We start from the raw sequence: 57,028 nt of genomic DNA, 5'->3' as shown, positions 1-57,028 counted from the left end.
CATACGGTGTGTCAATGTACCGTTCGCAATGAGTGTGACATCGGAACCTTCGCGCAGGAGATTTGCCTTGCCGAGCTCGAACTTGTGACCTTCCGCAAGAAGATCGGGCACGCCCACGCGCGACAGACGGAGGAAGCATGGGCCGTGGTAGGTCGCCGCCCACTCGACGGCCGCCGCGGTCTCGATGCGGTCGCAGGGCGCAATCACAGGAAGATTCGGCAGGACTCGCGTCCAGGCGAAATCCTCGATCGAATGATGGGTCGGACCGAGCTCGCCATATGCCATTCCAGAGGAAATGCCCACGAGCTTAACATTCGCGTTCGAGTAAGAGATGTCCGCCTTGATCTGTTCAAGCGATCTTCCCGTCAGGAACGGAGAGGCGCCGCAGACATATGGTAGATGACCGCCGTTGGCGAGGCCTGCTCCAACCCCGACCATGTTCTGTTCCGCGATACCGACATTGACCAGGCGCTCGGGAAATTTCGACTTGAAGCCGCCAAGCTTCGACGAGCCTACCGAGTCATTGCAGACCGCTACAACTTTCTGATTCTCGGTCGCCAGACGTTCGAGCGTCGCTGCGAACGCGTCGCGGCAGTCATAAAGCTTGGGTGCGTTTACTGGGGCGTTCATTACATTGCCTCCGACAGTTCTGCCAATGCGAATTCGTATTGTTCCTTGTTCGGAACCTTGTGATGCCAGTCGACACGGTCCTGCATGAATGAGATTCCGTGGCCCTTGTTCGTGTGTGCGACAATGCAATGCGGTCGGTCGCCTCGATGTTCGAGCGCAGGAACGATCTCGTGCATACTGTTGCCGTCAATCTCGGTCACCTCCCAGCCGAATGCTTCCAGTTTCGGACGAAGGGGAGCGATGTCGTTGGTATCGGCGAGTGCTGCACCCTGCTGAAATCTGTTGTGATCGATGATCAACGTCAGGTTATCCAGCTTGAATTGGGCCGCTGCCATGATTGCCTCCCAGTTGGAACCCTCCTGCATCTCACCATCGCCGGTGACAACGTAGGTATGATACATCGCTCCGGAGAGCTTGGCGGCCTTTGCCATTCCCACCGAAACCGGCAGACCGTGCCCGAGCGGGCCGGTATTCGTTTCCACCCCTGGAACCTTGTTGCAATTGGGATGTCCATTCAGTCTCGAGTACGGCTGCAGAAACGTGGAAACCTCCTCTTCGGGAATGAAGCCGCGCTTTGCCAGCGTCACGTACAGGGCGCACGCCGTATGCCCCTTGGAAAGGACGAACCTGTCCCGATCGGGATGCTTCGGCTGGTCGGGCCAAACTTTCAGCACGCGGAAGTACAGGGCCGCAAGAATGTCAATTACCGACATCTCGCCGCCGATGTGGCCGGCACCGGCCTCGAAAACCGCCCGAAGATCGCGCAATCGGATCTCCCGAGCGAGGCGCTCAAGTTCTGTGATATCCATGGATTCCTCTGTGCATATTTATTCAATTATCAATATTTTTGCACACAGTCCCATTTAGTCAAGCCCCTTACGCAATATCGAACCGGCAATGGCGCGGACAAATCCAGTTGACAGCCGCAAACCAACTTGTTAATGAATTTTTCAACGGGTATGAATAATTATTCTCTCCTGCACGAATATTGGCTACCAGCTAGACCCAGGGAGGAACGATGGTGGCGCTCGACATCAATGAACAGAGACTTTCATCCGGTGCCTGGCTGAGCAAACTCAAGGGTGCCACCGGTCCACTCGTGGGGCTGCTTGCTCTTTGCGTCTTCCTGAGCATCAGCACAGACGCGTTTCTCTCGGTTCGAAACGGCCTCAACATCCTCGATCAGATCACAGTCCTTGGCATCATGGCGGTGGGAATGACCTTCGTCATCCTCATCGGCGGCATCGACCTGTCGGTCGGTTCGGTTCTTGCTCTTGCGATGATGGTCATGGGCTGGACCGCCAATATCGCCGGCCTTCCGCTTGCGGTCGGGATCGCTTTCGGTCTGATCGCATCTGCCGTTTCGGGGCTGATCGTGGGCCTGCTGGTGACGCAGTTCAAGGTCCCGGCGTTCATCGCCACTCTGGCCATGATGTCGGCAGCTCGCGGCGTCGCAAACATGATCACCGACGGTCAGCAGATCGTGGGATTCCCTGACTGGTTCATGATGCTCGCAATCGATCGCCATTTCGGCGTGCTGACTGCCACGGTCTTTCTGATGCTTGCCGTCGTCCTTGCCGCTTGGCTATTCCTGCACTTCCGTTCCGAAGGTCGCATGCTCTACGCCGTGGGCGGAAATCCGGAGGTTGCTCGCCTGGCGGGCATCAATGTCCAGCTCGTGACGATCGGCGTCTATGTGATGAGCGCAGTCCTTGCCGGACTGGCAGGCATCGTTCTCGCCGCCCGCCTTGACTCGGTCCAGCCGTCCAGTGGCTTTGGCTATGAGTTGGACACCATCGCTGCCGTCGTCATCGGCGGGACTTCGCTGTCTGGCGGCGCCGGCGGTATTGGGGGTACGCTCATCGGCGTTCTCATCATCGGTGTCCTTCGCAACGGTCTCAATCTTCTCAATGTCTCGCCGTTCCTTCAGCAGGTGATCATCGGCATCGTCATCGTGCTTGCGGTCGGCGCGGAGACAGTTCGTCGGCGTCGCGCCTGACGAGCGGGCCCGCTCCATGAATTCCGCCCGAAGCTTGGGGCGGATCAATACCCCGAGGGGGAGGAATTACCCGAGGGTCCCATCAAACAACGGAGGAATTAAAATGAAAATTGCGCGCACCATGCTCGCGTCTGCCGCACTACTTGCTCTCACGCTCGGGCCCGTACATGCGGCGGAGCTGAAGAAGCTTGGCCTGGCCGTTGCCAACCTTCAGGCAAACTTCTTCAATCAGATCAAGCAGTCCGTCGAGGACGAAGCCAAAAAGCGTGGTATCGAAGTCGTCACGGTCGACGCAAAGGGCGACGGACCGACGCAGGTCAACCAGATCCAGGACCTTCTGACCCAGAACATCGACGCCCTGATCTACATTCCGGCGGGTGCGGCCGCAGCGACCGTTCCCGTCAAGCTTGCCAAGAACGCCGGCGTTCCGGTGGTGAACGTTGACCGAAACGCCGACGGAGCACCCGGCGACACCTTCCTTGCAACGGATTCAGTCGCGTCCGCCAGGGCCGTCTGCGACTACATTCTCAAGCAAGCCGGCGGCAAGGGTAAAATGGTTATCATCCATGGTCAGAAGGGCACCACGCCCGAGGTCGACCGCTCCAAGGGATGCGCTGAATCCCTCAAGGCCAATCCCGACGTGAAGGTTGTTGCCGAGCAGTACTCGAACATCTGGAGCCAGGACGAAGGGTTCCAGATCATGCAGAACATGCTCCAGGCAAATCCCGACATCTCGATCGTGTTTGCCCAAGCCGACGCACTCGCACTTGGCGCCGCGCAGGCGATCAAGGTTGCCAATCCCTCCCAGAAGATCGTGGTGGGCGGCTTCGACGGTGACACAGCAGCCCTCGAAGCGCTGAGCAAGGGTGTCTTCGACGTGACCGCAACGCAGCAAACGCAGAAGATGGGCCGCGACGCGGTCGCAAACGCGGCCAAGCTCGTCGCCGGAGAGAAGATACCGCCGGTACAGCTCCTGGATGCCACGCTGACGACCAAGGAAAACGTTGCAGGTTTCATCGCTAGCCACCCGTAAAAAAGTCGAGGTCTTGAGGAGGTGTGCCGTGACTGATCCGGTTCTTTCCCTGAAGGGCATATCCAAGCGATATGGATCGCTCCAGGTTCTGAGGAATGTCAGCCTTGACGTCTATCCGGGCGAAGTTGTTGCACTTCTGGGTGAGAACGGAGCGGGCAAGTCAACTCTCTCCGGCATCATCGCCGGGTCACGCACGCCATCCGAAGGATCAATGACATGGCTGGGACAGCCTTATGCCCCGGCCACCCCAAGGGAGGCGATCGACAAGGGTGTGGTCCTGATCCACCAGGAGCTGCAACTGCTTCCGCAGCTTTCCATTGCCGAAAACGTCTTCATCGGACGCTGGCCGATGAAGAACGGCGTCGTCGATCGCGCCCAGATGGTTCGCCGCGCAACCGAACAGCTCGCTCGCCTGAACCTTCACTTACCGGCAACTCGGAAAGTGGCCGGTCTTTCGACCGCAAATCAGCAGCTCATCGAAATTGCGAAAGCACTGGCTCTCAATGCAAAACTCCTGATCCTGGACGAGCCGACCGCAGCACTGGGGGGTGCGGAGACGGAAGCTCTCTTCCAACAGGTCCGGAAGCTTCGCTCCGAAGGCGTTGGCATCATCTACATCTCCCACCGCATGGAGGAGATCAGACAGATTACCGACCGCATCGTCGTACTTCGCGACGGGGAGCGCGTGCAGGAATTCGCCGACAGCGCGACGCCGGTACGCACGATTGTCGAAAGCATGGTCGGACGTTCGCTCGACCGGCTGTTCCCGACCCTGCCGGTTCCCACGAAACATCCGGTACTTCAGGTGTCGGGGCTGAGTTCTCCGGACAATTCCTTCCGCAACGTTACCTTTGACGTGAAGGCAGGCGAAATTCTGGGAATTGCCGGCCTGGTCGGCGCCGGCCGCACGGAACTTGTGCGCGCCCTTTCGGGAGCGGACCCGATCAGTGCGGGCTCGATTAAGCTGGAAGGCGAAGAACTCAGGCTCCGCGATCCTGCCGACGCGATCGCCAAAGGCATCGTGATGGTTCCAGAAGATCGCAAGGACCAGGGGTTGGTTGTCGGCCACCGGATAGGCGAGAACATTATCTACGCCAACCTCGACATGCTGGGTGGGCGTTGGATCACACCGCGCGTCAAGCGCTCTTTCGCGGAGAAGGCGGTTGCCAAGTTCGGCGTGAAGGGTCGCGCAGAGCAATATGCTTCGGACCTGTCCGGTGGTAACCAGCAGAAGGTCGTCATCGCGAAATGGCTCATGCGCAATCCCAAGGTCGTGGTGCTCGACGAACCAACGAGAGGCATAGACGTCGGTGCCCGAGCGGGCATCTACGACATCATCGTCAATCTTGCGAAACAGGGCGTGGCGGTCATCGTCGTAAGCTCCGACCTCGAGGAAGTTCTCGGCGTCTCAAATCGCATTCTCGTGCTTGCCCAGGGCAAGCAGGCAGGCATTCTCAATCGTGACGAGGCAAACGACGTCTCGGTCATGGAGCTTGCTACAATCTAAACAGACAGAGAAAGGAAGAGCGGTGTCCGACATCACTCTGAACGCCCCGAAGCTTTTTGATCTCAGCGGCCAGGTTGCCATCGTGACCGGAGCCGGCAGCGGAATTGGGCAGCGCATTGCCATTGGTCTTGCACAGTGCGGCGCCGACATTGCGCTGCTCGACCGCCGAACCGACGACGGACTGGCCGATACGGCTAGAGAAATTCAGGTCGCCGGCCGCCGCTCCATCAAGATCGAAGCGGACGTCACGAGCAAGTCATCCCTCAGCGATGCGGTCACACGCACCGAGGCCGAGCTCGGCGCACTGACGCTTGCCGTCAACGCCGCCGGTATCGCCAACGCCAACCCTGCCGAAGAGATGAACGAGGATCAGTACCAGACGTTGATGGATGTCAACCTGAAAGGGGTCTTCCTTTCTTGCCAGGCCGAAGCCCGCGCCATGTTGAAGAACCGACGCGGGTCCATCGTCAATATCGCGTCCATGTCCGGGGTGATCGTCAATCGGGGACTGAGCCAAGCGCACTATAACGCCTCGAAGGCCGGTGTGATCCATATGTCGAAGTCCATGGCGATGGAATGGGTCGACCGTGGCGTCCGCGTCAACACCATCTCGCCCGGATATACGGCGACGCCGATGAACATGCGTCCCGAGATGGTGCATCAGACCAAGCTTTTCGAAGAGCAGACGCCGATGCAGCGCATGGCAACGGTCGACGAGATGGTCGGGCCGGCCGTGTTCCTGCTGTCGAATGCTGCAAGTTTCGTGACGGGCGTCGATCTGCTTGTCGACGGAGGTTTCTGCTGCTGGTGATGCGATGCGAAAGCTGGTTGCCGGCAAACTTCAAATATACGGTCTCGCTTCCTCCCTGGCCGAGATCGTGGCGCTGAAGGGGCTCACGAGCGAGGCGGCGTGGACATCGTCGTCCGCTCGCCCTTCACGCCGATCGAAAATCGCGCGAAACGCTCGAGGATTGGATTGGATCGTGACTGCCGCTGCCCGACACAGCACCGAACGACGCCGGGCGAATGCACCGATGTCGTCTGAGCCGACACGCTCGTTCCATGGGGGCGCATGCTTGGTAAAATCCTCGGCCCTTGCGACGTCGCGCGTTCCACAGCACTGATGCCAGAGCCAGGGGCGACTGCGCTTGAAGGCAGCATGATGCCGGCTCTGCGGCCGACGGGCCCGATATCACCTGGCAACGGGAAGGAAGAGAGAGAGAATGAAACGCTTCGAAAACAAGACTGTCGTCATCACCGGAGGCAGCCGCGGAATCGGCGCTGCGATCGCCAAGCGCTTCGCCGCAGAAGGCGCCAATCTCGTGGTCTCGGCAAATGAAGAGTTGGTCCATACGGTCGCCGAGCAAATCAAAATCGATGCCGGCAATGCTATCTCCTTCGTCGGAGACGTCACCGACAGAGCCAGCGTGCGGGCTCTCTATGACGCGGCGGAGAAAGCTTACGGTACTGTCGACGTATCGATCCAGAACGCCGGCGTCATCACAATCGCCCGCATCGAAGACATGACAGAAGCCGAGTGGGACAGGGTCATGGCCGTCAACACCAAGGGCGTCTTCCTGTGCGCGCAGGAAGCAATTCTGCGCATGCGCAGGCATGGACGCGGCGGCCGCATCATCAACACCGCCTCAGGCCAAGCGCGCGACGGCTTCATCTATACACCGCACTACGCCGCTTCAAAAATGGGCGTCGTCGGGATCACCCAAAGCCTTGCCAAGGAAGTCGCGACCGAAAACATTACCGTAAATGCCTTCTGTCCCGGTATCATCGAAACCGACATGTGGGCCTATAACGATCAGGCGTGGGGCAAACTCCTCGGCAACTACGGCCCCGGACAACTTGATGAAAGAGTGGGTCGAAGGGATTCCAATGAAGCGGGCAGGATCTGGCGAGGATGTTGCCGGTCTCGTCACCTTCCTTGCCAGCGACGATGCTGCCTACATCACCGGCCAGACGATCAACGTCGATGGCGGCCTGATCATGTCGTAGCTTTATTCGACAACAAGGAACAGTGCGTTCACCGCGAAAAACAGGATCTCGATGGGCCAGCGGCACGGCAGCCTCTTGCAGAACCCGGCCCCGATCCTCTATGTTACACGCGTTCTCAGGGCGGGGTGCAATTCCCCACCGGCGGTATCGAGGCAACTCGGAGCCCGCGAGCGCCTTCGTGGATGCGGAGGGTCAGCAGATCCGGTGAGATGCCGGAGCCGACGGTTACAGTCCGGATGGAAGAGATCAATGCAGCGGACGCCGCCCCATGCGCGGTGTTTCCTATGCTTGTTCGCCCAAGGGAAAATGGTGGCTTGACAGGCCATGCACGCCGCTCACAACGGCTAACCCTTGAAAGGCAAGAAAATGGCAATTTCCAGAATCGACGATGCGATCGCCGCTATTGCGCGGGGCGAGATCGTCGTCGTTGTCGATGATCGTGACCGGGAAAACGAAGGCGATCTCGTGATCGCGTCGGAGGCCGTCACTCCGCAAGCAATCGCGTTCATGATGAACCACGCCCGTGGTCTTGTCTGCGTTGCGATGGAAGGCGACAGGCTCGACGAGCTCGATATTCCGTTGATGGTTCCACGCAACACCGAGGCGCTCGAGACCGCCTTCACCGTCTCCGTGGACTACGTTCCAGAAACGACGACCGGCATATCGGCCGCCGACAGGGCTGCCACGGTTCAAGCACTTGTCAGAAAAGGCTCTCGTCCCGAGGATTTTGCCCGGCCAGGTCATATCTTTCCGCTTCGGGCCCATCCGAATGGCGTTCTTTCCCGCCCCGGCCACACCGAAGCAGCAGTGGATCTTGCCAAGCTCGCCGGTCTGTCCCCATCCGGGGTGATCTGCGAGGTGGCCAACGATGATGGCACGATGGCACGGCTTCCCGAACTCAAACGGTTTTCTGAACGGCATGGCCTCCATCTGATCACCATCGAAGACTTGATCGCCTACAAGGTAGCGAATGTTCCCGTTAAGGCGGCCTGAAATACGGTTGGTCGCCTTTTCCAGGGGTTGGCGGCCTTCCTCCCGAAGCAGTTTGAATCGGCGCATCGAAGGACGGGCGAAGCGTCCTTCGATGCGCACAATCAAAGGAACTTACATGGATTGTGAACTTTGCCATTCGACAACATCGGCGCTTTGAACCCAGATGGTTTCCTCTTCGCCGGCGCGGCCATGCTCCATTTTATATGTGGCGACCTCGCCGAATGTGTCGGCATAAGCCAGCAGGCGCTCCAGCGACGCGTCGGGCGGCGACGCTATTCGCTCCATCGCCTCGCGCGTTACGATCACCAGCCAGTTCGACGCAATGTCGGTCATCGGGATATGGCCGTTCTCATTGGTGACGAACGGTGGCATGTTCGGGCGCATTTTTAGCGACATTTACTCTCCTCAATCGAAGGAAGGTTGTCTCCGGACCGGCTCGACCGTCCTTCAGAGCTTGCCTGTACCGGTGATCAGCGAACGGCGATCAAAGCCGGCATCATCCGATTTTGATTTCAGGAGCGCCTGCTCCGGAGCGATGCGGGGGTAGTGCTTAAAGCCGTCGATCTCAATCTGGGCCTTAAAGTAGGCCTCTCTCCAAAGCCCGTAGCGAACCGGATCCGCTTGGGGAACAAACGGATTGTCACCCAGCAACTTCCCGGTTTTTGGCGCAAGCGCGCCTAGTTTTTCAGCTTGCCGATCGTCCACTTCCCTTCTGAAGCCTTCAAACATCGTTCACTTCCTCGTCAATCGAAGCACTCCATCTGCCACCCGCACGATCGATCCTCACCCATGGGCAGGGCGTTAATGAACAATGGAACGGAGTTCCGTCGGAAGACCTTGGATCGCGAAACGATGAAGCGGTGAACCTGCAAAAGCCGTCCCCATTTTCCGAGACTTCCCGAATTGCCGATCAAGTTCATTGGCGAGGTCGGTGGCATCCGTCATTCCCTGCTGAAAGAGGCGGATCATCAGCCTGGCTGCTGTATTGAAGGGTCGAGGCGGTTCGAGAAGAATGTCGTCTGTATAGCCAGCATCACTCAGCACCTGCTGCAACATACCGAGGTCTTGGCTCGTCAGATATTTCGTAGAAATTTCGGAAGACATCAGGTCCTCCTTTCGGTCGGGGCAAGGGCATGGCGCCCTCAAACAGCAGCGCCCGTGATGATGACTGCTGGAAGCCGGAACCATGCGCTGCCACTGGAAGCAAAGCAAATGAAATCTTCCGAACATGCTAAAATACACCCGACTCGCAATCGGGCCGCAAAGGAAATGCGGCGTAGATGTTCAGAGGACACGACATCTGCGTCAGGTGGGCCTGCAAACAACCTGCATACGGACGCGATTGCGTGCCGTCAGCGGTTCGTTTGAGCAGTAGCTTTTTTCAATTGTGGCCCGCTCGGCGCGGATTCTCGAATGCGCCATCCTTGCCTTCTGCGCGGGGAACCTGGAAAGTCGTTACCGGAAGATCATCCGCCGGTTCTGCCGGCAGAGAAAATGCAAGTTCAAAGATCAGGCCGCTGGTCCCGTAAGTGGAAAGGCTTTTTGCCTGATATTTCGCCGGGAAGGCTTTTTCGATGAGTACCGAGCCGAATCCTCTAGCGATTGGCTGAGTGACCTTTGGCCCCCCTGTTTCCTGCCAAGTCAGTTGAACCCGCCGGTCCTTGAGCGTCCAGTCTACGGCAATCCGGCCCTCGTCCGTACTCAGTGCGCCGTATTTCATCGCGTTCGTGCCGAGCTCGTGCACAACCAGCGACAGGGCCAGCGTGAGTTCCGCCGGTAGAGAAACCTGTGGACCCGTTACCTCCACTCGGCTGGCAACGACCTCGTGGTGGGGGCGCAGGGACTTTCGGATCGTCTCGGACATATCCGCCGAATGGGCCTCTCTTGTGAGAATAAGATCATAGGCACCTGCCAGCGCCGTCAGCCTTTCGGAGAACACGGCATAACGGGAAGGATCGCTCTTCGCAAAACTCTGTCGGGCGATCGCCTGCACCAAAGCGTAGCCGTTCTTGACTCTGTGGGCCATCTCCCGTGACAGCAGGTCTCTTTCGTCCTCTGCCTCCTTAGCTTGCCGGTGCCGGGTGTCCAGTTCGTCAAGGAGACTGTCCAATGTGGCTCCCACGGCACCAAGATCATCCTTGGCGGGATCCATCCGCGTGCGTACGTCGGTCCTGCCGGCGCGCCAGTCTCCCATCACGCGAGCGATGTGGTGGATCGGTCTCACGATGAACCGGTTGCCTATGAGGACGGCGGCCAGGAAGGCGAGCAGTGCGCCGCCGATGATGGACAGCGCGTTGACTTCCGTCGCTCGGTTGATCGGTGCGAATGCCTCCTCCTTCGAGATGCTTGCGTCAATGTAAAGCGGGTTGTTTGGAAGCTCGATCGGGCGATATCCCAGGATCCGTACGATTCCGTCCTGTCCTTTAACCTCGATGATACCTGGAAAACCCGCATAGATCAGGTGTCGAAAGGCAGCAGGGATGGCGGTGCCGACAAAGCGGCCGGGATTTGGCACGTGTGCCAATATCGTCCCGTTGCTGTCGGCAATCGTTATGGCGTTGCCACCCTCCACGCCGCGTTCTGCGATCCTGTCCTGCAGCCACTCCAAGCGCAGGCCCGTCACCAGCACACGTTGGGCGATCCCCCCCTTCATCAGCGGCATCGCTACCGGAAGGACTGCACCCTTCGACATCCGGCTGTCGGTGTAGGTGCCGACCACAAACCTGCCTGAGGCAAGAGCTTGCCTGAAGTAGTCCCGATCCGCGAACCGGACGCCACTTGGCGGCTCGACGCTGCCGCAGACAGGATGCCCCGACAAGTCGGTCACAAAAATCGTGCGAATATTGGACACGCTCGAGGCTACCGACCGAAGAGCCCGGTCGCAAGCAGCCGCGTCGAGGTCCTGGATTGCGGGCATTGAGGCAACGGCGACGAGAAGACCATGCAGTCCTTCGATGATCCGTTCGACTTCGGAAGCCGCCAGCCGCGCGGCCTGCGCAGCGTTGCCCCTGATTTCCTCGTTGCGCTGAAGGCGTGTCTCCAATTCGTTATAGACGAGCATCGCGACAACTGGCGCTAGCGCCGCAACCGCGACTGCAACGAGCTTCAGTCTCATTCCACCGCCCTTTGGATCTTGTCGATCCGTTCCCCACTCGCGTTTCGATAGCATGACTATTCAGGCATGACTATCCATGTCTGACGTTCCTACACTGGATCGCCCTCGAACTCAGAACGTGAACGGGGGCCATGAATAAGACGCCCTTGGCTAAGCAAACGGAGATGGGAAGCGCTTGCGAAAAAAGTCGCGATCAATCAGCGTCGCGCACGGTCAATGCGAACTGATTGCTGCACAAAGAGACGACTTGCGGCGCTCGAAGCTGCAGTGCATTCAAACCGCACTTTCTCGCACCCGAAACCCAGCGCGTACCGCATGCTGCAGGGCCTAAATGTCGGCAGCCGATGAAGATCCTGCATCCATGAAGCATGGGCCGATTGAAATCGGGGTCGCAGACCTGAAGCGGTGTCGAACGGAAACTGGCGCGATGCGCCTGGGCGCGACCATGTAAATAAAGGCCTCCAATCGCCCATCCGACGTGCTGGTCATCGCGCCTCAATGCGTCGAACCATTCCCAGTGGTCCGGGAAGATATTTCGAACAGGCCTTTGAGCAGGTACCTGGTTCTCTCGCCGTGCACGCGGGCAGACCTTCGCACTCGCGCATCAAACGCGCCCTCGACTACTTTCGTCTGCGCCGTTCACGGGAGCGCGCAAGCCTTCGGGCGGACCTCAGCTCATCGATGCTCGGAAGCCACCATTCTCGCCTCCGGTTTTCTGAAACCGGCTTCGCGGGCCATGTGTGGATCAGTTCGTCCAGCGTCGGCGTCCGCCATAGTCCCCAGACGTGGTCTTTCGTCGCGCCGGGATAGAAATCCGCAACGGTATCTGGCTCGACGAGTTCGCCGGTGATCTCCGTGAAGACGATGACGCCGTACTGTTCGGTCGCCACCGGCCGCTGCAACGGCGGCAGGTCGTTGCACGCCAGCAGATAACGATGACGCTTTCGCTCCGCCGAGCGACGTCGGGCGCGTCTGTCGTCTTCGGTGCCCTTTCGCTCTTCAGCCCGGCGCCTTCTTTCTTCGGGCTCGTTTCGCCGGGCCGCCGCCTCGATCGTCGCCCATCGCCGCCGGAGGGCGTCGAACGACCGGAAGGGCACATGCCAGACCCTAAGATCGCTGTCCCAATGGGCCCAGGGAATTTCGCGTAGCTGATCGACGACAGTCCGTGAATAGGGCGTCCGGACCCGCAAGCCCGCCTCCCCGACCTCCAGATATGGACTTTCGATCGGATCAAACTGGAAGGCGTCGCGTCCCTTCTCGTCCCCATAGGCTTCGACCTGCGTTGCCTCGCGCGCGCGCCAGCGGGCGATCCGGCGAGCGGCAGTTTTGCCGGGAACGAACCATGCCTTGAGGTCATCATTCCATCGCGCCCGGGGAAAAGCCGCACGGAAACGCTCGACTGTCAGTCGGTCGTAGGGGAACGAGGTCGTTTCCCCGATCTTCTCTTTGAAGGCGCCTTCGGGCGTCTGATGTTGTCGGCGGTTCGACATGATGCGTTCGACTTTTCCTCGAAACGCTGTAACGGGCTGCGCGGTTCGACGGCTGCGGTCAGATTTACCTTCGACGCTCGACCCGCTCGCGGCGAATTCCTAGGCTTTGTGGATTCATTGGAGTGCGGCAGCGTTGCTACCTGTCTCCGAGGCTTTTGGTCCTTCCGTGACGATGACATGGAGAGGGCCTAGACGGCGGCACCGCGCGCTGAGATGCAGGACCGACCGGGAGAGGTCCGGCTTGACGAGGGGCCGGTCTTTGTCCGCGCGGCGGAGCAAGAGTTTCCTTGGTCTGTTTCTCACCGGATTTGCATGTTGAAGAACTGAAGAGAGGCATTTTATGCTATATTCTCAAGTCGGCTTTGATCGGTATTGCCGCACTCGGTTGCATTGCGATCAGCCACTCCTTTGCCGTCGCGCAGGAACTGGAACTGCAATTAGGTCCAGGCGGGGTTGGGATCTACGACCGCGACCGCCATCGGGACCGGTATTTCGATCGCCGCTATAGGCCGACCCGCCGGGCATGCGACCCGGACGATGCGCTCGACAGTGCGCGCGACGCAGGTCTTCGTCGGGCGCGTATCGTTCGTGTCTCACCACGCAGCGTCGTGGTCCAAGGCTTTAGGCGCCATGGTCCGGCACGGATGGTATTTGCGCGTGGATGCCCCGAAATATAAGAGCGGCCTCCAGGAAGCTCTCGTAAGAGGATGCAAAAACCGCGCCACCGTCAGGAGTGGCGCGGTCTTTGTTTCCGGACCTTTATGCAGCGCCAGCCCGCTTCGCACCCCCGCTCGTTATGGTGACGTCAAAATCACGTCATTGTTAACTTGATTGGTCATATTTCAACCTCGTCGGACTTGGCTATTGGCCCGGTTTCACGGCAGATGTGTTGCATCGCAATGAACGGAAAGGTGACCCTATGACAGATTTTGCCGACAGCCGACCCCGCCCGATGGTGCCGGCACTTCAGAGAATTTACATGCCGTTTAACACCATCGCTGAAACGGCTCTGCGTGTCATCGCCGGCGGACTGCTGGTGACCCACGGCTACGGCAAGATCCTCAATCCGTTCGGAGCTGTCGGCATGGTGGAAGGTCTCGGCTTCTATCCCGGTTTGTTCTGGTCGCCATTGCTTGCGGCAACCGAATTCTTCGGCGGCATTTTGATCGCAGTCGGGCTCTTCACGCGGCCAGCCGCTTTCGCTGCAATGATCGTGCTTCTGGTTACTGTGTATTTCCATGGCGTCGTGCGAGGTGAAGGCTTCGGTGGGGCGGAAAAATCGATCCTCTGGACTGCCATTTTCCTGTTCTTCGCGGTTCGTGGATCCAATTCGCAGTCTGTGGACGCCAAACTCGGCAAGCAGATCTGAATCCGAAGCCCTGTAACTGTCTCGGGAAGCGGGCACGGCGCCACCGCGGTTCGCTTGTGAGTGCGACATTCGCAACCGGATGAGACGAGGGCGGAGAAAAGAGCGGGCTCAGCGCCCGGTCTTTTTTCGCCATCGGGCATAGTCGTTTTGCGCTTTGTCTGTCGTTGGCGGATAAAGGCCTATCACAGCAGCGCCGTCTTGGACCTGTTCGAGAACAAACTCCTCGAAGCTTTCCATGCCGGTGCATTCCTCGGCGATCTCGTCTGCCAAATGCGCTGGAATGATCATGACGCCGTCACCATCGCCGACGAGTACGTCGCCGGGGAAAACGGGCGCGTCGCCGCAGCAAATCGGCACGTTGATGTCGAGCGCTTCGTGGAGGGTTAGATTGGTCGGCGCCGACGGGCGCTGATGGTAAGCCGGCATGTCCAACTTGGCGATGCCTTCGGCGTCGCGAAAGCCTCCGTCAGATACGACGCCGGCGCAACCGCGCATCGCAAGCCTTGTGACGAGGATGGAGCCTGCCGATGCGGCCCGCGGATCTTTCCTGCTGTCCATGACAAGCACCCAACCAGGCGGGCAGGTTTCAACCGCGACACGCTGCGGGTGGTTTGCATTGCGGAAAACGGTGATGGGATTGCGATCTTCGCGCGCCGGGATGTAGCGAAGGGTGAAGGCCTGTCCGACCATGTTCTTGCCCTTCCAGGCGACCGGCCCGACATTCTGGATGAACTGGTTGCGCAGGCCGCGTTTGTAAAGCGCTGTGGCAACAGAGGCCGTCGACGACTTCATCAATTTTGCGCGGGTTTCGTCGGAAAGAGCGTATTCGGTCATTAACATCTCCGGCTGAAGGATCAGTTGATCGCTGGTTCATCGACCTGAGGGCCGAATTCGGTCTTAAGGAAATCGAAATCGCAGCCCTTGTCGGCCTGTTCGATGTGTTTGGAGAACAGGAAACCGTAGCCGCGGCCATAGCGTGGAGCCGGTGGCTTCCACGACTGTCGGCGAAGGGAAATTTCTTCATCCGACACGAGCATGTTCAAGCTGCGGTTGGGGATATCGAGCTCGACGATGTCGCCAGTCTTCAAAAGCGCCAGCGGGCCTCCGACATAGGCTTCCGGTGCCACATGAAGCACACAGGCGCCGAAAGATGTACCGGACATGCGCGCATCCGACAGTCGTACCATGTCTCGCAGACCGAGCTTCAACAGCGCCTTGGGCATGGGAATCATCCCCCACTCAGGCATTCCGGGCCCCCCCTGCGGGCCGGCGTTGCGCAAGACGAGAACGGTCTCCGGCGTCAAAGGATATTCGGGATCGTCGATGATCGTCTTCAGTTCGGCGTAGCTATCAGCCACGAGAGCCGGACCTTTATGGCGATGGAATTTCGGGTCGCAGGCAGCGGGCTTGATCACCGCGCCGTCGGGACTGAGATTGCCCTTGAGGACAGCGAGCGATCCCTCGTGATAGACCGGGTTCGACAGCGGACGGATGACGTCGTCGTTCCAGACCTTTACCAAGTCGAGGCCCTGCGTAAGCGGTTTGCCGCTAACGGTGATCGCCGACGAGTTGAGCTTGCCGCCCAATTGCTTCATCAGCGCCCGCAGACCACCGGCGTAGTAGAAATCCTCCATGAGGTACGTGTCACCCGATGGCCGGATATTGGCAATGACGGGCGTTTTGCGCCCAATGCGGTCGAGATCGTCCAGTTCCAGCGGGATCCCGGCGCGGCGCGCCATGGCGATCAGATGAATAATGGCATTCGTGGAACAGCCGGTCGCCATCGCCACGGTCACTGCATTCTCCACGGCTGCCGCCGTGACGATCATGTCCGGCGTCAAGTCCTCCCAGACCATATCGACGATGCGCCGGCCGCATTGGGCCGACATGCGCTGGTGGCCCGCATCGGCGGCGGGGATGGAAGAGGCGCCAGGAAGCGTCAGTCCCATGGCCTCGGCAATTGCCGTCATTGTCGATGCAGTCCCCATGGTCATGCAGTGGCCATGGGAACGGGCAATGCCTCCTTCGATCCCTTGCCATTCTTCCTTGGAAATCGTCCCGGCGCGGCGTTCGTCCCAGAATTTGAAGCCGTCGGTGCCTGAGCCCAGATGCTTGCCCGCCCAGTTGCCGCGCAACATCGGCCCGGCCGGCAGGAAGATAAAGGGAAGTCCCATGCTGAGCGCTCCCATCACCAGGCCTGGAGTGGTCTTGTCGCAGCCGCCCATGAGCACCGCGCCATCGATGGGATGGGAGCGCAGCAATTCCTCGCTCTCCATCGCCAGCATATTGCGGTAGAGCATTGTCGTTGGCTTGACGAAATTTTCGGACAGTGACAGCGCTGGAAGCTCCATCGGAAAACCTCCGGCCTGCAGCACGCCGCGCTTGACCCATTCCACTCGGTCTTTGAAGTGCATGTGGCAGGGCTGCGCATCCGACCAGGTGTTGAGGATGGCGATGATCGGGCGTCCCTCCCAGTCGGTGGGATCGTAGCCCATCTGCATGGTGCGCGATCTGTGGCCGAAGGACCTTTGATCATCGGGGACCATCCAGCGGGCGGAGCGGAGCTGCTCGTAGGTCTTGCGTTTTTTCATGGTACTGTCCGAAAAGCATGATGAACGGAGGCGAACCCAGACAAGAAAGCTGACTTCATTCCTTCATGCCCCATTTCTGGATGGTGTGGCGTTCGATCGTCTGGAAGACCAGGTTTTCGACCACCAGACCGATGACGATGACCGTCAGCAATCCGGCGAAGACGGCCGGAATGTCGAGAAGGTTGCGGTTTTCGAAGATGAACCAGCCAAGACCGCCCTGGCCGGAGGAGACGCCGAAGACGAGTTCGGCGGCAATCAGTGTGCGCCAGGCGAAGGCCCAGCCGATCTTAAGACCCGTGAGGATCGAGGGAAACGCAGCCGGGATGAGAATGCGAGCGACGTAGGAGAAGCCGGACAAGCCGTAATTGGCGCCAACCATGCGCAGGGTGCGGGAAACTCCGAGAAAGCCGGAATGAGTGTTCAGCGCCACAGCCCAGAGCACGGAATGCACGAGCACGAAGACGAGACTGGAGGCGCCGAGGCCGAACCAGATGAGCGCCAGCGGCAGAAGTGAAATGGCCGGAAGTGGGTTGAACATGGCGGTCATCGTCTCCAGGAAATCCGTGCCGATGCGCGTGTTGATTGCCAGCACGGTGAGGATGGCCGCCAGAATCGTTCCCGCCGCATATCCCATCAACAGGATCTTCAAGGTGGTCCAGATGCGCGCCAGAAGCGTGCCATCGGCAAATCGATCGACGAGCGTCACCAATGTGTCGGTGAGGGTCGGAAACAGAAGCGGGTTGTCCAGGTAAGTGGCATAGACCTGCCACAGGAGCGCAAGTACGATAATCAGCAGTGCCTTTCGGACAGCGCCGATACCCCAGATGAGCTCAACTGGCCCGAGCTTCTGCTCGACCGCGGCGATGTTGGCATAGGCCGGGCGCATGTTTGCACTTTCTTCAGCCAGCAGGATCCTTGGTGCGTTCATGGTGGCTTACTCCCGATGGCCAGGTTCGCAGAACAGAAGATCGTGGATATCCCGTTCAAGTGCAGCTGCGGTTCCGTTCTCGTTGGAAGCTTTGTCGACATCCACGACTTCCGCTTTGACACGCCCAGGGTGGGGTGACAGAAGCAGGATACGGTTGGAGATCTTGATCGCTTCAGCGATCGAATGGGTAACGAAGATAACGGTAAACTTTGTATCATCCCAAAGCTGAAGCAGTTCATCCTGCATCTGGCGGCGCGTCAGCGCGTCGAGCGCCGCGAAAGGTTCATCCATCAGCAGGATGTCGGGTTGCATCGCCATGCCGCGCGCAATGGCGACGCGCTGTTTCATCCCGCCAGAAAGGGTATGGGGAAAACTGTCGACGGCGCGCGTCAGCTTCACCTTGTCGATGTAGGAGCGGGCGATTTCCTCCGCCTCTCTTGGCAGCAGCTTGCGCGCAACCAGCAGCGGAAACATCACGTTCTCCAGAACGGTCTTCCAGGGCATCAGCTGATCGAATTCCTGAAACACCATCATGCGATCCGGACCCGGTTTCGTCACCGTCCGCCCACTGATGCGGATGGAGCCACTGACGGGCTTCATGTATCCGCCCACTGCCTTCAGCAGCGTCGATTTACCGCAGCCCGATGGACCGAGAAGCACGAACCGATCTGATTTCCGGACGCTGAAGCTGACTTGTTCGGTGGCGGTGACCAGGAGATTGGGCGTCTTGTAGCGCAGGGTGACCTTCTCGACGCTCAAGAGTGGTTCAGCCGCTTGCGCAATTGCCTGATGCGCTGGTGAAACAGTTGCTGCGGACTGGAGCATTGACTAGTCCTCACATGAAAAAGGGTCGGGCTCATCCGGCAGACGGCTGCCTGTCGTCTGCCGGACGGATGCTGCTCAGTTGCCGTTGAGGTCGGCGGATTCAGGCAGGTAATAGTCGGTCCATGCTTTCGGCTGCATCTTCAGCGTGCCGATCTTGTTCAAATGCGTCGCGAACTTCATCGTGCCCTGCGGCTCGGTCCGATAGTCGTCGATGAAGCCCGGCTCGTTCATGATCGCCATAAGATCGTCGATCGACGTTTTGTCACCGGTGATCGTTTTATAGGCTTCAAGGGCGCCCTTTGGATCGTTCTTGATGTAGCCACTGCCTGCTTGGTTGCCTCACGCACTGCCTTGATGATAACGGGATTGCTTTCGGCAAACCCGGTCGTTGTGAAGAACGTCGCCTGCGTGAGGGAACCTCCGATGATTTCGCGCGAGTCCGTGACGCGATGCACGCCCGGCTGTTTCAGCTCGATGTACTGGAAGGGCGGTGCTGAGAAATGGTTCTTGACTTCATGATTGGGGTTGGCGATGGCCGCGACTGCATCCGGATGGCCAAGCTGTACAGTGTTGCTGTCGAGCTTGCGGACCTGGTCTTCCCCGTATTTTGCGGCAGCGGCCATTTGCAGCAAAATCGCCTGGGTCGAGACGCCGACCGTAGGAACGGCGATCTTGTCGCTCGCACCAATATCATCGAGCGATTTGATCTTGGGATCATTGGAGACCATGATGACCGGCTGCGCAGAGCTCGGAATGATGCCCTTTACCCGGCCTTTCGTGCGATCCCAAAGCAGAAGTAGGTTTCCCGACCCGGTGTTGACGATATCGACATTGCCCGCGAGCAATGCATCGGTCTGCGCCCCTCCGCCGCTGAAGGTTCGCCATTCGATGCTGAGGCCGTCGAGACCCTCCTTCGCAGCCTGTTTTTCGATGAGCTTTTGCGTCTCCATCACGTGACTGGCAAGGTACAGAATACCAGGTTGCCGTGTGATGGAGATCGCCGTCTTTTCCTGAGCCGAAGCCGGAAGCGTGGCCGCAATAACGGCTGCGATCGCGAAAGCACCAAAAAGTCTCGACATCCTATCCTCCCACTGAAATTACGAAACGTGCCTCCCAGCACCAACTGAGTGAAACACTAAAATATCAGTTGGTCAACTATGTTAATATATTAGTTTGAGATGGCGCTCCGTAGCGGCTATAATGCGCGTCGAAGTGAGGTTTCATGGACGCTCTGAACGATCTTTCCCCGACAATCGCGCTCAAACGCACCTCGACATCGCGCCAGCTCTACGACGTGCTGCGCGCTCGCATCATCTCGCTCGATCTGCCTCCAGGCATGCATCTGTCGCGCAGCGAGATCGCCCTGGCCTACGGCGTCAGCCAGACACCGGTGCGTGACGCTCTGCAGATGCTGGAGGCAGAAGGCCTCGTCGTGGTCTATCCGCAGTCCCGCACAGAGGTCACCCGCATCGATTTGCGTCAGGCGCGCGAGACGCAGTTCCTGCGGCTCTCTCTCGAGCTGGAAGTCGTGCGGTATCTAACGGAAAACCAGCCTGAGGCCGTCATCAAACAAGCCGATCGCCTGGTGGCGCTTCAGGAAACGGCGCTTAACGTGGATGACGACCTCGCACGCTTTGCGCTTCTCGATCGCCAGTTTCATCAAACCATGTTCGAAGGCGCCGGAGTTGCGGACCTCTGGGCCCTGGTCCAGTCGCGATCCGGGCATATCGATCGGCTTCGCAAGCTCAACTTGATGGATCCCGGTAAAGCCGGCACGATCTTGTGTTCGCACCGGGAAATTATGGACAATATTCGAGACAGGAATGTCCCGCGGGCACAGGAAGCGGTACGCCGCCACCTCACAGGCACGCTCGCCACCGTCGACGCTATTCGCGAGGCACATGCTCACTTCTTTTGAAAGGTCGCTTTTCTGTGGAAGGAGATGATGATCCGGGCAAACACCAGACTGTTGGAAATCGGAAGATCAGTGTCGAATGACGGGTCCAGACGTCGACGGAAAGAGGTTCTATCATCCGGCTTCTAGCTCAACAGAACACGTGCGCAGCGCCGGGGCCGAATGCGAGATGAACGCGGTCCCCTGGGCTCAGACCGGCCATTGCCTCATGCCCGAATGGCAATCGCACCGACAAGGCTTCACCGGCGGCCGTAGCCGTTGCCACATGAATATTATTTCCTAGGAAGGTGATGTCTCTGACGGTCGCGCTAAGACCGCCGCTGCCATCATGACGCGATAGCCGAATGCGCTCGGGCCCCAGCATGAGAGCCCCTTCCCGCTCAAGACCGCCTTGCCATGGAACGGGATTCGTTCAAAAACCGCCTCACCGAGTGAGATCGTCGCCCTGGATCGACAACACCATATTATGGCCTACCGATACTTCGGGGTTGGGCAATTGCCATGGTGGCCGCGCCATTGGGCACGCCGTATTTTACCCCATGCGCTCGGACGCGTAGCTCCCCGGGCTTGGCGGAAAGACGATCGTGCGGTTGCCGTTGATGAAGGTGCGGCGATGGATGTGCGCGTGTATGGCGCGCGCCAGAACCTGCGCCTCGACGTCGCGGCCTAGCGACACGTAATCTTCAGGGCTCTGGGCATGGGTGACGCGCACAGTGTCCTGTTCGATGATAGGGCCTTCGTCAAGGTCTGCGGTAACATAATGAGCCGTTGCGCCGATCAGCTTCACGCCGCGACCGTAGGCCTGCTTGTACGGATTGGCGCCCTTGAAGCTCGGCAGGAAGGAGTGGTGGATATTGATGATCTTGCCTGACATCTCTGTGCACATCCGATCAGACAGGATCTGCATGTAGCGTGCGAGCACGATGAGGTCAGTGCCGCTTGCTTCCACCAGGTCCATGATCCTGGCTTCGGCCTGCGGCTTGTTCTCGCTGGTCACCGGAATATGATGGAACGGTATATCATGATTGACCACCACTTTCTGGTAGTCGAAATGGTTGGATATGACGCCGACGATATCGATCGGCAGCGCGCCGATTTTCCAGCGATAGAGAAGATCGTTGAGGCAATGGCCGAAACGTGAGACCATCAGCGTGACCTTCATGCGGCGCGAGCCATCGTGGATCTTAGCGTCCATTTTGAACTTTGCGGCGATCGGCCGTAGACCTTCGCCAAGCGCTGCAAGGCCCTCTCCCTCTTCCGACAGGAAGCTGACACGCATGAAAAAGAGACCGGTATCGAGATCGTCAAATTGGGACGAGTCGATGATATTGCAGCCCGCGTCCGCCAGGTAACCGGATAAGGCGGCCACGATGCCGCGCGTTGATTTGCAGGTGACCGTCAGAATGAATTGCGTCATGGCAGGCTCTCTTGCAGTGCGCAACGCGGGGGGCCGCGAAGGACAGCGGTGAAATATCACACGTCGAGGGTCGTTTCATGCTCCCAGGCGGTAAACTGCGAGCAATAGGTGTTCCACTCGCCCTGCTTTAGCTTCAGATAGGCCGCCGAGAATTCGGCACCGAGGGCAGCTTGCAGTTCGGTATCTTTTTCGTATTCGCGAAGTGCATCCAACAGATTGAGCGGCAGTTTGGGAGCATCGGTCAAGCTATGCCCGTCGCGATACATGTCGATATCGTGATGCGGGCCCGGGTCGGCGTTGCTGCGAAGGCCAGAAAGCCCCGCCGCGATGATGATCGCCTGTAGCAGATAGGGATTGACGGCACCGTCGGGCAGCCGTAACTCGAAGCGGCCGGGACCTGGCACGCGCACCATATGAGTGCGGTTGTTGCCCGTCCAAGTCACCGTGTTCGGCGCCCAGGTTGCACCGGAGATCGTCCGCGGCGCGTTGATACGCTTGTAGGAATTGACAGTCGGATTGGTCACCGCGGCCAGTGCCGAGGCATGTTTCATGATGCCTCCGAGAAAAGTCTTGCCCTTGGCGGAAAGACCAAACGGCATTGCCTTGTCGGCAAACGCATTGTTTCTACCCTCCAGGTCCCAGACGGAGATATGGGCATGGCAGCCGTTGCCGGTCAGGCCCTTGAAGGGCTTTGGCATGAAGGTGGCGCGAAGACCGTGTTTCTCGGCAACCGACTTCACCATGAATTTGAAGAAGGAATGCTTGTCTGCCGTTTGCAGCGCGTCGTCATATTCCCAATTCATCTCGAACTGGCCGTTGGCATCCTCGTGATCGTTCTGATACGGCTTCCAGCCCAGTTTCAGCATGCAGTCGCAGATCTCGGCGATGACGTCGTAGCGGCGCATGACAGCCTGCTGATCATAGCAGGGCTTTTCGGCGTTATCGAACTCGTCGGAAATCTTCGAACCATCTGGCGAGATCAGGAAGAATTCCGGCTCGACGCCGGTCTTGACGCGCAGGCCGGCCTTTTCAGCTTCGCCAATCAGTCTCTTGAGAAGAACCCGGGGAGCCTGCTCGACTGGTTGATCTTCCATGACGCAGTCGGCTGCGACCCAGGCCACATCCTTTTTCCACGGAAGCTGGATGACCGAGGATGCGTCGGGAATGGCAAAAAGATCGGGATGGGCAGGCGTCAGATCGAGCCAGGTGGCAAAGCCCGCAAAACCCGCGCCGTCTCTTTGCATGTCTGCGATCGCTTCGGCCGGCACCAGCTTGGCGCGCTGGCCTCCAAATAGATCGGTAAAGCTGATCATGAAATATTTGATGCCGTGGTCTTCGGCATATGTCGACAGATCCAGTGTCATGTCATTCCCCTGTTTTATTTCAGACACTCAACGGAAACGAGCCGCATCCTCCCAAACGCGGCTCGATATTCTGATGCGGTTTCAGAAACCTCCCTTGCCCGGATACCAGCTCGTCCCGGCGAGCGGAATCTGCGCCATGGCAGCTGCTTCCATCGTCAGCGCGCAAAGATCCTCCGGCTCCAGGTTGTGCAGGTGGTTCTTGCCGCAGGCACGGGCGATGGTCTGGGCCTCGAGCGTCATGACCTTCAGATAGTTAGCGAGGCGGCGGCCGGCGGCGACCGGATCCAGACGAGCCGCCAGTTCCGGATCCTGTGTCGTAATGCCAGCCGGGTCCCTGCCTTCGTGCCAGTCATCATACGCACCGGCCGTGGTCCCGAGCTTTCGGTATTCGTCTTCCCATCTCGGGTCGTTATCGCCCAGTGCAACCAGCGCCGCCGTACCGATGGCAACGGCATCGGCACCAAGCGCCAGCGCCTTTGCGACATCCGCACCGGAGCGGACACCACCCGACACGATCAGTTGCACCTTGCGATGCATGCCGAGATCCTGCAGGGCCTGAACTGCCGGGCGAATGCAGGCAAGGGTCGGCATCCCGACATGCTCGATGAAAACGTCCTGAGTGGCAGCAGTGCCGCCCTGCATGCCGTCGAGGACGACGACATCCGCACCGGCCTTCACAGCCAAAGCCGTATCGTAATAGGGGCGCGCGCCGCCGACCTTGACATAGATGGGCTTTTCCCAGTCGGTGATCTCGCGCAGTTCCATGATCTTGATCTCAAGATCGTCCGGGCCGGTCCAGTCCGGATGGCGGCACGCCGAACGCTGGTCTATGCCCTTGGGGAGATTGCGCATGTTGGCAACGCGATCGGAGATCTTCTGGCCAAGCAGCATGCCGCCGCCGCCGGGCTTTGCCCCTTGGCCGACAACCACTTCGATGGCATCGGCGCGACGCAGATCCCTGGGATTCATGCCGTAACGCGACGGCAGATACTGGTAGACCAATATCTGCGAATGGCCGCGCTCTTCATCGGTCATCCCACCGTCTCCGGTGGTAGTGGAGGTCCCGGCAATCGTCGCACCGCGTCCAAGCGCTTCCTTGGCATTGCCGGACAGGGCGCCGAAGCTCATGCCGGCAATGGTGATCGGTGTCTTCAGGTGAACGGGCTTCTTGGCAAAGCGCGTGCCGAGGACGACCGACGTGTCGCACTTTTCGCGATAACCTTCGAGTGGATAGCGCGAGATCGACGCCCCGAGAAACAGCAGGTCGTCGAAATGGGGAACCTTCCGTTTGGTGCCAGCGCCACGAATGTCGTAGATGCCGGTCGCCGCGGCGCGTCGGATTTCCGCCAGCGTATAATCGTCGAAGGTCGCAGACTTGCGCGGCGGGGTATATGGGTTGTGATAGCTCATGATGGTCCCTGGCCTTAATACGCCTCGGCGTTGTCGATATTGAAATTGTAAAGATTGCGGGCCGAACCGTAACGCTTGAATTCCTCGGGCCTCACTCCGGTCACGCCGGCCTTTTCGAGGAGTTCGACCAGCTTCGTCAGATGCTCGGGCCGTAGCTCCTTTTCGATGCAGTCGGCACCCAAGCTCTTGACCGAGCCGCGCACGAAAAGCTTTGCCTCGTAGAGCGAATCGCCCAGCGCATCGCCGGCATCGCCGAGCACCACCAGATGACCGGATTGGCCCATGAAGGCGGACATGTGGCCGATATTGCCATGAACGACAATATCGATGCCTTTCATCGAGATGCCGCAGCGCGACGCAGCATTGCCCTTGATGACCAGCAGGCCGCCGCGGCCCGTTGCGCCCGCATACTGGGAAGCGTCGCCTTCGATCACGACTGTGCCAGACATCATGTTTTCCGCGACCCCCGGGCCCGCCGAACCATGAACGGTAACGGATCCGCCGTCGTTCATCCCGGCGCAGTAATAGCCGACGGAACCCTTCACTTCGACCGTGACAGGCGTATCGATGCCAACGGCAACCGAATGGCTGCCGCGCGGATTGACGACCTCGAAGGAAAGGTCGTTCGAACCCGGCTGGATGCCGTGCAGGGCGCTGTTGAGTTCACGCAAAGGGGTGATGGCGAGATCAATGACAGGCATGTTTTCAAAGAATCCTTGGAGGAATGCGCACAGAGGTGCCGCTCAGGCGACTTTCTGATGATCCCAGAAATAGACGGTTGCAGGCTCAGGCTCCCAGACGCGTGCCGTTTCGATGCCCGGCAGGTTGACGAGCGCCCGGTATTCGGAACCGAAAGCGACATATTGGTGCGTTTCGGCCATGACAGCGGGCTTGCAGGCAATCGGATCGCGCACGACGCCGAAGCCGGATTTCGTGCCGACCACGAAGGTAAAGAAGCCATCGAGGTCGTCGAGCGCACCGCTCAGCGCCTGCCCGAGGTCCTTGCCCTTGGCCATTTCGGAGGTGAGATAGGCAGCTGCAACTTCCGAATCGTTCTGTGTTTCGAAGGTCATGCCCTCCCGCACCAGTTCACGGCGCAGGTTGTTGTGGTTCGACAGCGAACCGTTGTGCACCAGGCATTGATCTGAACCGGTCGAAAACGGGTGTGCCCCGAGCGTCGTGACAGCCGATTCCGTCGCCATGCGGGTGTGGCCGATACCATGCGAGCCTCCCATGGAGCGGACGCTGAAACGGGCGACGACATCCTTCGGCAGGCCGGTTTCCTTGTAAATCTCGACGCTGTCGCCCGAGCCCATGACACGGACATCGGGCCGAAGCGTGGCCAGGATCGGCCTGATTGCCGTAAGTTTGTCCGCAGCGATCGCAATGACGGCATGGGTGCTCTTGATGCTGACGTTCGCCGGTATTCCCGCTTTTGCCAAATCATCTTCAAGTCGGGCGAAATCCGCCTCCGACTTGGCCGACTGGATTGTCACCTTCGCCTTTCCTTCGGCAGCCGAACCGTAGATTGCGATCCCGGCAGAGTCGGGACCGCGATCTGTCATGGTGATCAACATTTCCGAGAGCAGCTGACCTAAATGGCGTTCTAGGCTCCGGTCTTTGAGAAACAGTCCAACAATGCCGCACATGACCTAGGCAACCTCCGTTCGTGTCTGAAATGAGTGCTACCAGAGGGTCTGATGATAATCAACTATGAAGAATAATTTTTTCCTTTAAGGCAACTACCATTCTGGCGGAGATCGGTTGTGTTATCTCTCCACCAGAAGATGGAGACACTCCGTTACCGTCCTGCCTATGGAAGAGCGCCAGAAAACGGACCGGATCTGAAGACGGAAGCGCGGCCGGTTAGATGACGGACATTTCGCAGCCGCCAGCAGAGGCTGACCGCGATCGCCGCGAACCGGTCTTCCGTCATCCTACCGCCGCGCATCCCTCGGATTTTCACCGAATTCGGCTTTGAACGATCTGGAGAAATGACCGGGACTCGAAAAACCGGTGGCAAAGGCGATCTCCGAAATGGACAGCGGACTTTGCTCCAGCAGTCGACGGCTGTGTCGCAGGCGGAGCTGCCGGTAAGTGTCCAGGAAGGTTATGCCGCGATGGTTGAGAAAGAGGCGATCGAGATGGCGCGCGCTGATGCCGGCCAGTCTGGCCATCTCCGCACGGCTGAGCGGATTTTCGATCGCAGTCTCCATTTTCTCCAGCACTGTGAGAAGCGCCGGGTGATTGGTCCCGAAGCGCTTTGCCGCCGACGCCCGCTGCGGATCGCTCGGCTCGGCGACGGCAGTATGCAGGTACCAATCGCTCACCCGACGGGCAAAATCGGCGCCCATCCGCTCGGAAATCACGGCATGCATCATGTCGAGCGGCGCCACCCCTCCGCCACAGGTCACGCGTGCACCATCGATGACGAACCGCGCCTGGCGCGGGGCAAGATGCGGGAATGCCTCTTTCAGAAGGGGGGCATGTTCCCAGTGGATCGTAAAGTCGCTGTTGTCGACCAGGCCCGCCGATGCCAGCACGTAGGAGCCGCTCGATATGCCGCCGATCCGCACGCCGCTACGCGCGAACTTTCTCAGCGGCGCATGCAGCGACGTACTCTCATACCAGTCTTGAGGATCGCCGCCGGCACAAACATAGATCGTATGACAGGTGCCGCCAGCCTTAGAAAGCTTGTTGCAGCTGATCGTCAGGCCGGACGAACTGCGCACCGGAAGACCATCTGTCGATAGCGGGACTGCTTCATATAGCGCAGTTCCGGCAATCAGGTTCGCTGCCCGCAAGGGCTCGGTCGCCGAGGCATATGACATCAGCGCGAAATTCGGCACGAGAACAAAACCGATCCGCTGAAGGTTCTTCTGGTCGCCATGACTCATGTCCTAAAGTTACATTGAAATGTCCCATAAATGCAACGCTGGATCTCTTCCTCATGTTATCAGTCCGCTAACAGGTCCTTTCTCGGAAAGAAGCATCGATGCGCTACTCGGCACTGTCCCTCTTCCTAAACGGACTTTTTGGAAACAGGAACTGGTCGCCCGCATGGCGGCAGCCCGAGCCCAAGCCGCATTACGACCTGATCATCGTCGGCGGTGGCGGACACGGCCTTGCCACGGCCTACTACCTCGCCAAGGAATTCGGCATCACCAATGTGGCGGTGCTGGAGAAGAATTATGTCGGTTCCGGCAATGTCGGCCGCAATACGACGATCATCCGCTCCAACTACCTGCTGGCGGGCAACAATCCGTTCTACGAGCTTTCCATGAAGCTGTGGGAGGGGCTGGAGCGGGATTTCAACTTCAATGCCATGGTGTCGCAGCGCGGCGTGCTCAATCTCTTCCACTCGGATGGGCAGCGCGACGCCTATACCCGCCGCGGCAATGCCATGCGGCTGCACGGCGTCGACGCCGAGCTTCTCGACCGCGTTTCGGTCGAGAAGATGCTGCCCTTTCTCGACTATGACAATGCCCGTTTTCCGATCCAGGGCGGCCTGCTGCAGAAGCGCGGCGGCACCGTTCGCCATGACGCGGTCGCCTGGGGCTACGCGCGCGGTGCCGATCAGCGCGGCGTTGACATCATCCAAGGCTGCGAGGTGACCGGCATCCGTCGCAGCAATGGGCAGGTAACCGGCGTCGAAACCAGTCGCGGCTTCATCGGCTGCGGCAAGCTGGCACTCGCAGCAGCCGGCAATTCTTCGCAGGTCGCCCGGATGGCCGGCCTGAAGTTGCCGCTCGAAAGCCATGTTCTTCAGGCCTTCGTCTCCGAAGGCCTGAAGCCTTTCATCGACGGAGTAGTCACCTTCGGCGCCGGACACTTCTATATCTCGCAATCCGACAAGGGCGGCCTCGTCTTCGGCGGCGACATAGACGGCTACAATTCCTATGCCCAGCGCGGCAATCTGGCGACGGTAGAACATGTGGCGGAAGCCGGAAAGGCAATGATTCCGGCGCTGTCGCGCGTGCGGGTGCTGCGCTCCTGGGGCGGCATCATGGACATGTCGATGGACGGCTCGCCGATCATCGACCGAACCCCTATCGATAATCTCTATCTGAATGCCGGCTGGTGTTATGGCGGTTTCAAGGCGACCCCGGCGTCGGGCTTTTGCTTTGCCCATCTTCTCGCCCGCGGCGTCCCGCAGGAGACGGCGGCCGCCTTCCGGCTCGACCGCTTTCAGCGTGGCTATCTCATCGACGAAAAGGGCCAGGGCGCCCAGCCCAACCTTCATTGATTTCGCGCATCAAAGGGACATTCGAAATGGCTAGTCTGGTGCCCTGCCCGCATTGCGGGCCAAGACCGAAAGAGGAGTTCACCATCAAGGGCGCTGCCCTTGCAAGACCGACGCCCGATGCCGGTCCTGACGATTGGTTCGACTACGTCTATCTGCGCGACAATCCCCGCGGCGCCTACGAGGAATTTTGGCATCATACGTCCGGCTGCCGGCGGTGGCTGGTCGTCGACCGCAATACCGCGACCCATGAGATCGCTGCATGCCGCGACGCTACGTCTGGCAGGAAGAAAGGTTTAGGCGCATGACATCTTACCGTTTGCCGCAAGGCGGGCTGATCGACCGCTCTAAGTCGCTGTCTTTCACCTTCGACGGCAAGGTGATGCAGGGTCTTCAGGGCGACAGCCTCGCCTCTGCACTGCTTGCCAACGGCCGCCAGTTCGTGGCCCGGAGTTTCAAGTATCACCGGCCGCGCGGCATCCTAACTGCAGGCGCAGCCGAGCCGAATGCACTGATGACCATCGGCAGGGGCGGCCGCACCGAGCCGAATACGCGCGCCACCATGCAGGAGCTCTATGCCGGCCTCGAAGCGAAAAGCCAAAACCGCTGGCCGTCGCTCGGCGTCGACATCGGCGCGCTGAACAGCCTGCTGTCGCCCTTCCTCGGCGCCGGTTTCTACTACAAGACCTTTATGTGGCCCGCCCCGTTCTGGGAAAAGATCTACGAACCCTTCATCCGCAAGGCCGCCGGACTGGGCAAGGCAACATATCAAGCCGATCCAGACGCCTATGATAAGTGCTGGGCACATTGCGACCTGCTCGTCATCGGTGCCGGGCCCGCGGGGCTGGCTGCCGCAATCAGTGCCGGCCGTGCCGGCGCCCGCGTCATTCTCGCCGATGAACACTCGGTTGCCGGCGGGGCGCTTTTGAGCGAGACCGCATCGATCGGCAGCAAGGCGGCAGCCGATTTCGCAGACGACTGCATCTGTGAACTCGAATCCATGCCGAATGTGACCCTCCTGACCCGCACGACCGTCTTCGGCTGGTATGACGGCAATGTCTTCGGCGCCGTCGAGCGGGTGCAAAAGCATGTTTGCGAACCGCTGCCCAATATACCTGTGGAACGCCTGTGGCGCATTGTTGCCAAGCAGAGCGTCCTGGCGACGGGAGCGGAAGAGCGTCCTCTTGTGTTCGGCGGCAACGACATTCCAGGCGTGACGATGGCAAGCGCCATGCGTTGCTACCTTAACCGCTATGCACTCGCCCCCGGCAAAGCGACAGCGATCTTCACCACCAATGACAGCGGCTATGCACTGGCCCGCGATCTCGAAGCGCGCGGTATTCAGCTTGTTGCCATCGTCGACAGCCGCGAGCACGGCGGTAACGGCTACGTTGGCCCGGCGCGCATCATCAGGGGTGCCGTGGTATCGGATGCCAGGGGCGGCAAGGCGTTGAGCGCAGTCGATATCCGCTCAAAGGACCGCACGGAAAGGATAAACGTCGACGGCTTGGCCATGGCAGGTGGTTTCAGCCCGATCATCCACCTCGCCTGCCACCGCGGAGGAAAGCCAGTCTGGTCGAATGACAATGCAGCCTTCCTCGCACCGGGCAATCTGAACGGGATGGTACTGGCCGGCTCGGCTTGCGCCGTTAGCGGCCTTGCGGCTTGCCTTGCGGACGGCGCGCGGCAGGGCGCGGCCATGGCAGAGGAGCTCGGCTTCAAGGCGGCACCTGCTGAATTCGGCGCGGTGGAAAACGATACCATCGCCCCACCTGAAAAGGCGGTATGGTCCATAGCCGGCGTCAAGGGCAAGGCCTTCGTCGATTTCCAGAATGACGTGCATCGCAAGGATCTCTACCTTGCCGTCAGCGAGGGCTATGGCCATGTAGAGCTTGCCAAGCGCTACACCACCAATGGCATGGCGACCGATCAGGGCAAGCTTTCGAATATCAATGCCATCGGACTTCTGGCTGAAGCGCGCGGCGCCTCGCCGGCCGATGTCGGCACGACGACTTTCCGGCCTTTCTATACACCTGTCTCCTTCGGCGCGCTGACTGGCGCCCATCATGGGCATCACTTCCAGCCGGTGCGCAAATCACCCCTGCACGGCTGGGCGGAGAAGAACGGCGCCGTCTTCGTGGAGACCGGCCTTTGGTATCGCTCCTCCTGGTTTCCGCGAAAGGGCGAAAATACCTGGCGCGAGAGCGTCGACCGAGAAGTGCTGAACGTGCGCCGGAATGCGGGGCTGTGTGACGTGTCCATGCTCGGCAAGATCGAGATCTGTGGCAAAGACGCGGCACAGTTTCTGAACCGGATCTATTGCAATGGCTTCGTGAACTTGCCGGTCGGCAAGGCCCGCTACGGCCTGATGCTGCGCGAGGACGGCATGATCTACGATGACGGCACGACGAGCCGCCTTGAGCAAGACCGTTTCTTCATGACGACGACGACGGCCTATGCGGCGGGCGTCATGAACCATTTAGAGTTCTGCGCGCAGGCGCTATGGCCGGATCTTGACGTTCGCCTCGCATCGGTTACCGATCAGTGGGCACAGATGGCGATCGCCGGGCCAAAAGCCCGCTCCATCCTCCGGAAGATCGTCGACGACGACATCTCCGACCTTGCCTTCCCTTTCCTCGCAGCGAAGGAGATCTCGCTTTTCAGAGGCACGCTTCACGGCCGCCTCTTCCGGATTTCCTTTTCGGGCGAACTTGCCTTTGAGCTTGCGGTGCCGGCCGGTTACGGCGAAAGCGTCGCCGATGCCTTGATGGACGCCGGAAAAGACGATGGCATTATGCCTTATGGTGTCGAAGCGCTCGGCGTCATGCGCATCGAGAAGGGCCATGTCACCCACAATGAGATCAACGGCACCGTCGTACCGGCCGATCTCGGTTTTGCAAAAATGGTTTCGGCGGCAAAGGCCGATTTCATCGGCAAGGCAATGGTGGGGCGCGAAGCTCTTGCGGCCGGCGACCGGCCATGCCTGGTTGGTGTTGTGCCGCTTGATTCCAACCGATCCTTCCGCACAGGCTCCCATGTCCTCTCCAAGAATGCGGCTGCAACGCTCGAAAACGACCAAGGCTACGTCACTTCAAGCGCGTTTTCACCCCATGTCGGATCAACCATTGGTCTTGCCCTCGTCAAGCGCGGATCCGACAGGCACGGCGAGGAGGTGGTGGTCTGGAACGGCCTGCGCAACGAAATCACCCCCGCACGGCTGTGCAACCCGGTTTTCTTTGATCCGCAGAACAAGAGGCTCCATGTCTGATTTCCGACCGACCCTTCGCCCGGCGCTCGGCGCCAAACCGGTGATTTCTTCTCCCGCCGTCAGCCTCTCTGCGCTTCCCGAAGGCGTTGTCATTCATGTGATCGTAAAGCCTGGCGAAAGCGATGTAGCGTCTTTCCTGGACTGCCTCGCTAAAAGGGCCGCCCTCACCGTTCGCTCCCTTTCGCCCGGACAGTGGTTCATCATCGGTGAAAAACCGATGGCATATCAGGACATGAAGGATCTGGTCGACGGGCTCGAACCGCGCGCATCCGGCGTCGACCAGAGCCATGGTCGCGTGCGTATACGGATCAGCGGCAAGTTGGCCAGGCGCGTCCTTTCGAAAGGTACGGCGGTCGATCTTGCGCCCGGCTCATTTCCCGTCGCACAATCCGCAACGACGTTGATCGGCCATATCGCGGCCCATATCACCTGTGTCGATGCCGACACATTCGAGATTATCGTCCTGCGAGGATTTGCCGAAAGCCTATGGGACGACCTGGCGCGCATGAGCGCAGAATTTGGCTGAACGCAGGTTTGTTGGAAGACCAGGGGAAAGCTCATTGGCACTTGCTGACGAGTGTCGGCTTGCTCGCGGACAGATCGAAGGGCTTTCGCACGGAGCGAGACGATGTCGTCGCTGTTTCAGCCGAAAGCATGCCTCTTATCAGAGACGCGGGAACGGCTTCACCGGCAAATGACAAGTAAGTGTAGCGCCTGCGCAATGTGATGATCCTGCCATTGTCACGGCTCTCCGGAAAGAACGGAACTTTTCATCCTCCTCGATGTTTGCTGCGGTGGATGACGTGGCGCGTTCTCCTCCCTTGCGCGAGCTGCCTCATCCGAGTGCTACGGAAGATAATCCTTCCTCTCCAAGCACACTCAAGTGGACAAGGGCTCGTCTTCCTCCCCGGCTTGAGGCGAGCCCTTGGCGTATTGCAGTTCTGCCGATGATAACAGGCCGCCACGTTACGCTTCGCGCTTGATCCGGATCACCTCTTGCCCGGTCATGGAAAGTTAACTTGCATCAGCAAGGTTGGTGCCTCGTCGCCGACATTTCGCAAAGATGTCGAGCGCAGGGTCATAAACCTTTGTCGACACGTCCATGAGCCCGAGAACACTGTGAAACAAGTTGTCATGGGAATTGGGGAGCGCTTTATTCCGATCCAGGCACCCCATGTCAAACCCGCCGGAGTGTTGCAGGTCGTCCGCAATCCAAACGAGGAAGGGGACATGGGTTTGCTGCGATGGCGCGAAGACATATGGCGCGCCATGCAGATAAAGGCCGTGCTCACCAAGCGACTCGCCGTGATCTGAAAGGTAGATGACCGATCCGGCAATCATGGAGGAGCGCGCCTTCAGTCTATCGATCACCTGCGACACGATGTGATCGGTGTAGAGGATCGTATTATCATAGGCGTTGTTGATTTCCTGCGCTGAGCAAGCGCCAAAGTCATTTGCTCGGCAATCTGGCACAAAGTGCCTGAAATCGTCTGGATATCTCGAGAAATAGGCTGGGCCGTGGCTTCCCAACTGATGCAGGATCAAGACACTATCACCCCTGACGGAGCTGAGCCACGAATCCATGCGATCGAGAAGAATGGCGTCCAGGCATTCGCCGTCCTTGCAAAACCTGGGGTCGGCAGAACTCGGGAGGAATTGGTAAGCGACGCGGTCTGCCACATGATAACTGCCGGTATCATTGTCAAACCACGACACAGATATGTTTGCATGCGATAGGACGTTGAGCACGTTTTCTGTCTCGAGGGCCTTGCGATGTGTGTAGGCACGGCGCGGATAGACCGAAAACATGCACGGTATCGAGACCGCCGTGGACGTGCCGCAGCTCATCGTGTTTGGAAAGTACACGACGCCGCGCTCGCGGAGGTCCGGATTCGTTTCCCTGCCATATCCGCCTAACGAAAAATTGTCTGCCCGAGCGGTTTCACCTGCGACAATCACAGTCACTCGCGGCTTTGGCCTCAAGCCGGTGCGATGTGCGTCCACGCCCAGTGGGTGCGCGCTAACCTCGGCGTCCCTTGTCGCGTCTACTATGAACCGGACGGCACTCGATATCGGAAAGAAGGGATTGAGCGGATCGAGGATGTCCCGGTGCGCCCGGCCGACCCCGGCAAAGGTCCGATAGTCGCAGGCAGCTGCCAGCGCAAAGATCGCGATGCATCCGACAATGATTGCGCTGTTGTGCGCCAGTTTCGTCAAGAACGGCCGATGCGCGACCCTTACCCAGACGACCACAAGCGATGGAAGGATCCCGGTCACAAGCAGATGGGTTGCAAAGCGCAAGGTTAAGAGATGCCCTGCCTCAGCACCCGTTGAGACGGCGGCGTTTCGGATCATCTCGCGATCAACGACCACACCGAACTGATCGGTGAACCAGGATGCCGCAGACGCGGTGACGATAAAGAAAATCAAAAATATCCTGGTTATGTATTTCGCAGAAAAGACCGTGATGATGGCCATGCTCATTGCCGAGATGCCAACGGCAAAAAGAATTAAGGCAAAGTGATCCCTTGCCAGGTAACCGGACGCCTTCGTCCAGAATGTCCAGTTGGTGACAAGAAGCAGATATAGGGTCGTGATCGCGCATATTGTCACGCTTCCAACCGTGGGCCGATAGATGTGCAAGACCTTGTTCATCTTAATGCATCCGATCCGCGTGATGTCTCGGTGCGGTGCAAAAGGTTTGGAATTTCCGGGCTGTGGATTTCAGGCATGGGCGCTTCCAGAGAGGGGAGCACTTAGGTGGCTGAAGAACCTGACAGACACCTGAACGGACCCAGGCGACGACGTCTTGACATGACGCTGTTCCACCGGAGGCGCGTTATTGTAGCGCCCGCCCGCGTGCGACCCTGCAAGGACTGGTAAACCGGCGAACGATGCTGGTGGCACATATCCGTCCATCGCCAGCACCGCTCGAAATTTTGTATGGATTGGACATCAGCCGATGCGCCTGGCACCGCGGCGCGAACGATCTCCCTTAAGATTTCACTGCGCAGTTCAGATATCGAAATTGGTCGGCAGCACAACGACATCGCGAATTGTGACATTCCGCGGCCTGGTCAGCATGAAGATGATAGCATCGGCTACCTCCGACGGTTCGATGAGGCTTCCCGATTCCTTGGCCTTTTGGAGATTTTCTTCTGGCCAGTCGGCAAGGAGCGCGCTGATGACCGGCCCGGGCGAAACCGACCCCACGCGAATGCCCTTTTTGTTGACCTGGCGCCGTACGGTCTGAACGAAGCAGGTCATGGCCCATTTCGAAGCCGAATAGACAGGCTCCCATGGAACGGGATAATGGCCCGCCACTGAACTTGTGACGATAATGTCTCCCGAGCCTCGCGCGATCATATGCGGCAAAACGTCATGGACGTTCTTCATGACTGCGTTGACGTTGAGATTGAGCATCCGGTCAATAACGGCGGTGTCGGCCTCGATCAGGTCACCCCCGATGTAGGTGCCCGCATTGGCATGAAAAATATCGAGTTGGCCGGTGAGCTTCTCGATAGACGGCATCAGGGTTGCGCAGCTGGCGGGATCGAGAAGATCGATCACCAGGGGGATTGCGACATTGCCGAGTTCCGCACACACTGCGTCCAGCGCCTTCTGGTCGCGATCGACGAGCACCACGCGCGCACCCTCGGCAACCATCGCCCTCGTGCTCGCAAGTCCAATCCCGGAGGCCGCACCCGTAACCGCCGCGACCATGCCTTCCAATTGCTTGACCATGCTCGTCTCCTTCTGCGTCAGATCAAATTCTGCAAATCCAGCCGCCACCTTGATTCAATGGCTTCCCCACTTATGTGCCGTTTCCAGGCATTGCTTCCACTCAACGACGCCGTCGGTCGTGCCCGCGCTCCGTAGCGAACAGGCGGCCGCGGCATGACCGAGCCAAAGACAATCCTTGATTGCCCAGTCTTCGTGCAGGCCGTACATGAAGCCTGCCGCGAAGGCATCTCCCGCACCGTTCGGTCCGACAATCGCATTCCGAGGTATCTTGACTGAGGGCACGAAGATCGCCTCTCCTGCCCGCGTGACGGTGATCGCGCCTTCGGGAAAGTGGATGGTGACAAGCCGCATCGCGCCCTGTGGGAGAATGACAGCCGCCGCCGCTGCGCAGGCGTCAACGTCAGTCCTGCCTTCCCGAGTGGTTTCCATCTCTGCAAGCGCCCCGATCTCTTTGTCGTTGACAATCAGCGTATCGAGATGCGGTAGGCAGGGCACGATCAGGCCACGTAGGCGTTCCGGCGTGACCGTGCAAAGTTCGAGATTGGTTTCAAGGCGAGCGGCGCGAGCGGCTTTGAGCACTGTCACCCAGCCGTTGGCATTGTCTTTCCAAGGCGCATCCATCGTGGGATGGATGCCGGGAAGTCCCAGATGCAAGAAGCGCGCCGTGGTTCGGGAGAAATCGAAATGATCCGGCGAAAGCAGCGCCGAAACGCCGATCTCGGAAATATGTGTGCGCAGTCCACTTGCCTGCGAGATGAAGGCTTCGGTCGTATGGGTGGTCGCTTGGTCGCTGACATGAATCTGCCGGTGGTCGAGACCAGCTCGTTCGGCTTCGGCGATGAGTTTTCGGCCGGCCTCGTCGTTGCCGACCAACCCGATGGTTTCGACCGGGATTGCCGGATCGAGCCTCTTGACGTCGATGGCAAGATTGCAGGCCGGACCGCCGCCACGTTCTTCAAGCCCCCAGGCGATACCGACGCTGTCTTCCTTTGGCCATGCGTCTATCCTGCGATTTCGGTCGAGGCACCAGGTCCCTCCGGCGATGAAGCCGCGCCTGCTCGTTCCGGCCATGCTCACCTCCCTTGGCGGTGTCAATTCATCAGAACCTTTTCGGTGATGATCATGTCGTTTGACAGTGTCCGCATCGGCTTCTGCCCGCCTGCCTGCAGCGCGCCGTGATAGGCCCTGACGGCCTCCTCTGGCCTGAGATCACCGTCTGCCACGGCACGCATGAATTTCACCATGGCGAGCGGGTCTTCGGCGAGATTGATCTTGCGACCGAAAAGCGCCACACGGGCGCCGTATTTCTCCGCCTGGTGGATGAGTTCGAACGTGTCGCGCGCAGTACCCGCACCGCCGCCCAGCACGCCGACGATCAGGCTCGGGTCGTAGGTCGTGAGTTCCTCCAGCGCCTTTGGGCCATTGAACGGAATCTTCAGGAATTGCGGCCGCTGCGCACGTGTCAGCCCGGCCAGCGCCCGGCATATGCAATCATTCACAAAATGTGGCTGGAGGTCAGGCGATATGCCGGTGTCGACGTTCGGATTGAAGACTTCGAGAAAATAATTGAAGCCGTTGTCGTGCGCGTCCTCTACAAAATCCATGAAGGCGAGCAGCGAATTGTAGTCCGCGTCGAGATCATTGTTGAAGGTGATCGAGTAGAGGCCGAGGTCGGTATGGCGCCGGCTGACCGACAGAGAAGCAGTGCGATAAGGCCTGGACGGCTGCGAGGCATAGGTCGCACCGCGCCCAACCCAGATATCCGTCGCATCATTGGCTCGAATTGCGGGTTTCACATTGCTGCCTGCGTAAGCGCCGCTTTCCGTCAGCAGTTCGAGATTGGAAGCGGAGGTCAGCATGATATCGACAATGTCCTGGGTGATCACGGCCTTGACCTGGTCGAGGAATTCCGCACGCGTCCGGTAGCGCGTGTAGGAGCAGTCCTTCTCGAGCTTCGGGCCACACGATAAAATGCTCGGCCCCATGTCACCATCTTTCGCGTCCGCGATGATGAAATCCGTCCGCTTGTAGTTGCCGGCCCTGATCTTGGCGATTTTTGCATCAAAGCGTGTCATGGGCTGATCCTTGAAAATCTGAGGCCGCCAGACCGCGGCGGGAAGGCTTAAATTTGAGGCATCTGCCTCGCAAAATCGTCAGGCGATCATGTAACCACCATCCACAGGCATCGACAGGCCGTTGACCATTGCTGCCTCGTCAGAAAGCAGGAAAAGAATGACCTCGGCAACGTCTTCGGGTTCGGCGAAACGGCCGACAGGAATGCGGTTGAGCATGCCGGCTGCCTTTTGTGGATCGCTCCAGGCCTTGATGGCCATGGGCGTAAGCGTCACGGTGGGATGCACGCCGTTGACCCGTATGCCCTTCGGCGCAAGTTCCTTGGCCATCACCCGGGTCAGCCCGTCGAGAGCGGACTTGGAAGCGCAGTAAGCGGCGTGATCGGGAATACCGACAAAGGCCGCGACGCTCGATACGTTGACGATTGCGCCTTTGCGGCCGTTCTTCACCATGTCGCGGGCATATTCCTGCGAAGTGATCATCGGTGCCCTCGTATTGACGGCGTAGAGCAGATCGAAGTTCTCGACCTTGAGATCGAGAAAAGACTCAAGCTCGGTCGTGCCGGCGCAATTAATCAGAAAATCGGCCGGCAGGGACTTAAGGGCCGCCGCGCGTGTCGCGTCCGGATCGGCAAGATCGACGGCCACCGGGATACATCCTATTTCATTCTTCAATTCCTCAAGATCGGCCACCGAGCGCGATAGCGCGGTCACCTTGGCCCCACGCTGAGCCAGCATGACGGCGGTCGCCCGCCCGATACCCTTGCCGGCGCCGGTTACCACCACATGCCTGTTCGAAAAATCCATCGCCAATCCTCCTACCAGCAAGTGAAGCCGCCGTCGGCCTTGACGGTCGCGCCAGTGATCAGGCTCGATGCGTCGCAGGCTAGAAAATGTACCACCGACGCAATCTCATGGGGTTGGCCCATCCGGCCCATCGGCGTGTCACGAATCCAGATGTCCATCATCTTCTTGTCGACCACAGTCTTCGTCATTTCGGTTTCGATATACGTCGGTGCGACGGCGTTGACGCGCACGCCACGCTCAGCCCACTCCACAGCAAGTGACGCCGTCAGGTGATGGACGGCGGCCTTTGAGGCGTTGTAATAAGTCTGCAGCTGTGGACGGTTGACGATATAGCCGGACATCGAACCGATATTGACGATTGCACCGCGGCCGGCCTTCAGCATGTACCGGCCGAAGGCGCGATTGCACCAGAAGACGCCGTTGTAGTTCACATCGTTGACATTGAGCCAGAGTTCGTCGGGGGTATCCTCTGCGGCCGTACCGGTTCGCGCAATGCCTGCGTTGGCGACCAGCGCGTCGATGCGACCGTGCTTTGCGAAGATATCCGCGGCGGCCGTGTCGACGGCTGCAGAATCGGTGACATCGAGGACCAGCGCATCGGCTTCGACACCCTTGCCGGCCAAGACATGCCTGCCCGATTCGGCCACCGCTTCGTCGCGATCGATGATGACGATTCGGGCGCCCGCCTCGGCAAGCGCTTCGGCACAGGCAAGGCCGATACCCCGTCCGCCGCCGGTCACCACAGCGGTTTGACCATCCATCCGGAATTTCTCGAAGAACATATCTCGCTCCGTGACCATGCAGAATTAAAGACGCCGGCCGCTCCTGGCATCGAACAGATGAACGCGGGCCGGTTCGATCCGCAGCGAGACAGCCTCGCCCGGCAGCGCGGCGATGCGGTCGCGAACAGCCGCCATGATGGCATCGCCGCCGAGATGTGCAAAGATCTGTGTTTCCGAGCCGGTAGGTTCGAGAACCGAGATCGTCGCAGGCATTCCGTCAGGCCGCACATCGATATGCTCTGGACGGACGCCGTAGATGACAGGCTCGCCGTGGCTCGGCGCTCCCTCCGGCACCGGCAGCACGGTGCCCTTGTCGCTGACAAACACCGGCCGGCCGCTTTCCTTTGCCAATCTGCCGGGAACAAAATTCATCGACGGCGAGCCGATGAAACCTGCCACGAAGACATTGGCCGGACGATCATAAAGATCAAGCGGCGCGCCGATCTGCTCCACCCGTCCGTCGCGCATCACGACGATCTTGTCGGCCATTGTCATGGCCTCGATCTGGTCATGCGTCACGTAGATGGTGGTCGTCTTCAGCCGCTGGTGAAGTTCCTTGATTTCGACGCGCATGGTCACGCGCAGCTTGGCATCGAGATTGGAAAGCGGCTCGTCGAACAGGAAGACCTGCGGATCTCGGACGATCGCGCGCCCCATGGCGACGCGCTGGCGCTGGCCGCCCGAGAGCTGTTTCGGGTAGCGATCAAGCAATTTGCCGAGATCGAGGATTTCGGCCGCCCTTCGGACCTTCGCTTCGATCTCGCTCTTTGGCGCGCCCTTGAGCTTGAGAGGAAAGCCCATATTGTCTGCTACGGTCTTGTGCGGATAGAGCGCGTAATTCTGAAAAACCATGGCGATGTCACGGTCCTTTGGAAGGACGTCGTTGACGACTCTGCCGCCGATTGCGACCGTGCCTCCGGAGATCGTCTCAAGCCCTGCGATCATTCGCAGCAGGGTGGACTTGCCGCAGCCGGACGGCCCGACCAGCACGACGAATTCGCCATCGGCAATATCTATGCCGACACCGTGGATGACCGGCAGCGCACCATAATTCTTCGTAACGTTCTTGACGGTGACGTGAGCCATATGAGTTCCTCTATTGCGGCAGTGCGATCTGCATCTTGACTTCGCCCTTCGCAGCGGAAGCCGCGATCTCGAAAGCACGGACGCTCTCGTCGAAATCGAATGTACGGGTGATGAGCGGCTTCACGTCGATCGCGCCTGATGACAGCATGGCCACGCAACGCGGAAAGACATGGGCATAGCGAAAGACATGCTCCACGCGCGCCTCCCGCACCATCGCCTTGCCGACGTCGTAGTGGATCGGATGGACCTGCGAGCCGATGAAGACCACACGACCGCCAGGTGCCAGCGGGTCGAATACGCCCTCGGCGCCTGCGGGATGGCCGGAGCACTCGAAAACGATCTCAACCCCCCAGCCGCCGGTGGCGGAAAGGATCTCCCTGGCCAGTTCCTGCCGCAAGACGTTGACCGGTGAGATCGGACCGAGCTTGGCGGCAAGCTCCAGCTTTGCGTCATCGATGTCGCTCACGAACACCCGCGCGCAGCCGGCCGCGACAGCCGACAACGCTGTCACCAGGCCGATCGGACCAGCGCCGATCACCAAGGCTATGTCGCCCGGCCTGACCTGCGCCTTGGTGGCGGCATGCACACCCACAGCCAGCGGCTCGACCATGGCGGCTTCGGCGAAAGACACGTTGTCGGGCAGTTTGTAGGTGAAATCGGCCGGGTGGACGACCGTCGGCCTGAGTACGCCATGGATGGGCGGCGTCGCCCAGAAGCGGACTGCCGGATCAATATTATAGAGCCCCAGGCGCGCGGCGCGGCTGTTGGAATCGGGAATGCCCGGCTCCATACAGACCCGGTCGCCGACCTTGAGCGAGGTGACCTCGGCTCCGGTTTCGATCACCGTGCCAGACGCCTCGTGGCCGAGGATCATCGGCGCCTTCACCTGGAAGATACCGGTGCCGCCATGTGTATAGTAATGGACGTCGGAGCCACAGATGCCGACGGTGTGAAGCTTGATGCGAGCGTCGCGTGGGCCGAGCACCTCGTCACGCTCGATCGGGAAATCGCGCAGCGACAGCTTCATCTTCTCTTCCAGTACCAGTGCTTTCATTGTCTCTGTCCTATTTTCTCAAGAAGCATCAGCCGCGCCATACGATCAGGACTGCGAGCGCGATGGCCAGGACGTGGCAGACCGTCAGCGGAATCGATTGTTCGAGGAACCGCATCCAGAAGAGTTCGAGCGCCACGAACAGGTAGATGCCGACGAAGACGCGGTCGAACCAGTTGGTGGTGATCGGCAGGAAGCCTCTCCGCTCGGATTTGCGGCCCGCCACTTCCGGTTCGGAATCGATCTGTCCGGGGTCAAATGGCTCCTGCATCGCTCTACTCCTTGACTGCGCCGAAGGTGAGACCCGCCACGATATGCCGCTGAACCACTGCGAATATGATGAGCGCGGGGATGAGCGTGATCACGGCGATCGCCGCCATCGCCCCCCATTCGGTTCCCGTTGTCGTCACATATTCCGAAAGTCCTGTGGTGATGGTGCGCGCGTTGAAGCTGGTCAGGGTCGCGGCGAGCAGGAACTCGTTCCAGGCGAAGACCCAGGTGAGGATCAGCGTGACGGCAAGACCTGGCCGTGCAAGCGGGAAGATGACTTCGTGGATAACCTGCCACGTCGAGGCACCATCGACGGTCGCGGCCTCGTCGAGCTCTTTAGGAATTCCGTCGATGGTAGGCCTCAGCGTCCAGATCGCGAAAGGCAGGTTGAACGTGCAATAAAGCAGGATCATCCCGATTTTGGTGTCGTAAAGCTTCCAGTCGCCGAAGGTGATGATCTGGGTGAAGAGCAGGAAAAACGGCAGCAAGAACACCGCCGCCGGCGCCATGCGGTTGGTGATCGTCCAGAAGAAGATGTTCTCCTTGCCTGCGAGGTCGAAGCGCGAGAGCGCATAACAAGCCATGAAGGCCAGCACGGTGACCAGCACGGCGTTGCCGCTGGATATGATCATCGAATTGAGCATGTAGCCGCGCAGCGTCTCATTGCCCAAGACGTTGACGTAGTTCTTCCAGTAGATCGCGTCGAGGAACAGGCTCGGTGTCGTGAACAGATCGACTGCCGGCTTCACCGAAATGACGAAAAGCCAATAGATCGGGAAAAGCGTCAACAGACTGAGGAACAGCCAAAGCGCCATGTAAAGAAGGGGATTGCGGCCCTGCATCAGAATGTCCTTTTGCGTTGGCGTCGAGCCACGAGGGCGACATAGAGCAGCCAGCACATCACCAGGGTTAGGTAGAGGACGATCACCGAGATCGCGGCGCCATAGCCGTAGTCGGTCTTTGGGAAGACGATCTTCCAGATGTGCAGACCGACATAACGGGTTGCCGCCCCCGGCCCGCCCGATGTCAGCATCCAGACTTCGTCGACAGTGCGCAGCGCGTCCATCAACCGGATGAAGACCGTTGCGAGGATAGCCGGTCGGATCATCGGCAGTGTGACGTGCCAAAAGATCTGGCGGCGGTTGGCGCCATCGATCTGCGCCTGTTCGAACGGCTCTTTGGGCAGGGCGAGCAGTGCGGCAAGCAGTGTCAGCGTCACCAGCGGCGTCCAGTGCCAGATGTCCATGATGACGGTCAGGGTGAAAGCGGTGGTGGCGTCACGGCCGATGTTGAGATCATAGCCGAACCAGTTTCTCAGGAGATAGGGGATGATGCCGATGCTGGGCGTCGTCATCAGACGCCAGACCGAGCCGACGACGATGGGCGCGACGATCAGGGGCAGTGTGTGGATCGTGCGGAAGAAGCCACGTCCGGGAAACTCCTTCATGAAGAGCTGGGCGAGGAGATAGCCCAGCGCGATCTCGCTCAGTACCGCAAAGAATGCGAACTTCATGGTGAAGGCGATGGAGGTCAGGAATTCGGCGTCGAAGACCAGACGGCGAAAATTGTTGGCGCCGTTGTAGATCATGTCGGGGCTGGCGCCAAACGGGTTCCACTGGTGGAATGCCACGTAAAGCACGTATAAGAAAGGGATGATGCCGAAGACGCCAAGGATTGCGATCGTCGGGGCGAGCATCAGCCAACCGACCGTGTTTGAACGCATGAATTCGTGCTCCCGAAAGAAGTTCGCGCAGATCGACAGCCTGCACCAAGGGCAACTGCGCCCGGGTGGCGGTCCTGGGAGGGGCCACCCGGACGCAGGCACTTGTCGGTGTTATTTGCGATAGCCGAGATTCTTCAGCTCTGTTTCGGCCGCCTCAGCCATCTGGTCGAGGCCTTCATCGGGACCTACTTCGCCCAGGAGGATCTTGTAGAAGATCGGCGCCGTGGCTTCACGAACCTGCGCATGGAAGGGGAAAGGCGGCGCCCCGGCGAAGAGCTTTCCCTGGTCCTTGAGCATGGTGTAGTAGCCATTCAGCTTCTTATCCATGTCGAGGACCTTGGGATCATCATAGGTCGAGGTATTGGTGATGCGGGGTGCGGCAATCGCCCAGTCGGGCTGAACCGAATCCTGGCCAATGAACTGCAGGAAGAGCAAGGCCGCTTCCTTGTTCTTCGATGTGATCGGCAAGCCGAAGGCACCGCCGTCATAGTAGCCGAGATAGCCCTTGCCGCCCTCGACCTCCTTGAGGACATCGGCTTCGGTGGGCGGAAGCGCGACGCCCACATTGCCGACGACCTTGGACTTTTCTGCATCAGAGGCGATCCAGGCGGCGTTCTCGCCATAAACCAGGCCCTGCGCGACGCGGCCGGCGGCAAATGTCGTCCCGACTTCCGTCCAGGTTGAAGCAGCAGATTCAGGCGGAGCGATGTCGCGCAGATGCAGCCAGTACTTGATGGCAGCCTTGGCCTTGTCGCTGTTCATCTGGCCGCCATTCTTCACGGAGGCGGCATAATTGTTGCTGGCGTCGATACCCCAGTTGTAGACGCCGAATGTCGGAGCGATCGACTCGAAGAATTCATACCAGGAGGCCGGGTGACCGGTATGCGCCTGGGCCGTCGTTCCCCAGAGCTCCAAACCGTTGTCCTTGCCGTACTTGGTGAAGAACTCAGCAATCTGCGTATATTCCTCATGGGTCTTGGCCGGAGCCAGGGCCTTGCCGGTCTCCTTCTTGAAGGCTTCCTGGATTTTTGGATCGTTGAAGAGGTCGGTGCGATAGAGATAAACCTTGATGAAGGCTTCCATCGGAATGCCGAAGAGATTGCCCTCGGCATTCTTGAAGTAGTTGGCGAATGTCGTGAAATGGGTTTCGTCGAATTCCGGCGCCTTCAGCGACGGATCGTCCTTCAGCGCTTTCGAAATGTCGATCAGGAAGTTTCGCGCCAGATAGGCATAGATGATGTCCTGCTCGATATAGACCATGTCATAGATGCCGGTCTTGGCTTCCATGTCCTTGATGGCCTTGTCGTACATCTGGTCCCAGGAGGTGGTCTCGATCTGGACCTTGATGCCTGTCTTCTTTTCGAATTCCGGCGCAAGCACGTCCTTGATGTAGTTGGACGGCGGCGTGCTTTCGGTCACGCCGTGCAGGACGACCCCCTTGTACTTCGCGCCGGCATCCGACCAGAAATCGGCCTTTGCGGGTATTACGCTGGTAAGAACACCGATCGCAAGCGCGGCGATCCCAATTCCACTTTTCCTGATCATAATTCCTCCTCCTTGTGCCTTTGCACCACTTGCGGGCGCTGGCCGGCAAGTACGTTCCCACGACCGACAGATGTCGGCTCCTCCCAGGTTCCGGCAGCTCGGCTCCTCCCGGCTTCCAGATACGGTTCGCCTTTGCAGGATCGCGGCCTGTGGGCTTTTTTCCCGGCTTCGTTCCTATTGGCGTGGGAAGAGCTTAGTGTGCGGCCTTTTGCTCCGCCACGCGTGGTTTGCTGGCGACCTATACTTTTTCGCCGACTGCGACGGCCGAATAGGCGCGGATTTCCCGGAAGGGATCGCTTCGCGCCTGCGTTCCGATCTTGTGTGCGTTGCGCCGGTAATCCGAGGGTGTGCGCCCGCAGATCTTGAAGAACTGCCTGTTGAAATTGGCAATGTTGTTGAACCCGACCTCAAAGCAGATCTCGGTGATCGGACGGTAGGTCTGGGTGAGCAATGAGCAGGCGGCATAAATGCGCGCAAGGATGACGTAGCGCGCGAAGGTGTGACCGGTCTGGCGCTTGAAAAAGCGCGAGAAGGCCTGCGGCTCGAGACCGCAGACCTTTGCGACCGAGGCAAGGTCGATGTCGTCGCTGTAGTGCTCCAGCACATAACGCATTGCGACATCAAGTTCATGGGGCAGATCCATCTGAAAAGAGGCTGGCGCCAGCCGCGACAGCCTGCGCCGCTCGGCGGGATTGCGTGCCAGCGCGATCATCAGCTGCAGGAAGAGCACTACACGCTCGGCGCCGTGGGCGGAGCCCACCTGCGCGAGCAGCCGCCGGCCTTCGAGCGCAGTTGCGCCCAAGAACTGCACGCCGTAGACCGCATCTTCATAAAGCGGCTTAATCGTCCCAAGCTCGGGACAAAATGAGCCTACGCGATCGGCCCATTCGGGCGTGAACTGGATCAGCACATCGCGGTTGCGGATCAGCTTGCCGGGCTCGATGTCGCTGACCCAATTGTGCGGCACGTTCGGACCAGTCAGTACCAGGCAGCCAGGCTCGAACTCGCCGATATAGTCGCCCACCATCATAACGCCCGAAGTCGTGCGGGTGAGATGCAGTTCGTATTCAGGATGGTAGTGCCACTTCGCCCGGAAATAAGGGTAGTCATGCATGTTCCAGCGAAAGGATTCTGCTGGCGGGCAGATGATCATCTCGAAATCGGGTACGATCCGCAAATCGGCTTTCATGGAAATAACCTCCTCCCGACAGGCAGGTCGTGGTTCCCAGGCGGGCCATGTCGGCATGCACGCCAAAAGAGCTTCTCGTCGTTCGGCTCCTTGGGCCAGTCGCAGCTTAAAAGCAAGCGAGCGCCTTTGGATCACCCTGCACGTCCGCCTTCCGTTTGGCGCTGGTTTGCGCCTTATATGTTGCCCTAAAAAACAAATTAGTTCATTTGGAAAGGCTGTCAATACCAATCTCACGACCCCAAGGTTTGCCGCGCTCGTGCGCGTCTCTTGGGACATTTCCGGGCATAATAAGGCATTTGCTCATATCGGCATCGAATGCTCGAGCAGCACGGATGTTCAAATCCGCTTGACAGACGCAGTCGAAGTTTTATTTGTTGCACAATGCAACATACCTTTTGGAGGGGAGACATGGGCCGGTTGGGTATTCATTCCTTCGTTTGGACGGGCGGACAAACCCAGTCGATGCTCGAGGAAGCAATGGAGAAATCCGCCTCCTGCGGTTACAACCTGATTGAGTTCGCCTATCTGCGACCAGAGAAATTCGATCTCGATGCACTGTCAAGGCGAGCTGCCGCGCTTAGCCTCGACATCGCCGTCACCATGGGCCTTCCGGTCACCCATGACGTTTCGAGCGAAGACGGGCAGGCGGTGCGAGCGGGCGAAGACATGCTGGCCGACGCCGTGCGCGCCGTGCGCGACATCGGCGGGACAAAGCTCGGTGGCATCCTTTATTCCGCCCACACGAAATACTCCCGCATGCCCACCAAAAAAGGATGGGACAATAGTGTCGCGGCGATCGCCAGGACGGCCGACCTTGCCCAGTCTGCAGGGATCGACCTTGTTCTCGAAGTGGTGAACCGCTTCGAGACCAATCTTCTCAACACCACCGCCCAGGGCCTCGCCTTCATCGAGCAGGTAGGCTCGCAGCATGTGCGGCTGCACCTCGACACATTCCACATGAACATCGAGGAAGCGAACCCGGCGGCGGCCATCAGGCTTGCGGGCGACAAGATCGGCTATTTTCATATTGGCGAAAGCAATCGCGGCTATCTCGGCGACGGCGTCATCAATTTCGATCGGGTGTTCGACGCATTGCTTGACATCGACTACCAGCGCGACATCACCTTCGAATCCTTCTCCGGCGCCGTCGTCGACGAAGGTCTGTCGCTTGCCTGCGCGATCTGGCGCGACACCTGGAGTGAAAACCTGCCGCTCGCGCAGCATGCAAAGCAATTCATCGATCTCAAGTTGGACGAGGCGAAACGCCGTCGCGCGACCGTTGCGCGGCCGTGACGGCGAAAGATGGAGGCAAGGCAGATCCCTAAATACCGAGGCGTCGTAATCGGTGTTCCGAAAAGAAAGGCAAGGAGAACCGTCCGTGAATGAAATGGGTTCGATCGCGCCTGCGAGCGGAATCCGCCAGCGCAATGAACTCGCAGCGATGCGGGCGCTCTATCGTCACGGGCGCTTGAGTCGGGCGGAGCTCGCTCGCATTTTAGGCCTCAATCGCTCCTCGTCCGGCCATATCATTGCCGGCCTCACCGCCGATGGCCTCGTCCGCGAGGTGGGAACCGCCGAGCAGGCACAGGCGACCCACGCCGGGCGGCCGGGCATCATGCTCGAACTTATGCCCGGCGCCGCCTATTTTCTCGGCATCGAGATCGGCGTCGAACACATCACGGTGGTCGAGGTCGATCTCGCCTGCCGCATCGTCAACAACCGCATGGAGCCCTTCGACGGCCCGTCCGTCGATGTCGAGGCTGCCGTTTCGCGCGCCGTCGCGATTGCCTTCGAGACATTGCCGGCCGAACATCGCGGCCGCTGCGAGGGGCTCGGCATCGCCGTGCCGGCGCAAATGGACCGAAAGGGGTTGATCAACACCGCTCCCCTGCTCGGCTGGCAGAACATACAGCTCGCCGATCTCGTGCGTGCGGCCGTGCCGGCACAACTGCCGATCATGGTGGAGAATGATGCAAACGCCTTTGCGACCGGCGCAAGCTACGGCGCTCGGGAGGTCCATTCGGGAGTCACGCTCTATCTCGTGATGGAAAGTGGCGTGGGCGGTGGTATCGTCGTCGACGGAACCGTTCTTCGCGGCGCGCGGGGACTGGCCGGGGAAATCGGGCATCTGCGCATCGATGGTGCCGATGCGCCCGGCCGCAGCCTTGAAAGCGTCCTTGGTCTGGAGTGCATCCTGAGCATCTATCGTTCCGTCTCGAGGCAGCCGGAACCGAACTTCGCTACTTTTCTGACCGATGTGCGCGATCGCGTTCCCGGCGCCGTCGCCATAGCAGAAGACTGGGCCCGTGCGCTGGCTTACGGCCTGATCCAGGCCTGCAGGATCATCGATGCCGACAGGATCGTGCTTGGCGGTTCGGTCGCCGCGCTCTATCCGCTGATGGCGGCGCGCGTGCTGCATCACATTCGCTCCATGCAGGAGGAAAGCTTTCCGCTGCCTTTGATCGAAACAAACGACGATGAGACGGTAGGGCCAGCCTTCGGCGCTGCCTGCATGCTTCACCAGCGCTATCTCCTGGCCGACAGCGCGCGCCCTGCCGAGGATGCTGCATGACATCGAACGGCTTAGCTCCCGATGCCCTTGGACCAACGATAACGATCGGCGAGATCCTCGTCGAGATCATGGCAACGGATCGCGGCACGGGCTTTCTCGAGCCGATCACTCTTATCGGCCCCTACCCCAGCGGGGCTCCGGCGATATTTATCGATCAATGCGCCAGAATAGGCGGTGCGGCCGGCATCATCGCCTGCGTGGGCGACGACGACTTCGGCCGCGTCAATGTCGCGCGGTTACGTGCAGACGGCGCCGACGTCTCGGCCATTTCGATCAGCGCGGAATTTCCAACCGGCAGCGCCTTCGTGCGCTACCGCACGGATGGTACGCGCGATTTCGTTTTCAACATAGCAAGATCCGCCGCCGCCCAGATCGACCTTAGCGCCGCCGCGCGGGCGCTCATTGCCCGATCGGGCCATCTGCATGTTATGGGAACCGCGCTGGCCATATCCGGCACCATCGAGATTATCGAACACGCGATTGCGGCGATCAAGGCTCGCGGCGGCAGCATCTCCTTCGACCCGAACGTCCGCAAGGAACTGCTCGGGCAATCCGAAACGCGCGCCCGCTTCGCAAGTCTTGTCGATATCGCCGACCTGATCCTTCCGTCTGGAGATGAGCTGTTCGTCGCGGCTGGCGTTACGGGCGAAAGCGAGGCGGTGCGTGCGCTCTTCGCCCGCAACGCCAGCGAAGTCGCACTCAAGCGCGGCGCGAAGGGTTCGACCGTCTTCACGCGGGACGGCAGACGCATCGACTGCCCGGCCTTCGCAGTCGAAGAAATCGATCCGACCGGCGCCGGAGACTGCTTCGGCGGCGCCTATGTCGCGTGCCGCCGGCTCGGTATGCCGATCGAACAGGCGCTCACCTATGCCAATGCCGCCGGCGCGCGCAATGTTACCGCCAAGGGACCGATGGAGGGAGCCGGCACCCGCGCCGAACTTGACGCCTTCATCGCCATGACACCGGGGCGCAGCCGATGACGTCCATGCTCGGCAACCTGGCTCGCAGCCGACGCACGGGCGGCATGGCTGGCATCACTTCCGTTTGCTCGGCTCATCCCATCGTGATCCGCGCTGCCCTACGACAGGCCGTGGGGTGCGATGGTCCGGTATTGATCGAGGCGACCTGCAACCAGGTCAATCAGTTCGGTGGTTACACGGGCTTGAAGCCCCGTGATTTTGTGGCGCTGGTGGAGCAGATTGCCGACCAAGAGCGTCTGCCGCGAGACAAGGTCATCCTTGGAGGCGACCATCTTGGCCCAAATCCATGGCGTGAGGAACCTGCCGATGTCGCCATGGCCAAAGCGGAAGACATGATCGCCGCCTATGTCGAGGCTGGCTTCTGCAAGCTCCATCTCGATACGTCCATGGGCTGCGCGGGTGAACCGGTCGCGCTCGACGACGCCACGACCGCCGAGCGGGCGGTGAGGCTGGCGGCTGTGGCAGAACGGTGCGCTGCCTCTTCAGGCGGTGAACGACCGGTCTATGTCATCGGCACCGAAGTACCGCCGCCTGGCGGCGCGGATCATTTAATCACCACGCTCGAACCGACGCACGTGGACGCGGCGCGCAAGACAATTGCTCTGCATCGGACGCAGTTCCACGAAGCGGGGCTCGCCAGGGCCTTCGACCGCGTGCTGGCGCTCGTCGTCCAGCCCGGAGTCGAATTCGGCAACGAAAACGTCATCGTCTACGACCGGGCGAAAGCGCAAGCCCTTTCTGCGCTGCTCGACGAGGAGCCCGCCCTTGTCTATGAGGCACATTCGACTGACTTTCAGGGCGTGGAGGCGCTGCGACAACTCGTCGAGGACGGGTTCGCCATCCTCAAGGTCGGACCGGAATTGACCTTCGCACTTCGAGAAGCACTGTACGGACTCGACCTGATCGCAAGCGACTCCATCCCCGGTTATCCGAGCCGAAACCTCATGGCCGTTATGGACGGGCTGATGAGGGAGAACCCCGGTCACTGGAAGGGCCACTATCACGGTTCGCGGGCCAAGCGACACACCCTGCGACACTATTCCTATTCCGATCGAATTCGCTACTACTGGAATCACCCGGCGGCGGAAGCGGCCACCTTCCGGCTCATAAAAGCTCTCGACGGCCGGATCATCCCCGCACCTCTTTTCCGGCAGCATATGCCCATTTTTGCAAGGTACGCCGGAAAGCCGCTCGAACCGCAGGAATTGCTGATCGATGCGGTGCGGGCGGTTCTCGACGGATACCAAAGTGCTCACCGGCCGGACCGATTACCACGGGCATGCTCTCAAGGATAAGCTCGCACCCGCGGCAAATTGCTCAACAAAACTGGTTTCGGCAGAGGCCGATCAAGCCTGGTTTGTCACGCACTTGTCTGCCTCGAAGCCTCCGCAGTTCCGCGACTCCAGAGCATAAAGGACATGGGCGCATGTCGGTCTCACGTGCGTTTTAGAATTACGTCTTCTTCCTCGTCCCGCTGTCGGCCTCCCAGTGCTGCGGCAGCAGAGGCAATGAAAGCACCTATCAGGAGCGACAGGGCGCCGAGCATTGCTGTCGTTGCCGCTGCCTCACGTGCCTCGTCTGCAGTCTTTTGAGCCGCGACCTTGGCATCCTCCACACGCTTCAAGATGGCCTCGACGCGGGTCTTTGCATCGGCCTCCGAAAGACCTGCATGTGATGCCACGATCATAGCGAGGTAGTCTTTGTCTTCTGCGGGGATCCCGCCTTGAGCGGCACCTTGCAGAAGAATTCTCGAAACTTCAGCCGTGGCTGCGCCTTGGTCGGTCGTGGCCTGCGCGCGATTTCGGTCTGGTCGAAGCAGAGCATCGGTGAAATAGGCCGCCGACAGATCGGTTGCCGGCGACTGTGATGATCCTGCTGCGACAGCGCCAGCAAGGCTGGCATTGGTCGCTGCCTGGCCGACTGCCTGCGCGCCGGCCCCGGCAAGCGAGGTCAAAGATGACGTCAGGAAGCCGACCACGAAAATCGTGGCGACCGCCCAACTGATCAAGCCATGGGCAGTATCCCGGAAGAAGACCTCGTCGGTGTGAACAGCGGCCCATCTTGTGCGAAGCCGGCCGGTGAGGTAGCCACCCAACGCTGCCGACAACCACTGCACGACCACAAGCCAGATCGCGGCGGTCACACCAATTGACTCTGCCGAGGCGCTCTGTCCCGTCCAAGGTGACACCATCGTCAGCCCGACGCCAGATCCTAGAAGCAGAAGGATGAGGGTAACGCCCGTGGCAGCAATAGCGCCGCCGAGGATCGGTCCCCACGACATCGCGGACTTGGACGATTCGACAGGAGTGGCCGCGACGTCTGGACCTGTCATGGACATCGACATTGACACCTCCTATCGCATGAAGAGAACAAGGAGAATGACGATCGGCAGTGGAATACCGAGAAGCCAAAGAAGAATACCGCGACCCATGGCGTTGCCTCCGATCTTGAGGTTTTGAAGTTATTGCAGAGACTTAACGCTAACGCCTGTTCAATGTTCCGGTAGTCTGTCTCCCGACCACCATTGCTAAACTCCGACCGCACCGGCAACAGATCGCGGCCTTGATTATGTCAGCCGATCGATCATTGCGAAGATGCGGGGGATGTGCGTTTGCATGTGGCAGGCTGCGCCGCTGCGGATCGGATCCTGGACGATGGAGGCAGGGTCCGCGGCAAGATTGAATAATGCAGAACTTGCGCGTGCTACCAGCTGCCAGCCGGACGAAATGGAAGCCAGAAATGTTCGCTTTGCCATACCCAGCTGCTATCGGACACATGACCTCGAAGACCACACTGGAACAAACCCTGCTGATCGTGGTTTGCAAGTCATGAGCGACCAGGAAAAATGGACAGGCGGATGCCTCTGTGGAGGATGCCGGTATGAATTTCACGGCGAACCGCCCCATTCAGGCTATTGCCATTGCAATATGTGCAAACGGGCAACGGGCGGACCGTTCGCGGTTCTAGTCCAGGCAAGGCTTTCTGATTTCGTTTGGACGACGGGAAAGCCGTCCGTCTACCGGTCGTCACCGATTGCAACACGTGGATTCTGCGCCAACTGCGGGACACCGCTCTTTCTGCAGTATGACGGGGACGAATTGATAAGGCTGACCGCCGGGTCTCTCGATCATCCCGAGCGGATTCGACCGGCGGGGCACTACGGCGTCGAAAGCCGCCTGCGATGGGCGGAATGCGGACCCGGTTTGCCAGAAGAACAGACGCAGGAGAGATTCTAGCTTGCGCTGGATTACAACGCGCTGTCGTCATTTCCGGTTTGGCGCATATGCGGGTGCGCCGGCAGTTCTTTTTTCGAAGGCGCACGCGGCCCGAAGATGGAGGGCAAAGCGGTTCACTGTCGGCGGTTGATTGGCCTGGCAACTTGGTGCGCTGCACGCCCCGGCCCTCGCTTGGCAGTTCCCACGCTGACACTCCGGGTTGACACACCTAGCTCAAACTCTAGCTGCAGTGCGGGCGCTTCAACATCGAGCGGATGACAAGTGCTGCAGCTAGATTGTGTAACCTTGCTAAGCGCACGTCGCAAACCGAAGAAGATTTCGTCGATGAAGAACGTCGCTTTCGTGTCGCAATAGCAAACGCCCGTAGGCAGCTCGAACGGCGACACCGAGGAAAAACCAGTATTAACAGGGAGATGAAAATGCCTCAACTCGATAGAATTCCGGCTATTCCGCTCCACGATGAACATGTCGTCACAGCAAGAGAGGCGCTTGAAGGGCTCTATCTGAAACTTCAGCAGGAGGCCGAAGTGCGTCTGGTTGCTGCCGCGATGCGGGCAGGCTGGTCCCCCGAGGAAGCGATAGATGCCATCGACGACCTTCGGAAGGAAGACGTGCAGGTCGTGGATTGACACGGCGAGGTTTGCCGCAACGATGCCTGGTGGGCGGCTTGAGAATGATGGCCATCATGATTGGCAATTTTTGCCGCTTTTTGTTGGTGGACCGGCGATCCGCTCGATTGCACATAAAGGTAGAGGAACTTTATCATCGCTCCGGTAATTGAAGCTACCGGCCGCGTGCAATGCTGCAGATTGGAAGGCAACATCCGCCAGCACGTGCGGCCAGGGGCTCGCCTCTTGCTTCTTTGGAGGCGAGTCCATGATGACCAGCCTCCCATAGCCGTCCTTTTGGCTGGATATCATCGGCAGAGGTGTCGTTTCTCATCAAGCCGATCGGCGCCGGCTTTCACCGCTTGCCGGTTAGAGGCCATGATGCCGAAGACTGGGGATATCCGGCTTCGCGATCGGTCGCCGGCGGCCGGCCCCTTGAAGTACCTGCAGATCGATCGTTCCGGACGGCAAGCCGTTATGATCGGGATTTGTAGTCCTTTGCCGCGCGATCTCCCCGCCAATCAAGAGGGCAACGTTGGGAACCTCGAATGTGCTGACTTGTTAGGATGGAACAATAACAACAACAGGAGAAGTGTCATGAAACTCACTTCGTTGACGCTGATTGCCGTCTGCATGGCAGCTTTGACATCCCATCCGAGCTTCGCCGACTGCGTGGACATAACCGGGTCCACAAAGACGGAGGAACGTAGCGGCATCGCCAAAGATGGGGCGCATGCTCCGATGGAAGGCAGTCAAACCACGCAAGCGCAAGCGAACGCGGCTGGCGCCAACGCACCCCAGAAGGAAGGTGGCATATTGCCGTTGGCCAAAAACCCCAATCTTGCCACGTCTGAACAGGACATGGTGGCACAGCAGCATGGCGAAAAAACCGCTGCAGCAAAGGCCCGGAAAGAAAAATGCGATTAATCACGCAACCACATTGCGGTTGGTGAGTGAGGCACCCCGCAAGCAGAGCTGGCCGCCCAAAGTGTGCGAGAGCGAGGTGCCGTGTTAGACGGCCCTGCTTCTCGGTGTGCAGAAACGAACAAGGAGACTTTTGCGGGGCAGGTACGGGCGGCCCGTTGTCATTGATCTTGCCGTCGCGAGAAATGAAACCCGGCGTTCAGCCGGGTTTGTTTCTTAATGCCACGTCTGGTTTCTTAATGCCACGTCTGGTTTTCATACCAATCATCGACGTCTCGATGGACGCGGTCGCGGGCCAATCCGTAGCGCTCCTGGATCTTTCCCTCCAACTGATCGCGCTTGCCGGCGATCTGATCAAGGTCGTCGTCGGTGAGCTTGCCCCACTGTTCCTTGATCTTGCCTTTCATCTGTTTCCAATTACCTTCGACGCGGTTCCAATCCATAGTGCTTCCTCCTTTTTGTTGTTTGGACAAAACGGTCCGTGGCATGTTTTGTTCCTTGAAGGGCGGCACCTGACGGGGCATACAAGTCGTTCGAGTGGGCCGTCAGCGCCTTTCACGACCCGGCTATGACGGCTGCCGCGGCTTGCCTTGCGTGCGTGCGTGCGCCGTGCTGTGCACCAACAAAAGTCCGCGCATTCGCGAGTATCCGAGCTTTCTTGAGTGATCGACCTTCAGCCTCCTGTGGACACCACGAACCCGTGGAGCCTGGGCCGGGCCGCAGAGGCCCGGGGGGCGGTTTTGGTCAAACGAGCTCGCCCGTCCGCGACTTCTCAGCGCGTGCTTTGGTACTTCCGTTGAGCCCGGGGCTGCTTGAGAGCTTACACGGATGCCAAGCTGCTGCCGAAGCAGCACGTCTGATCACTGTAGTCGTCGTACCAGATTTGCTGAGCGCGTACCGATCAACTCGCGGCTCGTCCGGGTCCGACGGCATGTTTACTTCTTGCTGTTTCCGGGTGAACACTTGCTGATTGGCCCACTATCCCAGATCGGCAGACTGAAATGGACCGTATCGATGCAATGAAGGTATTCGTCACCGCGATCGACGAAGGCAGCCTGGCAGGGGCCGCCCGGCGGCTGAAACGATCACCGACTGCGGTCAGTCGGGCGCTGAGCTTCCTGGAAGCCCATGTCGGCGTTGAACTGCTGCATCGAACGACCCGCACCCTCAAGCTCAGCGACGCCGGTCAGCGTTACGCCGCAGCCTGCCGGCGGGTGCTCGTCGATCTCGAAGAGGCCGACATGCTCGCCGGCGGTGAGCGTTCCGCCCCTCGTGGGATGCTGACGATTTCGGCGCCGCCGATCGTCGGGGAAGAGGTGGTGCGTCCCATACTGGACGATTTCCTTGACTTGCACCCGCCCGTTTCAATCCGACTTCTCCTGCTGGATCGGTTCGTCAATCTGGTGGACGAAGGCGTCGACATTGCCTTGCGGATCGGCCATCTCGCCGATTCATCACTCATTTCCACCCGGGTCGGTGGCGATGTGCGGCGCGTTGTTGTCGCATCTCCTCGCTATCTTGCCGCTCATCCCCGCGTCGAAGAACCGGCAGATCTCACAAACCACCAAATCGTTGCATTTACGAATTTCGGTCTCGACTCGTGGAACTTCACGCCGGCCCAGGGCTCATCCATTCCCCGGACAGTCCAGTTCACGCCGAGGTGCATCGTCAACAGCGTGCGCGCTGCAGCCGCTTTGGCCGCTGCGGGTCGCGGTTTGACCAGGCTCTATTCGTATCATGTCGCGGAATTTGTGCGGGATGGCCGGCTGAAAATCGTGCTTGCAGATGCCGAGCACGCCCCGTTGCCGGTTCATCTACTCGCGCCACATGGCCGCATGTCCGTACCCAAGGTCCGCGCCTTTGTCGATTTCGCCACGCCGCGTCTGCGCTCGGAATTTGCACGACTGGCAGCGCAGGCAGGCACACTCGGCTGATTATGCCGATTTTCGGAGGAGTGTTACCCAGACAGCGGCAATTCTCCCGACAACCGGATGGATCTAAATCAATTGCACCAACGCCGAGGGCGAAGGGCTGGCGCAAAGCGCCGCTGCATTTGAAAAGGATGTAGGTCCATGAGTACTGAACGAAATGTCGTCATCATCACCGGCGCATCGCAAGGGATTGGCGCTGAATTGGTCCGCGCCTACCGCGAGGAGAACTACCGTGTTATCGCCACATCTCGCTCGATCAAGCCCAGCACGGACCCGGATGTGCACGCCGTGCCCGGCGACATCAGTCACCCGGCGACTGCCGAACGGATCGTGCGCGAAGGGATTGAGCGCTTTGGCCGCATCGATTCGCTGGTAAACAATGCCGGCGTCTTCCTCGCCAAGCC

General features: G+C 59.5%; 53 protein-coding genes, 3 pseudogenes and 1 riboswitch (2 of these 57 only partly in view). Of the genes and pseudogenes, 22 read left to right on the top strand and 34 right to left on the bottom strand.

Annotated features, from left to right (window positions below):
- Both AM571_RS27050 and AM571_RS27045 read right to left on the bottom strand, forming a co-directional pair.
- Positions 1-630 carry the 5' portion of a transketolase family protein gene (locus AM571_RS27050; protein WP_074064106.1) on the bottom strand. 327 nt of this gene lie to the left of the window's left edge, so 630 of the gene's 957 nt are visible here — the first part of the coding sequence; its start codon is at positions 628-630; the stop codon falls past the left edge of the window.
- A complete protein-coding gene (locus AM571_RS27045; protein ID WP_074064105.1) occupies positions 630-1,439 on the bottom strand; it encodes a transketolase in 810 nt (269 codons plus the stop codon). The genes AM571_RS27050 and AM571_RS27045 overlap by 1 nt, the downstream gene beginning before the upstream one ends.
- Before the next feature lie 209 nt (positions 1,440-1,648).
- Between AM571_RS27045 and AM571_RS27040 the strand changes: the two genes are divergently transcribed.
- The 6 genes and pseudogenes from AM571_RS27040 to ribB all read left to right on the top strand — a co-directional run bounded on the left by AM571_RS27040 (position 1,649) and on the right by ribB (position 8,169).
- Complete coding sequence (locus AM571_RS27040) at positions 1,649-2,629, top strand: ABC transporter permease (RefSeq protein ID WP_074064104.1); 981 nt, start codon at positions 1,649-1,651, stop codon at positions 2,627-2,629.
- Positions 2,630-2,732: 103 nt separating this feature from the next.
- Positions 2,733-3,662 (top strand): sugar ABC transporter substrate-binding protein, encoded by a 930-nt coding sequence (locus AM571_RS27035; protein WP_074064103.1) that lies wholly within the window; start codon positions 2,733-2,735, stop codon positions 3,660-3,662.
- A 28-nt stretch (positions 3,663-3,690) separates the two neighbouring features.
- On the top strand, positions 3,691-5,169 hold the full coding sequence (locus AM571_RS27030; RefSeq protein WP_074064102.1) for a sugar ABC transporter ATP-binding protein: 1,479 nt from the start codon (positions 3,691-3,693) through the stop codon (positions 5,167-5,169).
- Positions 5,170-5,191: 22 nt separating this feature from the next.
- A complete protein-coding gene (locus tag AM571_RS27025) occupies positions 5,192-5,980 on the top strand; it encodes an SDR family oxidoreductase (protein ID WP_074064101.1) in 789 nt (262 codons plus the stop codon).
- A gap of 412 nt (positions 5,981-6,392) precedes the next feature.
- Positions 6,393-7,176 (top strand): annotated as a pseudogene (locus AM571_RS27020) (glucose 1-dehydrogenase).
- Positions 7,177-7,283: 107 nt separating this feature from the next.
- A riboswitch (FMN riboswitch) is annotated at positions 7,284-7,428 on the top strand.
- 114 nt (positions 7,429-7,542) lie between these two features.
- Positions 7,543-8,169, top strand: coding sequence for a 3,4-dihydroxy-2-butanone-4-phosphate synthase (gene ribB, locus AM571_RS27015; RefSeq protein WP_074064100.1), 627 nt, complete (start codon positions 7,543-7,545; stop codon positions 8,167-8,169).
- 111 nt (positions 8,170-8,280) lie between these two features.
- Here ribB and AM571_RS27010 read toward each other — a convergent pair whose 3' ends face one another.
- From AM571_RS27010 to AM571_RS26990, 5 genes are all read right to left on the bottom strand, one after another.
- Complete coding sequence (locus AM571_RS27010; RefSeq protein WP_074064099.1) at positions 8,281-8,565, bottom strand: hypothetical protein; 285 nt, start codon at positions 8,563-8,565, stop codon at positions 8,281-8,283.
- Between the two features lie 51 nt (positions 8,566-8,616).
- A complete protein-coding gene (locus AM571_RS27005; protein WP_074064098.1) occupies positions 8,617-8,898 on the bottom strand; it encodes a hypothetical protein in 282 nt (93 codons plus the stop codon).
- A gap of 72 nt (positions 8,899-8,970) precedes the next feature.
- Positions 8,971-9,273 carry a hypothetical protein gene (locus AM571_RS27000; RefSeq protein WP_074064097.1) on the bottom strand — a complete coding sequence of 101 codons (303 nt, stop codon included), beginning with the start codon at positions 9,271-9,273 and terminating at the stop codon, positions 8,971-8,973.
- 277 nt (positions 9,274-9,550) lie between these two features.
- Positions 9,551-11,284, bottom strand: a complete 1,734-nt coding sequence (locus AM571_RS26995) for a sensor histidine kinase (RefSeq protein WP_074064096.1) — start codon at positions 11,282-11,284, stop codon at positions 9,551-9,553.
- A 620-nt stretch (positions 11,285-11,904) separates the two neighbouring features.
- Complete coding sequence (locus AM571_RS26990; RefSeq protein WP_074064095.1) at positions 11,905-12,774, bottom strand: hypothetical protein; 870 nt, start codon at positions 12,772-12,774, stop codon at positions 11,905-11,907.
- A 347-nt stretch (positions 12,775-13,121) separates the two neighbouring features.
- Between AM571_RS26990 and AM571_RS37790 the strand changes: the two genes are divergently transcribed.
- Positions 13,122-13,451, top strand: a complete 330-nt coding sequence (locus AM571_RS37790) for a hypothetical protein (protein WP_074065598.1) — start codon at positions 13,122-13,124, stop codon at positions 13,449-13,451.
- Positions 13,452-13,693: 242 nt separating this feature from the next.
- Positions 13,694-14,143: a DoxX family protein gene (locus AM571_RS26980; protein WP_074064094.1), complete on the top strand. Its 450-nt coding sequence runs from the start codon at positions 13,694-13,696 to the stop codon at positions 14,141-14,143.
- Between the two features lie 108 nt (positions 14,144-14,251).
- Here AM571_RS26980 and AM571_RS26975 read toward each other — a convergent pair whose 3' ends face one another.
- The 5 genes and pseudogenes from AM571_RS26975 to AM571_RS26955 all read right to left on the bottom strand — a co-directional run bounded on the left by AM571_RS26975 (position 14,252) and on the right by AM571_RS26955 (position 19,566).
- A complete protein-coding gene (locus AM571_RS26975) occupies positions 14,252-14,977 on the bottom strand; it encodes a ribonuclease activity regulator RraA (protein WP_074064093.1) in 726 nt (241 codons plus the stop codon).
- A 20-nt stretch (positions 14,978-14,997) separates the two neighbouring features.
- Positions 14,998-16,734, bottom strand: a complete 1,737-nt coding sequence (gene araD / locus AM571_RS26970) for an L-arabinonate dehydratase (RefSeq protein ID WP_074064092.1) — start codon at positions 16,732-16,734, stop codon at positions 14,998-15,000.
- Between the two features lie 55 nt (positions 16,735-16,789).
- Positions 16,790-17,662: an ABC transporter permease gene (locus tag AM571_RS26965; protein ID WP_074064091.1), complete on the bottom strand. Its 873-nt coding sequence runs from the start codon at positions 17,660-17,662 to the stop codon at positions 16,790-16,792.
- A 6-nt stretch (positions 17,663-17,668) separates the two neighbouring features.
- Positions 17,669-18,487: an ABC transporter ATP-binding protein gene (locus AM571_RS26960; protein ID WP_081377217.1), complete on the bottom strand. Its 819-nt coding sequence runs from the start codon at positions 18,485-18,487 to the stop codon at positions 17,669-17,671.
- 75 nt (positions 18,488-18,562) lie between these two features.
- A pseudogene (locus tag AM571_RS26955) lies at positions 18,563-19,566 on the bottom strand (ABC transporter substrate-binding protein).
- 143 nt (positions 19,567-19,709) lie between these two features.
- Between AM571_RS26955 and AM571_RS26950 the strand changes: the two are divergent.
- Positions 19,710-20,405, top strand: coding sequence for a GntR family transcriptional regulator (locus AM571_RS26950; RefSeq protein ID WP_081377216.1), 696 nt, complete (start codon positions 19,710-19,712; stop codon positions 20,403-20,405).
- Between the two features lie 127 nt (positions 20,406-20,532).
- On the opposite strand, the pseudogene AM571_RS26945 reads toward AM571_RS26950, so the two are convergent.
- The 7 genes and pseudogenes from AM571_RS26945 to AM571_RS26915 form a co-directional block, all read right to left on the bottom strand.
- Positions 20,533-20,849: pseudogene (locus AM571_RS26945) on the bottom strand (TOBE domain-containing protein); the annotation flags it as partial.
- 85 nt (positions 20,850-20,934) lie between these two features.
- Positions 20,935-21,819: a formyltetrahydrofolate deformylase gene (purU, locus tag AM571_RS26940; protein ID WP_074064090.1), complete on the bottom strand. Its 885-nt coding sequence runs from the start codon at positions 21,817-21,819 to the stop codon at positions 20,935-20,937.
- 56 nt (positions 21,820-21,875) lie between these two features.
- On the bottom strand, positions 21,876-23,183 hold the full coding sequence (gene glnT / locus AM571_RS26935) for a type III glutamate--ammonia ligase (protein WP_074064089.1): 1,308 nt from the start codon (positions 23,181-23,183) through the stop codon (positions 21,876-21,878).
- An 81-nt stretch (positions 23,184-23,264) separates the two neighbouring features.
- Positions 23,265-24,593: an FMN-binding glutamate synthase family protein gene (locus AM571_RS26930; RefSeq protein ID WP_074064088.1), complete on the bottom strand. Its 1,329-nt coding sequence runs from the start codon at positions 24,591-24,593 to the stop codon at positions 23,265-23,267.
- Between the two features lie 14 nt (positions 24,594-24,607).
- Positions 24,608-25,294, bottom strand: coding sequence for a GXGXG domain-containing protein (locus tag AM571_RS26925; RefSeq protein ID WP_074064087.1), 687 nt, complete (start codon positions 25,292-25,294; stop codon positions 24,608-24,610).
- A gap of 42 nt (positions 25,295-25,336) precedes the next feature.
- Positions 25,337-26,242, bottom strand: a complete 906-nt coding sequence (locus AM571_RS26920; protein ID WP_074064086.1) for a class II glutamine amidotransferase — start codon at positions 26,240-26,242, stop codon at positions 25,337-25,339.
- A 288-nt stretch (positions 26,243-26,530) separates the two neighbouring features.
- Positions 26,531-27,490 (bottom strand): GlxA family transcriptional regulator, encoded by a 960-nt coding sequence (locus AM571_RS26915; protein ID WP_074064085.1) that lies wholly within the window; start codon positions 27,488-27,490, stop codon positions 26,531-26,533.
- A 98-nt stretch (positions 27,491-27,588) separates the two neighbouring features.
- Here AM571_RS26915 and AM571_RS26910 point away from each other — a divergent pair, with 98 nt between their 5' ends.
- The 4 genes from AM571_RS26910 to AM571_RS26895 are packed head-to-tail and all read left to right on the top strand — an operon-like array spanning position 27,589 to position 32,630.
- A complete protein-coding gene (locus AM571_RS26910; protein ID WP_074064084.1) occupies positions 27,589-28,839 on the top strand; it encodes a sarcosine oxidase subunit beta family protein in 1,251 nt (416 codons plus the stop codon).
- A 26-nt stretch (positions 28,840-28,865) separates the two neighbouring features.
- Entirely contained in the window at positions 28,866-29,144 is a 279-nt protein-coding gene (locus AM571_RS26905) for a sarcosine oxidase subunit delta (RefSeq protein WP_074065595.1), read from the top strand.
- Positions 29,141-32,104, top strand: a complete 2,964-nt coding sequence (locus tag AM571_RS26900; protein ID WP_074064083.1) for a sarcosine oxidase subunit alpha — start codon at positions 29,141-29,143, stop codon at positions 32,102-32,104. Before AM571_RS26905 ends, AM571_RS26900 begins: the two co-directional genes overlap by 4 nt.
- Entirely contained in the window at positions 32,097-32,630 is a 534-nt protein-coding gene (locus AM571_RS26895) for a sarcosine oxidase subunit gamma family protein (RefSeq protein WP_074064082.1), read from the top strand. Before AM571_RS26900 ends, AM571_RS26895 begins: the two co-directional genes overlap by 8 nt.
- A 488-nt stretch (positions 32,631-33,118) precedes the next feature.
- Here AM571_RS26895 and AM571_RS26890 read toward each other — a convergent pair whose 3' ends face one another.
- The 13 genes from AM571_RS26890 to AM571_RS26830 all read right to left on the bottom strand — a co-directional run bounded on the left by AM571_RS26890 (position 33,119) and on the right by AM571_RS26830 (position 46,373).
- Positions 33,119-34,759, bottom strand: a complete 1,641-nt coding sequence (locus tag AM571_RS26890) for a phosphoethanolamine transferase (protein WP_074064081.1) — start codon at positions 34,757-34,759, stop codon at positions 33,119-33,121.
- 360 nt (positions 34,760-35,119) lie between these two features.
- Positions 35,120-35,848: an SDR family oxidoreductase gene (locus AM571_RS26885; RefSeq protein WP_074065594.1), complete on the bottom strand. Its 729-nt coding sequence runs from the start codon at positions 35,846-35,848 to the stop codon at positions 35,120-35,122.
- Positions 35,849-35,902: 54 nt separating this feature from the next.
- Positions 35,903-36,919 (bottom strand): carbohydrate kinase family protein, encoded by a 1,017-nt coding sequence (locus AM571_RS26880; protein ID WP_074064080.1) that lies wholly within the window; start codon positions 36,917-36,919, stop codon positions 35,903-35,905.
- A gap of 20 nt (positions 36,920-36,939) precedes the next feature.
- Positions 36,940-37,923 (bottom strand): hypothetical protein, encoded by a 984-nt coding sequence (locus tag AM571_RS26875; RefSeq protein WP_074064079.1) that lies wholly within the window; start codon positions 37,921-37,923, stop codon positions 36,940-36,942.
- A gap of 78 nt (positions 37,924-38,001) precedes the next feature.
- Entirely contained in the window at positions 38,002-38,727 is a 726-nt protein-coding gene (locus AM571_RS26870; RefSeq protein WP_074064078.1) for an SDR family oxidoreductase, read from the bottom strand.
- 11 nt (positions 38,728-38,738) lie between these two features.
- The gene (locus tag AM571_RS26865) at positions 38,739-39,509 is read right to left on the bottom strand and encodes an SDR family NAD(P)-dependent oxidoreductase (protein WP_074064077.1); all 771 of its coding nucleotides are present in this window, start codon (positions 39,507-39,509) and stop codon (positions 38,739-38,741) included.
- A 24-nt stretch (positions 39,510-39,533) separates the two neighbouring features.
- The gene (locus tag AM571_RS26860) at positions 39,534-40,595 is read right to left on the bottom strand and encodes an ABC transporter ATP-binding protein (protein WP_074064076.1); all 1,062 of its coding nucleotides are present in this window, start codon (positions 40,593-40,595) and stop codon (positions 39,534-39,536) included.
- Positions 40,596-40,605: 10 nt separating this feature from the next.
- Entirely contained in the window at positions 40,606-41,649 is a 1,044-nt protein-coding gene (locus AM571_RS26855) for an NAD(P)-dependent alcohol dehydrogenase (RefSeq protein ID WP_074064075.1), read from the bottom strand.
- Positions 41,650-41,677: 28 nt separating this feature from the next.
- Positions 41,678-41,917 carry a DUF2160 family membrane protein gene (locus AM571_RS26850; protein ID WP_081377214.1) on the bottom strand — a complete coding sequence of 80 codons (240 nt, stop codon included), beginning with the start codon at positions 41,915-41,917 and terminating at the stop codon, positions 41,678-41,680.
- A gap of 4 nt (positions 41,918-41,921) precedes the next feature.
- Positions 41,922-42,758 carry a carbohydrate ABC transporter permease gene (locus tag AM571_RS26845; protein WP_074064074.1) on the bottom strand — a complete coding sequence of 279 codons (837 nt, stop codon included), beginning with the start codon at positions 42,756-42,758 and terminating at the stop codon, positions 41,922-41,924.
- Complete coding sequence (locus tag AM571_RS26840) at positions 42,758-43,639, bottom strand: carbohydrate ABC transporter permease (RefSeq protein ID WP_074064073.1); 882 nt, start codon at positions 43,637-43,639, stop codon at positions 42,758-42,760. Before AM571_RS26840 ends, AM571_RS26845 begins: the two co-directional genes overlap by 1 nt.
- Positions 43,640-43,750: 111 nt before the next feature.
- Entirely contained in the window at positions 43,751-45,184 is a 1,434-nt protein-coding gene (locus tag AM571_RS26835) for an extracellular solute-binding protein (protein ID WP_074064072.1), read from the bottom strand.
- A gap of 238 nt (positions 45,185-45,422) precedes the next feature.
- Positions 45,423-46,373: a helix-turn-helix domain-containing protein gene (locus AM571_RS26830; protein ID WP_074064071.1), complete on the bottom strand. Its 951-nt coding sequence runs from the start codon at positions 46,371-46,373 to the stop codon at positions 45,423-45,425.
- A 408-nt stretch (positions 46,374-46,781) separates the two neighbouring features.
- On the opposite strand from AM571_RS26830, the gene AM571_RS26825 reads away from it, so the two are divergent.
- From AM571_RS26825 to AM571_RS26810, 4 genes are all read left to right on the top strand, one after another.
- Positions 46,782-47,666, top strand: a complete 885-nt coding sequence (locus tag AM571_RS26825) for a sugar phosphate isomerase/epimerase family protein (RefSeq protein ID WP_074064070.1) — start codon at positions 46,782-46,784, stop codon at positions 47,664-47,666.
- Between the two features lie 94 nt (positions 47,667-47,760).
- Positions 47,761-48,945 carry an ROK family transcriptional regulator gene (locus tag AM571_RS26820; protein WP_074064069.1) on the top strand — a complete coding sequence of 395 codons (1,185 nt, stop codon included), beginning with the start codon at positions 47,761-47,763 and terminating at the stop codon, positions 48,943-48,945.
- On the top strand, positions 48,942-49,925 hold the full coding sequence (locus AM571_RS26815; RefSeq protein ID WP_074064068.1) for a sugar kinase: 984 nt from the start codon (positions 48,942-48,944) through the stop codon (positions 49,923-49,925). Before AM571_RS26820 ends, AM571_RS26815 begins: the two co-directional genes overlap by 4 nt.
- A complete protein-coding gene (locus AM571_RS26810; RefSeq protein WP_074064067.1) occupies positions 49,922-51,220 on the top strand; it encodes a D-tagatose-bisphosphate aldolase, class II, non-catalytic subunit in 1,299 nt (432 codons plus the stop codon). The genes AM571_RS26815 and AM571_RS26810 overlap by 4 nt, the downstream gene beginning before the upstream one ends.
- 140 nt (positions 51,221-51,360) lie before the next feature.
- Here AM571_RS26810 and AM571_RS26805 read toward each other — a convergent pair whose 3' ends face one another.
- Positions 51,361-52,269, bottom strand: a complete 909-nt coding sequence (locus AM571_RS26805) for a hypothetical protein (protein WP_074064066.1) — start codon at positions 52,267-52,269, stop codon at positions 51,361-51,363.
- A 250-nt stretch (positions 52,270-52,519) separates the two neighbouring features.
- On the opposite strand from AM571_RS26805, the gene AM571_RS38280 reads away from it, so the two are divergent.
- The 3 genes from AM571_RS38280 to AM571_RS37115 all read left to right on the top strand — a co-directional run bounded on the left by AM571_RS38280 (position 52,520) and on the right by AM571_RS37115 (position 54,696).
- Positions 52,520-53,161 (top strand): GFA family protein, encoded by a 642-nt coding sequence (locus AM571_RS38280; protein WP_335727738.1) that lies wholly within the window; start codon positions 52,520-52,522, stop codon positions 53,159-53,161.
- A 419-nt stretch (positions 53,162-53,580) separates the two neighbouring features.
- Positions 53,581-53,790 carry a hypothetical protein gene (locus AM571_RS26790; protein ID WP_074065592.1) on the top strand — a complete coding sequence of 70 codons (210 nt, stop codon included), beginning with the start codon at positions 53,581-53,583 and terminating at the stop codon, positions 53,788-53,790.
- Between the two features lie 357 nt (positions 53,791-54,147).
- On the top strand, positions 54,148-54,696 hold the full coding sequence (locus AM571_RS37115) for a hypothetical protein (RefSeq protein ID WP_196776382.1): 549 nt from the start codon (positions 54,148-54,150) through the stop codon (positions 54,694-54,696).
- Positions 54,697-54,929: 233 nt separating this feature from the next.
- Here the strand turns inward: AM571_RS37115 and AM571_RS26780 are convergent, their stop codons facing one another.
- A complete protein-coding gene (locus AM571_RS26780; RefSeq protein ID WP_074064062.1) occupies positions 54,930-55,136 on the bottom strand; it encodes a CsbD family protein in 207 nt (68 codons plus the stop codon).
- 558 nt (positions 55,137-55,694) lie between these two features.
- Between AM571_RS26780 and AM571_RS26775 the strand changes: the two genes are divergently transcribed.
- Positions 55,695-56,627, top strand: a complete 933-nt coding sequence (locus AM571_RS26775) for a LysR family transcriptional regulator (protein ID WP_074064061.1) — start codon at positions 55,695-55,697, stop codon at positions 56,625-56,627.
- A 138-nt stretch (positions 56,628-56,765) separates the two neighbouring features.
- Positions 56,766-57,028: the start of an SDR family NAD(P)-dependent oxidoreductase gene (locus AM571_RS26770; protein WP_074064060.1), read on the top strand. 451 nt of this gene lie beyond the right edge of the window; only the first 263 of its 714 coding nucleotides appear in the window; it begins with the start codon at positions 56,766-56,768; its stop codon lies beyond the right edge, outside the window.

Origin of the sequence: Rhizobium etli 8C-3, assembly GCF_001908375.1 — a bacterium.
Classification (GTDB): domain Bacteria; phylum Pseudomonadota; class Alphaproteobacteria; order Rhizobiales; family Rhizobiaceae; genus Rhizobium; species Rhizobium etli_B.
The sequence above is the reverse complement of the archived record's forward strand: the minus strand, read 5'-3'. Positions and strand labels throughout refer to the sequence as shown.

Bases quoted from the DNA above. Each gene is read 5' to 3' on its own strand.
- AM571_RS27045 (WP_074064105.1), bottom strand. From the start codon at position 1,439: ATGGATATCACAGAACTTGAGCGCCTCGCTCGGGAGATCCGATTGCGC.
- AM571_RS27040 (WP_074064104.1), top strand. From the start codon at position 1,649: ATGGTGGCGCTCGACATCAATGAACAGAGACTTTCATCCGGTGCCTGG.
- AM571_RS27035 (WP_074064103.1), top strand. From the start codon at position 2,733: ATGAAAATTGCGCGCACCATGCTCGCGTCTGCCGCACTACTTGCTCTC.
- ribB (WP_074064100.1), top strand. From the start codon at position 7,543: ATGGCAATTTCCAGAATCGACGATGCGATCGCCGCTATTGCGCGGGGC.
- AM571_RS27010 (WP_074064099.1), bottom strand. From the start codon at position 8,565: ATGTCGCTAAAAATGCGCCCGAACATGCCACCGTTCGTCACCAATGAG.
- AM571_RS27005 (WP_074064098.1), bottom strand. From the start codon at position 8,898: ATGTTTGAAGGCTTCAGAAGGGAAGTGGACGATCGGCAAGCTGAAAAA.
- AM571_RS27000 (WP_074064097.1), bottom strand. From the start codon at position 9,273: ATGTCTTCCGAAATTTCTACGAAATATCTGACGAGCCAAGACCTCGGT.
- AM571_RS26995 (WP_074064096.1), bottom strand. From the start codon at position 11,284: ATGAGACTGAAGCTCGTTGCAGTCGCGGTTGCGGCGCTAGCGCCAGTT.
- AM571_RS26990 (WP_074064095.1), bottom strand. From the start codon at position 12,774: ATGTCGAACCGCCGACAACATCAGACGCCCGAAGGCGCCTTCAAAGAG.
- AM571_RS26980 (WP_074064094.1), top strand. From the start codon at position 13,694: ATGACAGATTTTGCCGACAGCCGACCCCGCCCGATGGTGCCGGCACTT.
- AM571_RS26975 (WP_074064093.1), bottom strand. From the start codon at position 14,977: ATGACCGAATACGCTCTTTCCGACGAAACCCGCGCAAAATTGATGAAG.
- araD (WP_074064092.1), bottom strand. From the start codon at position 16,734: ATGAAAAAACGCAAGACCTACGAGCAGCTCCGCTCCGCCCGCTGGATG.
- AM571_RS26965 (WP_074064091.1), bottom strand. From the start codon at position 17,662: ATGAACGCACCAAGGATCCTGCTGGCTGAAGAAAGTGCAAACATGCGC.
- AM571_RS26960 (WP_081377217.1), bottom strand. From the start codon at position 18,487: ATGCTCCAGTCCGCAGCAACTGTTTCACCAGCGCATCAGGCAATTGCG.
- AM571_RS26950 (WP_081377216.1), top strand. From the start codon at position 19,710: ATGGACGCTCTGAACGATCTTTCCCCGACAATCGCGCTCAAACGCACC.
- purU (WP_074064090.1), bottom strand. From the start codon at position 21,819: ATGACGCAATTCATTCTGACGGTCACCTGCAAATCAACGCGCGGCATC.
- glnT (WP_074064089.1), bottom strand. From the start codon at position 23,183: ATGACACTGGATCTGTCGACATATGCCGAAGACCACGGCATCAAATAT.
- AM571_RS26930 (WP_074064088.1), bottom strand. From the start codon at position 24,593: ATGAGCTATCACAACCCATATACCCCGCCGCGCAAGTCTGCGACCTTC.
- AM571_RS26925 (WP_074064087.1), bottom strand. From the start codon at position 25,294: ATGCCTGTCATTGATCTCGCCATCACCCCTTTGCGTGAACTCAACAGC.
- AM571_RS26920 (WP_074064086.1), bottom strand. From the start codon at position 26,242: ATGTGCGGCATTGTTGGACTGTTTCTCAAAGACCGGAGCCTAGAACGC.
- AM571_RS26915 (WP_074064085.1), bottom strand. From the start codon at position 27,490: ATGAGTCATGGCGACCAGAAGAACCTTCAGCGGATCGGTTTTGTTCTC.
- AM571_RS26910 (WP_074064084.1), top strand. From the start codon at position 27,589: ATGCGCTACTCGGCACTGTCCCTCTTCCTAAACGGACTTTTTGGAAAC.
- AM571_RS26905 (WP_074065595.1), top strand. From the start codon at position 28,866: ATGGCTAGTCTGGTGCCCTGCCCGCATTGCGGGCCAAGACCGAAAGAG.
- AM571_RS26900 (WP_074064083.1), top strand. From the start codon at position 29,141: ATGACATCTTACCGTTTGCCGCAAGGCGGGCTGATCGACCGCTCTAAG.
- AM571_RS26895 (WP_074064082.1), top strand. From the start codon at position 32,097: ATGTCTGATTTCCGACCGACCCTTCGCCCGGCGCTCGGCGCCAAACCG.
- AM571_RS26890 (WP_074064081.1), bottom strand. From the start codon at position 34,759: ATGAACAAGGTCTTGCACATCTATCGGCCCACGGTTGGAAGCGTGACA.
- AM571_RS26885 (WP_074065594.1), bottom strand. From the start codon at position 35,848: ATGGTCAAGCAATTGGAAGGCATGGTCGCGGCGGTTACGGGTGCGGCC.
- AM571_RS26880 (WP_074064080.1), bottom strand. From the start codon at position 36,919: ATGGCCGGAACGAGCAGGCGCGGCTTCATCGCCGGAGGGACCTGGTGC.
- AM571_RS26875 (WP_074064079.1), bottom strand. From the start codon at position 37,923: ATGACACGCTTTGATGCAAAAATCGCCAAGATCAGGGCCGGCAACTAC.
- AM571_RS26870 (WP_074064078.1), bottom strand. From the start codon at position 38,727: ATGGATTTTTCGAACAGGCATGTGGTGGTAACCGGCGCCGGCAAGGGT.
- AM571_RS26865 (WP_074064077.1), bottom strand. From the start codon at position 39,509: ATGTTCTTCGAGAAATTCCGGATGGATGGTCAAACCGCTGTGGTGACC.
- AM571_RS26860 (WP_074064076.1), bottom strand. From the start codon at position 40,595: ATGGCTCACGTCACCGTCAAGAACGTTACGAAGAATTATGGTGCGCTG.
- AM571_RS26855 (WP_074064075.1), bottom strand. From the start codon at position 41,649: ATGAAAGCACTGGTACTGGAAGAGAAGATGAAGCTGTCGCTGCGCGAT.
- AM571_RS26850 (WP_081377214.1), bottom strand. From the start codon at position 41,917: ATGCAGGAGCCATTTGACCCCGGACAGATCGATTCCGAACCGGAAGTG.
- AM571_RS26845 (WP_074064074.1), bottom strand. From the start codon at position 42,758: ATGCAGGGCCGCAATCCCCTTCTTTACATGGCGCTTTGGCTGTTCCTC.
- AM571_RS26840 (WP_074064073.1), bottom strand. From the start codon at position 43,639: ATGCGTTCAAACACGGTCGGTTGGCTGATGCTCGCCCCGACGATCGCA.
- AM571_RS26835 (WP_074064072.1), bottom strand. From the start codon at position 45,184: ATGATCAGGAAAAGTGGAATTGGGATCGCCGCGCTTGCGATCGGTGTT.
- AM571_RS26830 (WP_074064071.1), bottom strand. From the start codon at position 46,373: ATGAAAGCCGATTTGCGGATCGTACCCGATTTCGAGATGATCATCTGC.
- AM571_RS26825 (WP_074064070.1), top strand. From the start codon at position 46,782: ATGGGCCGGTTGGGTATTCATTCCTTCGTTTGGACGGGCGGACAAACC.
- AM571_RS26820 (WP_074064069.1), top strand. From the start codon at position 47,761: ATGGGTTCGATCGCGCCTGCGAGCGGAATCCGCCAGCGCAATGAACTC.
- AM571_RS26815 (WP_074064068.1), top strand. From the start codon at position 48,942: ATGACATCGAACGGCTTAGCTCCCGATGCCCTTGGACCAACGATAACG.
- AM571_RS26810 (WP_074064067.1), top strand. From the start codon at position 49,922: ATGACGTCCATGCTCGGCAACCTGGCTCGCAGCCGACGCACGGGCGGC.
- AM571_RS26805 (WP_074064066.1), bottom strand. From the start codon at position 52,269: ATGTCGATGTCCATGACAGGTCCAGACGTCGCGGCCACTCCTGTCGAA.
- AM571_RS38280 (WP_335727738.1), top strand. From the start codon at position 52,520: ATGCGGGGGATGTGCGTTTGCATGTGGCAGGCTGCGCCGCTGCGGATC.
- AM571_RS26790 (WP_074065592.1), top strand. From the start codon at position 53,581: ATGCCTCAACTCGATAGAATTCCGGCTATTCCGCTCCACGATGAACAT.
- AM571_RS37115 (WP_196776382.1), top strand. From the start codon at position 54,148: ATGATGCCGAAGACTGGGGATATCCGGCTTCGCGATCGGTCGCCGGCG.
- AM571_RS26780 (WP_074064062.1), bottom strand. From the start codon at position 55,136: ATGGATTGGAACCGCGTCGAAGGTAATTGGAAACAGATGAAAGGCAAG.
- AM571_RS26775 (WP_074064061.1), top strand. From the start codon at position 55,695: ATGGACCGTATCGATGCAATGAAGGTATTCGTCACCGCGATCGACGAA.